Origin of the sequence: Shewanella sp. MR-4, from assembly GCF_000014685.1 — a bacterium.
Taxonomy (GTDB): domain Bacteria; phylum Pseudomonadota; class Gammaproteobacteria; order Enterobacterales; family Shewanellaceae; genus Shewanella.
Map to the genome: position 1 here is coordinate 1,094,365 of NC_008321.1, position 57,671 is coordinate 1,152,035.

Below are 57,671 nucleotides of genomic sequence, written 5' to 3' on the forward strand. Positions count from 1 at the left end.
CCGTGACAACCTGATCGAATCAGGCTTATGGACTGCATTGCGTACACGTCCTTTCAGCAAAGTGCCTGCCGTAGATTCTTCTGCCGCTGGTATTTTCGTCACCGCTATTGATACGCAACCCCATGCCGCCGATCCTGTTGTAGTGATCCGTGAGCATAAAGAAGATTTTGCTAATGGTCTTAAGGTCTTAGCAAGACTTACCGAAGGTAAAGTTTACCTTTGTAAAGCGCCTGGCGCCGATATTCCTGCCGCTAATGCCCAAGTTGAAGAATTTGCCGGTGTTCACCCAGCGGGTCTTGTTGGTACTCATATCCATTTCCTACTTCCAGCTTCTGCAAAACGTACTGTTTGGCATGTCGGTTACCAAGATGTAATAGCCATTGGTCAGCTATTTACTACTGGTCAACTGAATACCGAACGTGTGGTCGCAATTGCCGGTCCTAAAGCGGCTAAGCCTCGTTTGGTTCGCACTGTTTTAGGTGCAAGCATGACTGAATTGCTCGCGGGCGAAACCTTAGACGGTAACGTACGTGTTGTTTCAGGTTCTGTGCTGAATGGCCGTACTGCTGTAGGTCCTCAAGGATATTTAGGTCGTTACCACGCGCAGGTGAGTCTGTTAGAAGAAGGCACTGAAAAAGAATTGTTTGGTTGGGTGTTACCTGGCTCAAACAAATTCTCTATCACCCGTGCATTCCTTGGCCACTTAAGCGCTTCTCGTCTGTTTAGCATGACAACGAGCACTGGTGGTTCAGACCGCGCTATGGTGCCAATCGGCAACTACGAGCGTGTAATGCCATTGGATATTCTTCCTACTATGTTGCTGCGTGACCTGATCTCAGGTGACTTTGACGGTGCTGCCACTTTAGGCGCGTTAGAGTTGGATGAAGAAGATCTCGCACTGTGTACGTTCGTATGTCCAGGCAAATATGACTACGGTTCATATCTGCGTGACTGTTTAGATACGATCGAGAGGGAAGGCTAATGAGCTTGAAAGATTTTTTCGAACGTATTGAACCCGACTTTGAAAAAGGCGGTAAATACGAAAAGTTTTATGCCCTGTTCGAAGCGGCATACACCATTTTTTATACGCCAGGTAAAGTGAACAAGGGTAAAACCCACGTTCGCGACAACATTGACCTGAAGCGTATGATGATCACGGTTTGGGCCTGTGCCTTCCCTGCGATGTTCGTGGGTATGTACAACGTAGGTCTGCAAGCACAACTTGCGTTAATCGCGGGTTTTGCAACGCCTGACGTATGGCAAGTGAGCCTGTTCGGCATGTTCGGTACTGAACTGACGGCAAACTCTGGCTGGCCAGCACTGATGTGGTACGGCGCCTGTTTCTTCCTACCTATCTACGCGGTGACTTTTGCCGTGGGTGGTATCTGGGAAGTGCTGTTTGCTGCTATTCGTGGCCACGAAGTTAACGAAGGTTTCTTCGTTACCTCTATCCTGTTCGCATTAACCCTGCCAGCAACTATCCCATTGTGGATGGTGGCCTTAGGTATCACCTTCGGTGTGGTTGTGGCTAAAGAAGTGTTCGGTGGTACCGGTCGTAACTTCTTAAACCCAGCATTAGCCGGTCGTGCCTTCCTGTTCTTCGCTTATCCGTTGAACATGTCGGGTGACACTTCATGGGTTGTGGCTGACGGCTACTCTGGTGCAACTGCACTGAGTCAAGCGGCGGCAGGTACCTTAGACTATGCGTTCAACCAAAACTGGTGGGATGCGTTCTTTGGTTTCATTCCTGGCTCTGTGGGTGAAGTATCGACTCTGGCGATTCTGTTAGGTGGTCTGGTTATCATCTATACCCGTATCGCTTCATGGCGCATCGTGGGTGGTGTGATGGTCGGTATGATTGCCGTGTCACTGTTACTGAACCTTATCGGTAGCGACACTAACCCAATGTTTGCAATGCCTTGGTACTGGCACTTAGTGTTAGGTGGTTTTGCATTTGGCATGATGTTTATGGCGACTGACCCAGTGTCTGCGTCATTCACTAACCAAGCTAAATGGGCATACGGTATCTTGATTGGTGCAATGGCTGTGTTTATCCGCGTGATTAACCCTGCATTCCCAGAAGGCATGATGTTAGCGATTCTGTTTGCTAACTTGTTCGCGCCATTGTTCGACCACTTCGTGGTTCAGGCAAATATCAAGCGGAGGATTGCTCGTGGCTAGTAATAAAGATTCGTTCGGCAGAACGTTATTTATCGTCGTTGGCTTATGTCTAATTTGTGCGATATTCGTGTCGACTGCGGCAGTATTACTGCGCCCAACTCAAGCAGAAAACAAGCTGCTTGATAAGCAAAAGTACATCCTCGAAGCTGCGGGTCTGATTGACACGAAAGCGGGCAAAGTAACCAAAGCTCAGATTTTGGATACTTACAGCAAGCACATCGAAGCTAAGTTAGTTAACTTAAAAACCGGTGATTGGGTTGAAGGTGTTGATGCCAACACATTCGATCAACGCAAAGCATCTCGCGATGTGAAAACCTCATTTGTACCTGAAAACGACATCGCTTCTGTTAAGCGTGTTGCTGAAGATGCAGTGGTTTATTTAGTGCGTGACGAACAAGGTAAGTTAACCAGCGTGATCCTGCCAGTTCATGGTTATGGCCTGTGGTCGACTATGTATGCTTTCCTCGCGTTAGATGCTGATCTGAACACGATCCAAAGCTTAGTGTACTACGAGCAAGGTGAAACCCCTGGTCTTGGTGGTGAAGTCCAAAACGCTCAGTGGAAAGCTAAATGGCACGGTAAGAAGTTATTTGATGAGCAAGGTAACATTGCTATCAGCGTAACTAAAAACCCAGCCGTTGCTAGCACTGAATACGGTGTGGATGCATTATCCGGCGCGACTCTGACCAGTAACGGTGTTCAACACTCTCTGACATTCTGGTTAGGTAAAGAAGGTTTTGCGAGTTTCATTGAAAAAGCACGCAATGGAGGTCTCAGCTAATGTCTGACGCTAAAGAACTGAAACAGGTTCTGACTGGACCTATCGTCAACAACAACCCGATTGCATTACAAGTACTTGGTGTATGTAGTGCGTTAGCGGTAACGAGCAAGCTCGAAACTGCACTGGTAATGGCGTTGGCATTAACTGCGGTAACAGCGTTTTCTAACCTGTTTATCTCAATGATCCGTAACCATATTCCTAGCAGCGTACGTATTATCGTACAGATGACCATTATTGCCTCTCTGGTAATCGTGGTTGACCAATTGCTGCAGGCTTATGCTTATCAGATTTCTAAGCAGTTATCGGTATTCGTGGGCCTTATCATTACGAACTGTATCGTAATGGGTCGCGCTGAAGCCTATGCGATGAAAACACCGCCAATGATGAGCTTTATGGATGGTATCGGTAACGGTTTAGGTTACGGTGCGATTCTGTTAGCCGTTGGCTTCGTGCGTGAACTGTTTGGTAATGGTTCTCTGTTCGGTGTTCAAATCCTGCACAAGATCTCTGAAGGTGGCTGGTATCAACCTAACGGTCTGTTATTACTGCCGCCAAGTGCGTTCTTCCTGATCGGTATTCTGATTTGGATTATTCGTACCTATAAGCCAGAGCAAGTTGAAGCAAAAGGGTAATTTGAGATGGAACATTATATTAGCCTGTTAATTCGCTCTGTTTTCATCGAAAACATGGCACTGGCCTTCTTCTTAGGTATGTGTACTTTCTTAGCGGTATCGAAGAAAGTGACTACTGCAATGGGCCTGGGGATTGCGGTAGTTGTAGTGTTAACTATCTCTGTTCCTGCTAACCAAGTTATTTACCAAGGGCTGTTAGCACCTGGCGCACTGGCTTGGGCTGGTGCACCTGAAGCTGACCTAAGCTTCTTGAAATTCATTACCTTTATCGGTGTGATTGCGGCTTTAGTTCAAATTCTGGAAATGGCACTGGATAAGTACTTTCCTCCTTTGTACAACGCGTTAGGTATCTTCTTACCTCTAATCACTGTGAACTGTGCGATTTTCGGTGCGGTATCATTCATGGTTGAGCGTGACTACAAGCTGGGCGAAAGTGTGGTGTTTGGTTTCGGCTCTGGAGTAGGTTGGGCATTAGCTATCGTATTGATGGCCGGTATCCGTGAGAAGCTGAAGTATGCCGATGTGCCGAATGGCCTGCGTGGTTTAGGTATTACCTTTATTACCGCTGGTTTAATGGCCTTAGGTTTCATGTCGTTTTCTGGTGTGTCTCTGTAAGAGACACCAAACGGCTTCTTGAATTGGACCTTCTAAGGATAAGTTAATGGATATTCTTGGTATTTTTAAATCTACTCCGCTCGAGGTTTACCTCGGTGTGAGTATGTTTACTGCTATCGTCCTCGTCTTAGTGTTAGTGATTTTATTCGCTAAATCTAAGCTAGTGTCTAGCGGTGACATCACGATCGGCATCAACGACGATCCTGAAAAAGCGATTACAACCGGTGCTGGTGGCAAGCTGTTAGGCGTGCTGGCGAACAGCGGTATCTTCGTATCGAGCGCCTGTGGTGGCGGTGGTTCTTGTGGCCAATGTCGCGTAGTGGTTAAGTCTGGCGGCGGTGATATTCTGCCAACAGAATTAGATCACATCAGCAAGGGTGACGCCCGTAAAGGTTGCCGTCTGTCTTGTCAGGTGAACGTTAAGAACGACATGGAAATCGAACTTGACGAAGAAATCTTCGGTATTAAGAAGTGGGAATGTACTGTTATCTCTAACGATAATAAGGCAACCTTCATTAAAGAACTGAAGCTGCAAATTCCTGATGGTGAATCTGTTCCGTTCCGTGCGGGTGGTTACATCCAGATCGAAGCGCCTGCACACCATGTTAAATATGCTGATTTCGACGTTCCTGAAAAGTACCGTGGTGACTGGGAACACTTTGGCTTCTTCAAGTTAGAATCTAAAGTTGACGAAGAAACGATCCGTGCTTACTCAATGGCTAACTACCCAGAAGAGTTTGGCATCATCATGTTGAACGTGCGTATCGCAACGCCACCTCCACGTAACTTGAGCTTACCATGCGGTAAGATGTCATCTTATATTTGGAGTCTGAAGGCTGGCGATAAAGTCACGATTTCTGGCCCATTCGGTGAATTCTTCGCGAAAGATACCGATGCAGAAATGGTGTTTATCGGTGGTGGTGCGGGTATGGCACCAATGCGTTCACACATTTTCGACCAACTGAAGCGTCTGAAGTCTAAGCGTAAGATGAGCTTCTGGTACGGTGCACGTTCTAAGCGTGAAATGTTCTACGTGGAAGACTTTGACGGCCTAGCGGCTGAAAACGACAACTTCGTATGGCATGTGGCCCTGTCTGATCCTCAACCTGAGGACAACTGGGATGGTTACACAGGTTTCATCCATAACGTACTGTATGAAAACTACCTGAAAGACCATGAAGCGCCAGAAGATTGTGAGTTCTACATGTGTGGACCTCCAATGATGAACGCAGCCGTAATCGGTATGTTGAAAAATCTTGGTGTCGAAGACGAAAACATCCTGTTGGATGACTTCGGCGGCTAATGTGAATTAGCCCAAGGTGAGAAGAGTTGCAGATGTGGAGTAAAGCTCTCATCTGCAACTTTTGTATTAAAGGGCATCCAAAAGAGTTGTTAGTCACTATGTTTAAAACCCTAGCGTTAAAAACCCCCGTGTTAAAAACCTCAGTGTTAAAGCATTCAGTGAACTGGCTGGTCCTTGTAGGTCTAGCCTTTTTTATTTCAGCCTGTAGCAAACAGGATGAGGTTATCTCCCTCGCGGGCAGCACAATGGGCACGACCTACCACATTAAAGTGGTTCCCAATGAGCAAATGCCAACGGCCCAGCTGTTGCAGGCCGAAATTGACTTAGCCCTAGAGCAAGTCAATAACCAGATGTCGACTTATCGACCCAATTCAGAACTGTCTCGTTTCAATCAGTTACCGCTCGAGCAAAGCGTTGAAGTGTCGCCGGATACCATTAAAGTGGTTAAAGAAGGCATGCGTTTGTATAACGTGACGGACAAAGCCTTAGACATTACCTTAGGGCCGCTGGTGAACCTATGGGGATTTGGCCCCGATAAACGCCCAACCAAAGTGCCAACTCAAGCCGATATCGATGCGGCTAAAGCCAAAACGGGTATCAGTGAGCTTTCTATCGAAGGCAATCGCTTAAGCAAGCACAATGCGCATTTATATGTGGACTTGTCTTCAATCGCCAAAGGTTTTGGCGTGGACAAAGTGGCCTCGATTTTAGATAAGTACCATGCAAGCGGTTACTTAGTCGAAATTGGTGGCGAGCTGAGCATTAAAGGCACTAAAGGCGATGGTAGCTCATGGCGCGTCGCGATAGAGAAACCGACCGATGATGGCATGGCGGTGCAACAGGTGATTGAGCCTGGCACTATGGCGATGGCAACGTCGGGGGATTATCGCAATTATTATGAGGAAGAAGGTCAGCGTTTTACTCATATAATTGATCCACGTACCGGTTTACCTATTAATCATAAGCTAGCATCTGTGACCGTTTTGCATAAAGAATGTATGACGGCCGATGGTTTTGCGACGGCGATGATGGTTTTAGGCACAGAAGCGTCATTGGAGCTTGCCAAGAAAGAACACTTGGCGATAATGCTAATAGAAAAGCAAGGCGAAGGATTTAAAGTCTACTACAGTGACGCCTTCAAGCCTTTCCTTAAGTAGTTGGAGTTAACATGAGCACTTTTATCGCGGCATTTGTGATTTTATTACTGTTCTTTTTGCTTATGTCGATAGGTTATCTCATCAAGCGCAAAGCCGTTGAAGGAAGCTGTGGCGGTTTAGGTGTATTAGGGATTGAAAAAGCCTGCGATTGTGATGATCCCTGCGACAAGCGTAAGCGTCGTATGGCCGCAGAAGAAGCGCGCCGTGAGAAGTTAACGAAAGACAGGATCATTTAATTATCCGCTTCAACTGAAATAGCCTCCTCTGGAGGCTATTTTTTTACCTCGTTTTCAGCGCTGCAAAGGTTTTGAGCGTCGATTTCGTTCAGGAAAGCGTAAGCTCACGAAGGGATGAGTGACGCGGGTTATGCTAATCAGTTAACGAGTGCCTTTTATAACTGCAAGAAAGAGAATTTACTTACCTGCTGAGCGTACCCATAAAATTAATCCTTGATATATGAGGAGGATAGCTGGCTAATCTAAGCGATAATGAGAATGCTTTTTATCTTTAAGTTTGTGAAAAATAAAGAAAATTTGAGTTAGCTTGAAAACTGTACTAGGCTAGAAGCTTGATTTAGATCAATCTTTCACTCATATCAAGGAAGTTACTTATGAAAGGTCATCCTAAAGTGGTGGGACAACTCAATCGGGTGCTGACCTGTGAGTTAACGGCCATTAATCAATATTTTCTCCACGCCAGAATGTTCAAACATTGGGGTCTCGAGAAGCTAGATCACGTCGAATACAAGAAATCCATCCAAGATATGAAACACGCCGATAAGCTTATCGAGCGGGTATTATTTTTAGAGGGATTACCGAATCTGCAACAGCTCGAAAAACTGCGTATTGGCGAGCATACCCAAGAGATGCTGGATTGCGATTTAGCCATGGTGCAGGAACAACTCACACTGTTACGGGATGCTATTAGCCTTTGCGAGGCGGAGCAGGATTATGTGAGTCGCGATCTGCTCGAAGATATCCTTGAAGATGAAGAAGAGCATTTAGATTGGCTCGAGTCACAGCAGGAGCTGATCAGCTTAACCGGCATTCAAAACTATCTTCAATCGCAAATTAGTGAGTCATAGGAGCTGAATATGAAAGGTGATAAAGAGGTCATCGACGCGTTGAATCGACTCCTAACGGGAGAGTTATCGGCGATGGATCAGTATTTTGTTCATGCCCATATGTACGAAGACTGGGGCCTGAACGAACTCTATGAGCGTATTGCCCACGAGTCGGATGATGAAAAGGGCCATGCGGCCAAACTGGTACAGCGCATTTTATTCCTCGAAGGCGTGCCGAATGTGGCCGCACGGGAAGCGCTCAACATTGGTTCAAACGTTGAAGAGATGCTGCGTAACGATTTGGCCTATGAATATAAGGTCGCCGATGATTTGCGTAAGGTGATTGCCCTGTGTGAGTCGAAAAAAGATTATCAAACCCGTGAGATCTTAGAAGTGTTACTCGACGACACCGAATCTGACCATATGTATTGGTTAGAAAAACAGCTCGGTTTGATTGACCGAATTGGTTTAGCGAATTATCTGCAAACTAAGATGTAACCACGCCAGCTTACGCAGCTTAAGCACAAAGGCCAGTCACTAAATGACTGGCCTTTGTTTTTGGATTTTGAGTATTTAGTCTAACACTCTGTAAAAAATCGCTATCGCAATGGGATCTTCTGATGGATGTCGATTGTTTAGCGATTCCTGTTATTTTGCTAATGTCTATTCTTTACAAATACTTGTTTACGTTTTTTCTCATCATTTCGGCTGTTGTTGGCTGGTAAAAATTGTTACCGTGTGAAACTGTTTTTGCAGGCTTTTTTGTTAAGTGGTTGGTTAACCAGACGGGAAGATGGATGAGATATATAAAACGTTCTCTTAGTTTGCAGTTAGTGGTAACTATCGTCGGTGCCCTCGCTGTACTTCTTACTTTAGTTGCCGCTTTGCTCGTGAATAAAGAAAGTAATAACACACGTAAGCAAGTCGATGCGGACATTTCGGCGCTTGTGGCTCTCAAGGCCAATGAGATAGGTGGTTATTTTGTTGCTAAAGGGCAAGTGATCCACTCGGTTTTTGCCGAGCCTGGGCTTATCCATTGGTTTAGCCAATATCATGCCCGTGGCAGTAACTTAGCCAACGATCAACAGTACCAAGATATTATTCGCTATTTCCGCTCGTTCTCCGACCGTGATAGCGATGTGAAGTCAGTGTTCTTTGGCTCGGCGAATACCTTCGAGTATTTCGATCTCAATGGCCGTTTCGATGGCGATCCAAACTATTACACTAACAAGCGTCCTTGGTGGCAGGAGGCTATCGATCAGCGCAGCTTGTTTGTGGGCGATCCTGCGGTCGATGCCAACGATGGATCTATTTCGGCCACGGTTAAAACCCCAGTCTATGGTGCCAATGGTGAACTCATCGGCATTGGTGGTATGGATATTCTTATCGATACCATTGGTAAAACCCTGTTAGCGCCAATCAAATACCGCAACTATGGCCAAGCCTTCTTGATGACAGATGAAGGTAAGCTGGTTTATTTCCCAGGTTTCTCTGATAAATTCCCGCCGGGCTCACTTGCGAATCAAATCGATAGCCAGTTTAAGGACACCTCAGGTTTTTCCGCCTTAAGACAACAAATGCAGCGCGAGACGCAGGGCTTTGCCGAAGTCACCTTTAACGGTGTGCCGCAGCGGGTAACCTTCGTGTCTGTGGGCGGTGATTATCCTAAGCAAAAATGGCATTTAGCCTTTATGTTGCCCCATGAGGTGATTGAAGCGCCTGTAACCGAAGCCTTTTGGAATGCCTGTTTTGTTGCCTTAGGGATTATGTTGTTGGTCGGCATCACAGTATGGTTGATGTTATTGCCCTTTAGACGCCAGCTCAGCAAATTGCTCGATGCGATGGAAGACATTGCCGAAGGTGATAGCGATTTATCCCAACGCATTTTAATGGAGCGCGAAGATGAGTTAGGCAAGTTGGGTGATGCCTTCAATCGCTTTGCCGAAAAGGTGCAGCAGATGTTACTGCACACTCGCAACTTAACCCAAGAGGTGGGCACTGGGGTGATGGATGCGCGCCAAGTGTGTGATTTAGCGGTATCTTCGGTGTCATCGCAAAAACAACAAATCGACTCAGTGGCCACGGCCGCCACCCAAATGGCACAGACGAGCCAAGAAATGGCGATAAGCGCTCAGCGAGCGAATGATTTTGCTGAAAAGGCACAGACTCAGGCCCATGACGGTACCCAAATCGTGTCCCGTGCGACCGAAGGCATGAAGGCATTATCGGTTCAAGTGATTGAAGCGGCCAAAGTCATCAAGGAGTTACGTAGCAGCTCCGAGCAAATTGGCGAAGTGTTAAGTGTGATCCGCAACATTGCCGACCAAACCAACTTGCTGGCGCTCAATGCGGCCATCGAGGCGGCGCGGGCGGGTGAGCAGGGCCGAGGCTTTGCCGTGGTGGCCGATGAAGTGCGTACCCTCGCGTCTCGTACCCAAGATTCTACCGCCAACATTCAAGGGATTATCCAAACCCTGCAACAGAGTGCGCTACAAGCCGAGCAGGTGATGGAATCTGGGGTTGAGCAGGCAAAAGTCGGGCAAGACTTGACCACACAAGTGGAGCAAGCCTTAAGTGATATCGCCAGTGCCATTGTGTCGATTCAGCAGCAAACGGTGGAAATTACCGTCGCGATTGGCCAGCAGGCCGTTGTGGCAGAAGAAGTGGCACAGAACGTGGTTAGCGTGCGTGGTTTGTCCGATCAGTCTTTGCTCTCGAGCCAAGATTTATCCCAAAGTTTGCAAGGATTTGAGCAAGCGACTCACGAACTCACCCGCAACATTGGGCAATTTAAGATTTAATTCAAAACGTTGCAAATCAAGGGAGCCTTAGGGCTCCCTTTGTTTTTTGAGCGCTGACAATCCAAGCGCAAACAGCACCGCGGCAAATTGATAAGTGGCACTTGATTACTGTTTTTATATACAGTATTTTGAGTGTCGGAGGAATGCAAGGTGCGAAAAATCATTCATATCGATATGGATTGCTATTTTGCTGCGGTGGAAATGCGGGATTTTCCCGAATACCGCGGTAAACCGCTGGCCGTCGGCGGCAGTCGGGTGCAGCGTGGCGTCATCAGCACTTGTAATTATGAGGCGCGCAAATTTGGCGTGCGTTCTGCCATGGCGACGGGCTACGCACTGAAATTGTGCCCCAATCTTATCCTCGTTCCCGGTCGTATGCAGGTCTACAAAGAGGTCTCGCAGCAAATTCGCGCCATATTTTCCCGATACACAGAGTTAATCGAACCGCTATCCCTCGATGAAGCCTATTTAGATGTTAGCGATTGTAAGCTGTTTAAGGGCTCTGCCACGTTAATCGCCGAGGCGATTCGCCGTGATATTTTGGCCGAAACAGGACTGACTGCATCGGCGGGCGTGGCGCCGATTAAATTTCTCGCCAAGGTCGCCTCTGATTTAAATAAACCCAATGGGCAATGTGTTATCCCACCCGATGAGGTGCCCGAGTTCGTTAAAAGCTTATCCCTGCGGAAAATACCCGGAGTGGGTAAAGTGACCGCTGAGAAACTGTCTTCGCTAGGCTTAAATACCTGCGCCGATGTGCAGGCTTATCCAAAGCAAGAGTTGATTGCCCGTTTTGGTAAGTTTGGCGCCGTGTTAGTCGAGCGGGCCCATGGCATCGATGAGCGCGGGATTTCGGTGAGCCGCGAGCGCAAATCTGTAGGCGTTGAGACCACTCTCGCTCAGGATATTTACACGCTGGAGCAGTGCCAGCAGGTGATGCCTGGATTAATCCAAGAGTTGTCCAGCCGTTTAGTGCGAAGCGCTAAGGGAAGGCAAATCCATAAGCAGGTGGTCAAACTTAAATTTAATGATTTTAAACAGACCACCATCGAGCATCGTAGTGACGAGGTCTCCGTGGTGATGTTCTATGAGCTACTGAGCCAAGCAATGGCTAGGCAAGAGGGCCGTGGAATTAGGTTACTCGGGGTTTCTGTTGGACTCGCCGAGACTAAAGACACGCTTTCGCCGCTCATGGTACGCGAAACTAAGCAGTTGGATTTTGTGTTTTAGTGTTTATCTAATCTGGGCGGCTCTGGCTCAGCGCCAATCTAACCTAGCTAAGTTATGTAAGTTAACGCGATAATCAGCCTTACGCAGTGCGCAAATAGAAGCCACAAAAAGGCCGCATTGGTAAACCCTCTGCGGCCTTTGTTATTTAAGTCTGCTTAGCGACTATTCACCTAGAGTGATTATTCACCTTTAGCGGGAATGCGTTCTAGCACAGCAAGGAGCAGATCCCAGTATTGACCAACTGTGGTGATATTGACCATTTCATCCGGGCCGTGTGGATAGCGGATGGTAGGGCCAATCGACACCATGTCCATTTCTGGATAAGGCTTCTTGAACAGACCACATTCAAGACCCGCGTGGATCACCATGATAACCGGTTCTTTATGGTAGATAGACTCGTAGGTCTCACGCACAATCGCCATTACGGGTGAGCTGTTATCTGGTTTCCAACCTGGGTAAGCGCCACTGAATTCAATTTCAGCGCCAGCGAGGTTGGTCAGCGCATTAAGCATGCCTTCAACTTGGCTGCGGCCCGAATCGATGAGCGAGCGAATTAAGCACAGAATGCTAACTTCTTCATCGTTAGTGCTAATCACGCCTACGTTGAGTGAGGTTTCTGTCACGCCAGCGACTTCATCGCTCATACGCATCACGCCATTAGGGCATACATGCAGCAGGTCGATCAGTGTGTTTTGGCTGTTTTCACTCATCACGCGTTTTGGCGTTGGGATTTCGCTCAACACTAAACGCATATCAGGGTCGGCAATGGCCAGCTCGGCGCGGACTAAGGCTTCAAAAGCGCGCACTTTTTCATTCAGTGCATCGACATTTTCAGCGGGTAACATAAAGCTGATATTGGCTTCGCGTGGAATGGCATTACGCAGTGAACCACCGGTAAATTGGGTTAATTCCAGCGCTAATTCATCGGCATTTTCAAACAGGAAGCGTGCCAATAGTTTGTTGGCGTTACCACGACCCAAATGGATGTTGACCCCAGAGTGACCGCCTTTTAAGCCAGATAAATGCAGGCTAAATGACGCGTAACTTTGCTCTGACGCTTGCCATACCATAGGCAGAGTGATCTGTGCATCGACGCCGCCAGCGCAGCCCATGTAGATTTCACCTTCTTGCTCTGAGTCGGTGTTGATCAGGATTTCAGCATCAAGCATACCTGCTTGCAGGCCAAAGGCGCCTGTCATGCCCGCTTCTTCATCAATCGTGAGCAGCACTTCCAGTGGGCCGTGTTTGATATCGTCGCTACCTAAAATCGCTAAGGCGGACGCCATGCCAATACCATTGTCGGCGCCTAAGGTTGTGCCTTTGGCTTTTACCCAGTCACCGTCAACATAGGCTTCGATAGGATCTTTTGTAAAGTCATGCACTTTGTCGGCATTCTTTTGCGGCACCATATCGATGTGAGCTTGGATCACGACGATTTTGCGATCTTCCATTCCGGCCGTTGCGGGTTTGCGAATAATTAAATTGCCGACCGCATCTTCCACGACATCGAGTTGTTTACTCTTAGCCCACGTTTGGATGTGTTGGCTGAGTGCTTGTTCATGTTTGGAAGGGTGGGGAATTGCACAGATTTGTTCGAACCATTGCCATAAAGGCTGTGGGTATAACTGACTTAACGCTGTCACAGGAGGTCCCTCATCAGGTCTTGTGGGTATAGGGCAAATTTGGCTTGATCCTACCACATTCTGCTCGGCCGATTAATCTTCTCGATAAGCCTCTGTGTGCTTGTGGCAGCGAAAGTTGCCACCCTCAGTCTTTTCGATGGGGACAAAGGGATTTTTTGATTGGTAATTAAGCGTTATAGCGGGAATAATGCAGGCACAATAATGAAAAAGGATGGGTCATGTTTCAAGTTAACTTTGTTGATGTACAAGCAGAAAATGCCATTTTTGATGGTGAAGGTTGGGATGCGGTTGTGGTCGTCACACCGGATCTTGGTGCAATTGGAATTGATGAGATCAGTTTATTGGCTGAGCATGGCGCTAAGGTCGATAAGCGTGTCGGTAAGAGCCCGACGTTGCTGTTTGCCCCCGGTTTAGCCGGTGGCCGTTTAATCATAGCGCCGGTTACTCAAGTGACTGATGATTATGCCGATGTGCGTGTATTTGGCGATGCGGCAAGAGCTGCTATTGCTATTGCTAAAGACGCGGGCGCTAAGCGTCCCCTGCTTTATGTGGTGCCTTCTACCATGCCCAAGTTTGGTTTTGCGACTGAAGTTGCGGCGCTCGCCTGCGGCCAAGAATTATGGCAAACCTTAGAATTACGTGAGGCAACGGGCTTAACGCCAGCCTTTGAAGCCATAGGATTGCTGTCTCTATCATCTAAAAAGAGTCAATTGCTCAACGCATTAGAAGCTGGTCGTGTGTTGGCAAGGGATTTATGTGGCACTGAACCTGAGCGTATGTCGGCAAAGGCCTTTGCCGAATATTGTTTGCAAGCGTTTAAAGGCAGTGTGATTAAAACGGCAGTGGTGGAAGATAGGGATATTCTCGAGCGTGATTATCCGCTGTTAAGTGCGGTGGCGCGTTCTTCCTTTGCCGTTGGGCGGCATCAACCGCGGGTGGTGAAACTCGAATATCTGCCCGAAGGTGAGGTTACTCGTACCTTCTTATTTGCAGGTAAAGGTGTGGTCTACGATACGGGCGGCGCCGATCTGAAAGTGGGCGGCGCAATGGCGGGCATGAGCCGCGATAAAGGCGGCGCTTCTGCCGTGGCGGGGTTATTTAAAACCTTATCTATGCTTAAGCCTAAAGGGATCCGGGTGATCGCCGAACTGGGCTTAGTGCGTAATAGCATTGGCAGCGAAGCCTTTGTTACCGATGAAATTATCACTAGCCATGCGGGCGTGCGGGTGCGAATTGGTAATACGGATGCGGAAGGGCGCTTAGTATTGGCTGACCTGTTAAGTCATTTGCGTATTAAAGCGGTTTCGGCGGTGCAACCAGAGTTGTTCTCGGTCGCGACTCTCACGGGCCATGTAGTACGTTGTTATGGGGCGTATCCAGCAGCGGTTGAAAATGCGGTCGCCAGTGGCGCCACGTGTGCGCAGACACTCGCGTTACAGGCAAGCCAATGGGGCGAACCCTTTGAGGTTTCTACTTTGCGCCGCGAGGACTTTGCCAAGATCCGCGAAGTCTCAGGGGCGGCTGATATTTTATCTTCTAACAATGCGCCATCTTCGGTAACGGCCCGTGGGCATCAATATCCTGCGGCGTTTCTGCTTAAGGCTTCGGGATTGTTTGAACATGGCGTAAATGCCGCAATTCCTTTAGCTTACACACACTTAGATATCGCGGGCAGTGCAACGGAGGGCGATCCGCTCTATGGTAAACCCACAGCAAGTCCCTTGGTCGGTCTGTATCAATATCTGATCAATCGTTAACGAAATAACGTAACAAATAGAAATAATTCTGTAATATCTTACTTATTATAAGGTTACAGGATTATTTCTGTTTTTATGTGATACAGGTCGCCAAGATTCCTGGTTGTTTTATGTAATTAAATTACATTAAAAAGCCTTAATTAAAAAAAATACAAATAAAGCTTGTAATAAAACTACGAAACCATATAATAGTTTTCGTGGACAGGGCAATGTGCCCATCCCCTCTAGTCTATCCAGGATGGATACCCTTCTCCAAGGACCCGAGTGACAAGTCGTCTCAACGGATTTGAGAATCTCTAGTTCCAAGGAACCGAGCCAAGCTTTACTAGAGTACTTAATCTCAACTTTACTTAGGAGTAATTGACTATGTCTTATACAGGCAAGAATCACTTTGTTTGGCAAAACACTTGGATTAACTCTGATGTTTTGCGTGGCGGTTTATTCGCTATGAGCTTTAAGGGCTAACTATCCCTTTAAACCTAGTTTCCATCATCCATCAACCTTTGTATCGCCTTTTTGGCGTGTTTAGACTCAAGTAGCATATCGGTGTTTTTGCATGGGTATGCCAGGTTTTTCCGCTAGCGCGGTTATGTACTTCCCCGAAAGGGACGCTTGAAATATGTCTTGCCTGCTCATTGAGCAGGCTTTTTTTTAGCTTTTTTATGGCGTTACGGCACTATGCCTCTCATTCCTTTCCATAAACGTAAAATTTTTTGCTGCCATCTCGAAATGACTGCTTTTATCAAGAGTTAATTTAATTATCTGTTTTTAAAACATAAAACTTTGTTATCAATCTATTCATCTTTTTGTACGACTTAATAATGATAAATTTGTTACATTTATCACATAAATCATAAATGCAAATCGTTCTCAATAGTGTTACCGTGTGTGCACCTTAACAAAATTTGCTAAATGACTATGCGTTTTAATCTACTTCCACTTGCTGCTGCAGTAACCCTAGCTTTGAATCCTTTGGCGCTGATGGCCGAAGAACAAACCGCTTCAACAACAGAGACACAAGATCAAAATATCGAAAAAATCACTGTGATGGGTAAATACACAGTGAGTCGTAATATTGATACCGCAACGGGGTTAGGACTCACGCTGCGGGAAACGCCACAGTCGGTCAGCATTATGACAGCGGATCGGATTGAAGATCAGGCGCTAAATACCGTGGTCGATGTGGTCAACAACACTGTGGGTTTATCATCCTCAAAAACCGATAACGTGCGTAACGGTTTTTCGGCCCGCGGTTTTACCGTGCAAAACTATCAAATTGATGGCGTGCCTTTATCTTGGAGTTTAGGTGGTGATGCAGGTGAAACGGTATCGGATGTGTCTATCTACGAGCGCGTTGAAGTCGTGCGTGGTGCTACCGGATTATTAACGGGTGCTGGCGATCCTTCGGCCTCGATTAACTTAGTGCGTAAGCATGCCGACAGTTCTGATCTTAAAGGTTATGTGGATGTCGCCACTGGAAGTTGGGATAAAAAACAAGTCACCGCGGATGTGTCTAATGGTCTGAATGAAGACGGCAGCGTGCGTGGGCGCTTGGTCGCTAAGTATGTGAATAGCGATTCTTACCAAGATCTGTATCAAGACCGCAAAACCATTCTCTATGGTGTGGTCGACAGTGATATTACGGCCAACACCTTGCTGCGCGTCGGTGGTAGCTATAACCACAACGATCCCAAAGGGGCGATGTGGGGCGCGTTGCCTGCCGTCTTTAGTGATGGTTCTGCCACTGATTGGGATACATCGGCCACCACAGCTGCCGATTGGAGCCGCTGGGAAACCAAAAACATCAACTACTTTGCGAACCTGAATCACTACTTCAGCAATGGTTGGCAGCTGGTCGCTAACTACAACCGCATGGAGTATGAGACCACCACTAAGATGATCTACATGTCGGGTATGCTCGATAAAGACACGGGGGTGGGACTCAGTGGACAGCGTTATCACAGCCATGGTGAAAGTAACTCGAATAACTTTGATGTGCAGCTAAAGGGCGACTATGACCTCTTTGGTCAAACCCATGAGTTTGTGACGGGCGCTTTGTATAGTAAGCAAAAATCCTACGCCGATACCTATGAGCCTATCCGTGACGATATGACGGGGTGGGACTCACAAGTGGTGGATAACTTCTACGAATGGCAACAAAATCAGTTTGCCGAGCCAGAATGGTCGAGCAACGCGAACCGTCAGCTCAATATGGATACCGAGCAAAAAGGCTTTTATGCGGCGACTCGCTTAACGATTACCGATGATTTTAAACTGATTGCCGGTGGACGTATCTCAAGCTGGAACCGTGAAGGCGTGAGCTATGGTACCGATACTAACTTTGGTGATGATGGGGTGTTTGTGCCCTATGTTGGCGCCTTGTACGATATCAATGACGCGCACCGTATTTACGCCAGTTATACCGGGATTTTTAACCCGCAGAATAATTTCGATGCCGATCAAAATTACCTCGACCCATTAGAAGGCAAAGCCTACGAATTAGGTCTGAAGAGTGCTTATCTTGACGATCGTCTACATACCACTGTGGCCGTGTTCCAAATTGACCAAGATAACTTGGCAACCTTAGCCGGAACGATTGTTATCGGTGGTCAACCCGTGAATTATTATGAGGCCGCACAAGGCACTAAGAGTAAGGGATTTGAGCTAGAGGTGGTGGGTGAGCCTGCCGATGGCTGGAATATCTCTGCGGGTTACTCGCAATTTAATGCCGAAGATGCAGAGGGTAAGCGGGTTGCGACTACCAGTCCGCAGAAGCAATTCAAACTGTTTACCACCTACCAATTTGTGGACTTATTGCCTGAGTTAACCATAGGTGGTGGGGTGAATTGGCAAAGCGACAGTTACTCTGAAGGCGGTGGTGTGGCAATCAAGCAGGATGCTTACTCCCTAGTGAATCTGATGGCACGCTACGATCTGGCTGAGAATATGGATCTGCAGGTTAACGTAGAGAATCTGCTGGATGAGAAATATTATGCCTATATGACAGCGTCTGGCATTGCTTACAGTGCGTATCACTACGGCGCGCCACGTAATTTTACCGTCAGCTTTAACTATCGTTTTTAAGCATTTTACCCGTTGAACTCAAAAAGCCGGCGCCCTTAAGAGCGTCGGCTTTTTGCTATCGACTTCAATCCCATTTGCGGCGCTGACGTTGCCTTATATGCCGGTATGGGATAACCATTGTGCTTTATTGTGATTATTTCGCTTTAAAAACAATGTGCTGTTAATCCTGAACGGCGTTTGAATTTTCCTGTGGTTAAGATTGGCTTGCTAAGGCCTATTTATAGTGAGCTTTAATGTAAATTAAGTGCGGTGGTTTTTTGTTCTGTTTAGCGATTTCTATCAAGAAAATCTCTATCAATTTTCTGGCCTGACCAGCACAAACTCCCTATAATCCCCTGCGAAAAACACGACTACATAGTGTTTACATTTTTGACCCTACCTACTTAAAAAGAAAAGGAACCCAGTTCCATGTTAGAAAAGCTGTTCAAACTGAAACAAAATCAAACGAGCCTCAAGCAGGAAGCGATAGCAGGTTTGACAACATTTATGACTATGGCCTACATCATTTTTGTGAATCCAATGATGTTAGCCGATGCGGGTATGGATCATGGCGCCGTGTTTGTGGCCACCTGTTTAGCGGCGGCGGTGGGATGTATTGTGATGGGTGTGATGGCGAACTACCCCATTGCACTGGCCCCTGGTATGGGACTCAATGCTTTTTTTACCTACACAGTAGTGGGTGAGATGGGTTATAGCTGGGAAACTGCACTTGGTGCTGTTTTCCTGTCGGGAATTTGCTTTTTAATCCTGTCTCTAGTGCGTATTCGCGAGTGGATTGTGAACAGCATTCCTATGTCGCTGCGTATCGGTATTGCTGCGGGTATTGGCTTATTCCTCGCGCTGATCGGTCTTAAGAGTGCTGGCATTGTGGTCGCAAGTCCTGCAACTTTAGTGACTATGGGCGATATTACCGCTTTCCCGGCGGTGATGGCCGTGTTAGGTTTCTTCCTGATCATCGCCATGGTGCAACGTGGAATGAAATCGGCGGTGATTTTAAGCATCCTTATCATTACTGGGCTTGGGTTACTCTTCGGTGATGTGCATTACAACGGTATCGTCTCTATGCCGCCTTCTGTCGCGCCGACCTTTATGGCGATGGATTTATCCCAAGTATTTGAAGTAACAATGCTATCCGTGGTGTTTGCCTTCCTATTTGTCGATCTCTTTGATACTTCGGGCACCTTAGTTGCGGTTGCGCAGCGCGGTGGTTTCCTCGATGAAAAAGGCCGTTTACCTCGCTTAAACCGTGCCTTAACCGCCGACAGTTTAGCGACGATTGCGGGCGCTGCATTCGGTACGTCAACCACCACTAGTTATATCGAAAGTACCGCTGGGGTGAGCGCGGGCGGCCGTACTGGCTTAACCGCTGTCGTTGTCGGCTTACTGTTCATCTTGGCCTTATTCTTATCACCATTAGCTGGAATGATCCCCGCCTATGCTACGGCTGGTACCTTGTTCTATGTGGCGATTCTAATGATGGCTGGACTGGTTCACGTTGAATGGGAAGACTTAACTGAGGCTGCACCTGTGGTTGTGGTGTGTATCCTGATGCCGCTGACCTTCTCAATTGCCACAGGGATTGCGCTGGGGATTATTTCCTATGCTGTCATCAAGCTGTTAACGGGCCGCTTTAGCGATTTAAATATCGGCGTGCTGGTGCTCGCTGCCATGTTTATTGCGAAATTTATTTACGGCTGATACTGAGCTAGTCGTCCATTCGCGGGCTATTTTTTGAGGGGCATCTAATCGATGGCCCTTTTTTATGCGCGATCCCAAGCAGAATTGAAAATTTCTACCAACATCCTGCCCACTAACTACCAATTGCTCTGCGGATTAGGTATAAGGATTATCCGGTTATTTTCTACATATGAATAATGAATTTAAGTGAGATAGCGTATCGCCGCGTGGTAGTGAAGTTAGGGACGAGTGTGCTGACTTCTGGCAGTAAACAGCTGGATAAAGCCCATATGGTTGAGCTTGCTCGTCAAATGGCCGCACTGATGAGATCAGGGGTCGAAGTCGTATTATGCACTTCTGGCGCAATTGCCGCCGGACGCGAACATCTCCAATACCCGGTATTGCCCGACACTATGGCTAACAAACAGTTATTAGCCGCTGTCGGGCAGAGTCAGCTTATTCTCGCTTGGGCACAACTCTTTAGTATCTATGGTTTGCATGTGGGGCAATTGCTGCTAACCCGTGCCGATCTACACGATAGAGAGCGCTATTTAAATGCCCGCGATACGCTTAATGCCTTGCTGGCAAACAATATTATCCCCATCATCAACGAAAACGATGCCGTCGCTACTAATGAGATCAAAGTGGGCGACAACGATAACTTGTCGGCGCGTGCTGCACTGCTGTGTGATGCCGACCTGTTGATTTTGTTGACGGATCAAAAGGGCTTATTCGATGCCGATCCGCGCACTAACCCGAATGCTAAGCTGATTTCTCAGGTCGAGAAAATTGATGACAGTCTGCGTCTGTTAGCGGGTGGTTCGGTGTCGGGCTTAGGTACGGGCGGAATGTCGACTAAGCTAGAAGCTGCGGATATTGCTCGCCGTGCGGGCATTGAAGTGGTGATTGCCTCGGGTCATCACCCCGATGTGATTAAAAAAGTCGTCGGCAAAGAATCTGTCGGCACGCATTTTAGTGCCATCGAAAATCCGTTAGAGAGCCGCAAACAGTGGATTTTAGCGGGACCCGCCGCTCAAGGTTCATTGGTGCTCGATGCGGGCGCGGTGAAAGCCGTGACCGAAAAAGGTCGCAGCCTGCTCTCTAAGGGGATTATTGGCGTAAAAGGTGAATTTGAACGTGGTGCAACCCTGCAATTGGTTGACCAAAAAGGCAAAATCATTGCCAGAGGCATCACCCGTTACTGTGGTGAGGCCTTAGGGGTAATTGCGGGTAAACATTCCGACGAAATCGAGTCAGTGCTCGGTTACGATTATGGTGACGCAATAGTGCACCGCAACGACATGGTCGTCTTATAAGCGAGGTCTGTTTTGAGTCAAACTAATCAAGCGCAATATTTACAACAACTGGGCAGTCAGGCTAAACAAGCCAGCTATGCCTTAGCAAATCTTAGCGCCGCACAGAAAGCGGATTTACTCGAGGCGATTGCCGAGGCCCTGACGCAGAACACTCAGGCGATTCTCGCGGCTAACGCCAAAGACGTTGCAGCCGCTAAGGCTGAAGGCTTGAATGATGCAATGATCGATAGACTCTTGCTTAACGAGTCGCGTCTAGCGGGGATTATCGGTGATATCGGTGATGTGGTGCGTCTTGCCGATCCCGTTGGCGAAGAGTTTGGCAGCCGCGTGTTGGACAATGGCTTAAGGCTCACGCGCCGCCGTGTTCCACTTGGGGTGATTGGGGTTATCTACGAGGCGCGGCCGAATGTGACGGTCGATATTGCTGTGTTGGCACTTAAAACCGGTAACGCGGTGATTTTGCGCGGCGGAAAAGAGACGCTCGAATCTAACAAACTGATTAGCGAAGTGATCCGTGGCGCAATTGCAAGCCAAGGTCTGCCAGTCGATGCGGTGCAGCTGATTGATTCTCCCGATAGAGCCTTAGTCACAGGGCTACTCAAGCTCGACCAATATGTCGATATGATAGTCCCCCGTGGCGGACAAGCCTTACAGCGCCTTTGCGCCGAGCAAGCGACGATTCCGGTGATCTTAGGCGGCATTGGGATCTGCCATCTGTATGTCGATAAACATGCCGATCTTGAGCGCGCACTCGAGGTGATTGCCAACGCAAAAGTGCAGCGCCCTACGGTATGTAATGCATTAGACACCTTGCTGGTGGATAACGCGGTTGCCGAGCGTTTTGTGCCGCAAATTGCCGAATACTTACACCGTTTAGGTGTGCGTTTTTCGGTGTGTGAACAAAGCTATGCGCTGCTCGATGGGCTGGGGTTTGATATTTCCCCGGCAACTGAGCAAAGCTTTGCGACCGAATGGTTGTCTTTGGCCTTAGGCATTAAAGTGGTGAATGACATAGATACAGCTATTGCCCATATCCGTACCTATTCCAGTGGGCACTCGGAGGCGATTCTCACCGATGATATCCATACGGCCACGCATTTTATGAACGAAGTGAATTCGGCTGCTGTGTATGTGAATGCCAGTACTCGCTTTACCGATGGCGGCCAATTTGGCTTGGGTGCCGAGGTGGCCGTAAGCACACAAAAACTCCATGCCCGCGGTCCTATGGGGCTGGAGGCGTTGACCACCTATAAGTGGTTAGCATGGGGCGATTACACCAGCCGTGCTTAGTGAATTAAGTACACTAAAAGTCACCCATTAAAAAAGCCGCAATAGCGGCTTTTTTAATGGGTAAATGGTGCGGTTAATGGATAAGCGGAGTGTAAGTGGCAATCAACCATAGACACAGAAACGCCACCGACATCACGATAGTGAATTTACGAAAGGCCCTGATATATACCAAGGTATACAGAAAATACTTTTCCTGCACTCTACGGGTGATCAATACCGAGGGGAGTAAAAAGCTGCAATAGAGCATCACCACCATGGTCGTAAAACCATTTCCCCAAAAATGTTCGTAGATAAAAAGGGCAATACAAATGATCATGGCGACCCAACTGATAGGGCTTAAGCCATCTTCTTGATTCCATTGAGTTGATTTTTCCATCTGACTATCCTTAGTCGTCTGTGTACAGTTCAATTTATAGTCGGATATGTCTCTATTTTCAAATCAATTTGGGACAAATACTGTGATGCTCTGAACATATTTTAGAAATATCTGATATTTAGCCTTAAAGCGTTTTAATATCCGCAAAAGACCCGCGGCACAATTTCGCTAAGTCATTCGCCGCAAGGCAGATTTCAAGGCCACGGCGGCCGGCACTCACATAGATTTTATCGAATTGTTGAGCCGTCGCATCGATTAGCGTTGGCAGCTGTTTTTTCTGGGCGAGGGGACTAATGCCGCCAACGAGGTAGCCTGATGATTTTTGTGCTAAATCCGCATCAGCCATTTGCAGTTTCTTCTGGCCTAAACATTTAGCGACGGCTTTTAAATTGAGTTGATGGTCAACGGGCACCAGAGCGACGGCCAGTGGTGGATGGGCTTTATCGGTCGCAACCAGTAAGGTTTTAAATACCTGCGCGGGGGCGAGCCCTAACACATTGGCGGCTTCTTCGCCGTAGGCGGCGCAGTGTGGGTCGTGGCTGTATTCTAAGATTTCAAAGGGAATTTTGGCTTTCTTTGCCATTTGTACGGCTGGTGTCATGCTCTCGTCCTCGCGCCCCAATTAGCTGCAATAACAGTCTAGGGGCAATAAAAGTCCGCCATAGTAGCCCTTTCTGCGGCATTAAAATGTTAGCTCGGGCATAAATTGCTTATGCCCGAGAGATACGCCTTATTCAGTCTGCAAGCTTGGCATTGAGCTTGGTTTTGCGCTCCAGATAGCGCGGGAATAACTGCTGCAACATCATGCCACTCAAAATAAAACCTAACCCGATATAAGTCGCGGCGGCGATAGTCTCTTGCAAAATCCAGGCAATAAAGCCAATTGACATCACTGGTGATAAAAATACTAAGGTACTGATATTGGCCGTGCGAGTCGCGGTTTTTAGTGCCATTAACCAGAGCACGAAGGTAATGCCCATCTCAAATAAGCCAACATACATGCCCGCCATTACAGCGCTCAAACTAAAGCTGGGCAGGGTATCGGTCAGTAGCAGTGTCACGGTAATAAAGGGCAAACCAATCAAAAAGCTTAATAGCAGGCTCACCACTGGGTCACCTTGATCTTTAGTGTTCACAATCCAATATAGGCACCAGAGCAAAGTGCTGGTTAATGCAAGCCCAATTCCGAGTGGACTATCGAAGCGAAAACCGCTGACATCGCCGCCGGTGGCGATAATAAATACCCCAGAGTAGGCAATCAGTGCCGCAATCATATCGCTCTTACGCAAATGTTGTTTCAGCAGTGGCGCAGCTAACAGCGGCAACAATACCGCCCAAGTGTAATTGAGTGAGAGCGCCTGCTGGGCGGGTAACAGTGAATAGGCTTTAAACAGCACCACATAATACAGAAAAGGATTAATCAGTCCCGTGACCAGATAAAATGCCGGGCGACGTAGGAGCTGCGCTTTAAGCAGCGGCAGTTTTTTCTGCCAAGCGAGAATGGCACCTAGGGCGACGATTGAGGTGAGAACCGCCACAAACACCAGCTGCAACGGGCTATAAAATCCGAGGGCAATTTTAAAGGCGGTTGCCACCGTCGACCAGAGGAATACCGCAGCCATGCCGTACACATACGCCAAATTTGAAGATTTCACACTATTACCCTATGCGCTTAAACATCACTCAATGTGCGCAGATTGAATAACAGCTATTGCTGATAAGCAAGCGGATTTTGTAGTTTTGAATATTTTATACAGTCGAGTCCTTTGAAAAGATAAATCAGAAAAATTTTTTATCGGCCCTTGTAATTAAATTCCCTGTCCCAATATAGGTGTTAAGGCAGAGAAGGTGGCCAACAATGGACTTGATAAACAATAGGTCCGGCCCCATATCAAAACCAACTTATAAATTTAGTTAGACAGAAATTTTTCGGAGGACCTCATGGGTAAAATTATTGGTATCGACTTAGGCACAACAAACTCTTGTGTAGCTGTCCTCGATGGTGGCAAAGCACGCGTATTAGAGAATGCTGAAGGCGATCGCACAACCCCGTCTATCATTGCTTATACCGATGATGAGACCATCGTGGGTCAGCCAGCAAAACGCCAAGCTGTAACTAACCCAAATAACACATTCTTCGCGATCAAGCGTTTGATCGGTCGTCGCTTCAAAGATGACGAAGTTCAACGTGACGTGAACATCATGCCATTCAAAATTATCCAAGCCGACAACGGTGATGCTTGGGTTGAATCACGTGGCAACAAAATGGCTCCACCACAAGTTTCTGCTGAAATCTTGAAAAAGATGAAGAAAACAGCAGAAGACTTCTTAGGTGAAGAAGTGACAGAAGCGGTAATTACCGTTCCTGCATACTTTAACGATTCACAACGTCAAGCCACTAAAGATGCGGGTCGCATCGCAGGTCTTGAAGTTAAACGTATTATCAACGAACCAACGGCAGCAGCACTGGCCTACGGTATCGATAAGAAGCAAGGCGACAACATCGTTGCAGTGTACGACTTAGGTGGTGGTACATTCGATATCTCTATCATCGAAATCGACAGCAACGACGGCGACCAAACCTTCGAAGTATTAGCGACTAACGGTGACACTCACTTAGGTGGTGAAGACTTTGACAACCGTTTAATCAACTACTTAGCTGACGAATTCAAGAAAGAGCAAGGCTTAGATCTGCGTAAAGATCCATTAGCAATGCAACGTCTGAAAGAAGCAGCTGAGAAGGCGAAGATTGAGCTTTCAAGCACCAACCAAACTGAAGTGAACCTGCCATACATCACTGCCGATGCAACAGGTCCTAAGCACTTAGTGGTGAAAATCACTCGTGCTAAGTTGGAGTCACTGGTTGAAGACTTAATCATTCGTACTTTAGAGCCATTAAAAGTGGCACTGGCTGACGCTGACTTATCAGTATCAGACATTAACGAAGTGATTTTAGTGGGCGGTCAAACCCGTATGCCTAAGGTTCAAGAAGCAGTGACTAACTTCTTCGGTAAAGAACCTCGTAAAGACGTAAACCCAGACGAAGCCGTAGCCGTAGGTGCTGCGATTCAAGCGGGCGTACTGTCAGGCGACGTGAAAGACGTTCTGCTGTTAGACGTAACACCACTGTCTCTGGGTATTGAAACCATGGGCAGCGTAATGACCAAGCTGATTGAGAAAAACACGACTATTCCGACTAAGGCACAGCAAGTGTTCTCAACAGCCGATGACAACCAAAGCGCAGTAACCATTCACGTACTGCAAGGTGAGCGTAAGCAAGCGAGCGCGAACAAGTCATTAGGTCAGTTCAACCTTGACGGTATTGAGCCCGCACCTCGTGGCATGCCACAAATCGAAGTGATGTTCGATATCGACGCTGACGGTATTCTGCATGTTTCTGCCACCGACAAGAAAACCGGTAAGAAACAAAACATCACCATCAAAGCTTCTTCAGGCTTAAGCGAAGAAGAAGTGGCGCAAATGGTACGTGACGCTGAAGCACACGCTGAAGAAGACAAGAAGTTTGAAGAGTTAGTGCAATCTCGCAACCAAGCTGACGGCTTAGTTCACGCAACTAAGAAACAAGTTGAAGAAGCGGGCGATGCACTGCCAGCAGACGACAAAGCTAAGATTGAAGCGGCAATGAGCGCAGTTGAAGTTGCAACTAAAGGCAACGACAAAGAAGCCATTGAAAAAGCGACTCAAGAGCTAATCGAAGCGTCTGCTAAGCTGATGGAAATTGCTCAGGCTAAAGCTCAAACTCAAGGCGGCGCACAAGAAGGTGCTGCTAAACAGTCTAACGCGACTGCCGATGACGTTGTCGATGCTGAGTTTGAAGAAGTGAAAGACGACAAGAAATAATCATTTGTCCTCAATCAAATTGATTGATTTCAAATAGTTAATTTCTAGGCGGGCGTTACGGGGAAACCCTAACGCCCGTTCGTTCAACTTAAGCTGAGAAGCATGAGATTATGTCAAAGCGAGATTATTACGAAGTATTAGGCGTTGGTCGTGACGCCAGCGAACGTGAAATTAAAAAAGCCTACAAGCGTTTGGCGATGAAGTTTCACCCCGATCGCAATCCTGGCGACAAAGCTGCCGAGGCGAGCTTCAAAGAAGTGAAAGAAGCCTACGAAATCCTGACCGATGCCAACAAAAAAGCGGCCTATGACCAATTTGGTCATGCGGGTGTGGATCCGAATCGCGGCGGCGGTGGTGGCTACGGTGGTGCGGGAGATTTCGGCGATATTTTCGGTGATGTCTTTGGCGATATTTTCGGCGGTGGACGTCGTGGCGGTCAACGCCAAGCGGCCCGCGGCTCAGATTTACGTTACAACCTAGAGTTATCACTGGAAGAAGCCGTAAAAGGCCTCACCAAAGAACTGCGTATTCCGACCTTAGCCAGCTGTGATGTATGTGACGGCAGCGGTGCGAAAAAAGGCACCTCGGCGACCACTTGTGGTACCTGTCATGGTCAAGGCCAAGTGCAAATGCGCCAAGGTTTCTTCACCGTGCAACAAGCCTGCCCAACCTGTCATGGCCGCGGCAAGATCATTAAAGATCCTTGCACTAAGTGCCATGGCGATGGCCGTGTCGAGAAGACCAAAACATTGTCAGTTAAGATCCCTGCGGGTGTCGACACTGGCGACCGTATCCGCTTAGCGGGTGAAGGTGAAGCGGGCGAATTTGGTGCGCCACCGGGCGATTTATACGTTCAGGTCACAGTACGTGAACATGCTATTTTCGTGCGTGATGGCAACAACCTCTACTGCGAAGTGCCGATTTCATTCAGCAAAGCGGCGCTCGGCGGCGAGATTGAAGTCCCAACACTGGACGGCAAAGTCAGCCTGAAGATCCCAGCTGAAACGCAAACGGGCCGCATGTTCCGTCTGCGTGGCAAAGGGGTGAAATCGGTTCGCAGCCATGCCGTTGGCGACCTGCTCTGCAAAGTCGTGATGGAAACGCCAGTCAACCTCAATGAGCGTCAGAAAGAATTACTGCGTGAGTTTGAGGCGACCTTAACCGGTGAATCAAAGAAGCACAGCCCAAAGGCTGAAGGCTTTTTCGATGGAGTGAAGAAGTTTTTCCAAGACCTAAATAGCTAATTAGGTTGGGTGGCGCAGCTGTTATGTTAGTTAGCTGCGCACTAGATAAATAAAGCCCTGTAATGGTTTACCTTACAGGGCTTTTCATTGATGATTGAATTATGTATAAAACATCTGTCGTTAAAATTCTTAAAACTCACCAAGATGAATCTTCGTTTACTCATATTATAGAAAAACATAACCACTTTTTGTGGAGTGGTAAAATACCTTTGGATGAACAGTGGAATAGCAATGCTAGATTTAATAAGTTTGGTAAATTAAGTGTTGAGTATTTTAATGATAATTTATGTGGCCTGGCTTTTAATGGTCGCAATATTAAATTCTCTATATTAGATACGATTGAGGATAGAGATCTAATAGTTTTTCATTTTATAAACCTTGTTAGGGATATTGTGGATATTCGGCTTTGTATAGATTCATTGGAGTACTGTGAGACGGCTTTTGCTGTTGGTGACTTCAATTTTTGGAGTGATATCGAATATCAGTTTGATGATAGTATTTTATGTACAAGATTTTCTAACGTCCCAGAAAGTTATGAGAGGTTTCAAACCTGTTTAGATGATTCAAATTATTTAGCGAGTTTGAGAGGCTTGCCATCATTAAATCAATATAAAGAGCTGATGGCTCATCTACCAAGGAATAAAACAACTGATTATATATCAATTGAAAAGGAGGATGGTTGTATTGACTCTGAACTAGTTATTAATGTGCTTGATTCAATTTTTAATCTATGCAAACTTAACTTTGTAATAGTTAATGGAGATGATATCTTAGCTTTTAGCAATTCAAGTTATTTTGATGTTTTTGATCTAATGACTGGAATAAATTCAATAATAAAGCCAACAAATGAATATAATGGCTATGTGACTAGATACAACTTTACAGATTGTTATATTTATGATGATAATTTTTCAGTTATCGTAAAAATATATGGAACAATGAGAATGACTATATGGGACTGGAACGTTAGAGATTATATAGTTTTTTAAGTGTAAAATTTTTACATTTATAATGCTCAAAGATTATCTAGGTTTAATCTAATTATCGCTATTTAAAAATGTGCTGCTCTCTTTCTATATTAGCTGTTAATACTGTATTCAATAGAGTTCACCTTCCCCTGCGAAGTTGTCGAAATACGCAGATAAAAATGTCGTGGCGACATCATGGATGATGGCGTAGGCTCGGGGCACATGGATGTGCCATCTGAGCCGTTAGGCGATTTTTATTGGAGTATGAGGCCACTAACTAATGCATGTAACTTCGCTAGGGGCGTCTTGGAGCATCCAAGGAGGATTGGACGAGCAGTCCTCCTTGGTCGATTCTCTAATATAAATCAGGGGGGGAAGCCCCACGACTTTGATTTTGATTTGAAAATCCAAACGAAGCTTGGACATTGAATTATTCTCAGCCGAAAGAGAGTAAACCTTTGCACGAATGCAAATAATGAAAAACAACTATCCCAAGGCTTTAGTCAAAGCCGAAACAATATTGGTATTAGCAGCCAACTCTGCGTAAACTTTCGCTCCCATGTTTTTATTGGTGTTGCGATGACCATTCCTAAGCCTTTTTCTTCCACAGAGTCTTCCCCTGAGTCGTTAACCTTTGCCGAGCTTGGCGTTAATGCGGCGTTATGTTCGGTATTGCCTGCCGCGCTCAAGCATCCGACACGGGTACAGCAATTAGCGATTCCGGCTATTCTTGCGGGACGAGATGTGTTAGCACTGTCGCAAACCGGTAGCGGTAAAACCTTGGCTTTTGGATTGCCCTTGCTACAAGCCATCCATCAACAACTTCAGCAGCAAGTGGGGTTAGCGGGGGCTGAGTCAGTGCCATCTTTGGCCAGCAATGCGCAGGCCTTGGTGCTGGTGCCGACACGGGAATTGGCGCAGCAGGTAACGACAGCGCTGCACGCGCTGGCGAGTAAGTTATCGTCTTCTTTGAAGATACAGCTCCTCTGTGGCGGCATCGCGCAGGAAGAACAATTAGCCGAACTTGCCGCTAAACCGCAGCTTGTCGTGGCAACCCCTGGGCGCTTATTGGATTTATGCACTCAGTCCCATATCAGTCTCGACTCGATAAAATATCTAGTGCTAGACGAAGCAGACCGCTTACTGGAAATGGGATTTTGGCCCGATGTGCAAAAGCTGATGGCAATGATGCTTAAGCGTAAGCAAACCTTACTGTTTTCTGCCACCTTGCCAGAGGCGTTAGATGCCTTGGCGGGTAAATTGCTGACCAACAATCCCCTACGGGTTGAGGCCAGTACACGCAATGCTATCGCCGCCGAAATCGAAGAGCGACTGTATTTCGTCAATAAGGGCAGTAAGGCGCAGGCATTGATTGCGTTACTCAAACAATATCAATGGCCGCAAGTGCTAGTGTTTATCAGTGCCCGCGATGATGCGGATGCGATAGCGAAACGACTCGTTAAGGCGGGGATAAATGCTGCTGCGCTGCACGGCGAAAAGGATCAAACCGTGCGCAGTCAAACCTTGGCCGACTTTAAAGCCAATCGCATTCAAGTGGTGGTGGCGACGGATTTAATGGCCCGAGGTATTCATGTTGATGCCTTGCCTGTGGTGATCAATTTAGATTTACCCACCAGTGCGCCTGTATATGTGCACCGTATTGGCCGCACCGCAAGGGCGGGCGCCAAAGGGCTCGCCATCTCTTTGGTGTGCCATGGTGAAATGCCAAGCTTAAGCGCGATCCGCAACTTGACGGCGCGTGAGTTACCGTTAGCATCATTGGCAGACTTTCCTGTGACCGATAAGCCGAGTGAAAGAGCTAGAGAGGATGGTGCTGAGCATAACGTTGCGCCTAAGCGTCCACCTCGGGATAAACAGGCGAATCGTCGCAGTCTTAATAAGCACAGCGTCAAGGCATTTAAAGGTAAGCGTTGAGTGTAAGCCTGCGCTGCTATCCATACTTATTGGTTGCGGCTTACCTGTTTCCAATGGGCGAACTATATAGCTAGTTTAAGGGCTTACTCACATTAGCGGTTTATTCACATTAAAGGAGCTGGCATGGCGTCGACATTGGCGATAGGTAACGCACTTCACCACATGGTAACTCACGGGTTAACCACCCAACGTTTTACGCTTCGACCATTTCAGCGAGCTGATCTCGAAGCTTTTACCGCCTATCGAGCCGAGCCTAAGGTCGCCAAATATCAAAGCTGGACGGATTACTCTTATAGCGATGCTGTCGCGTTATTCGAGAACATGGATTACGCACAATTTGGCGAGGCGGACACTTGGTTTCAATTGGCGATTGTCACTGCGGCATCGGCAGCGACGCCTGCCATCTTAGTGGGCGATGTGGCGCTGCATTTTATCGATGAACAGCAAATGGAAATCGGCTTTACGATTGCGTCTGAGTATCAAGGCCAGCAGGTTGCGTTTGAGGCCGTCAGCGCATTGCTGGGTTATCTCTTTGTGGAATTAGATAAGCATCGTGTCATTGCGATAACCGATGTAGAAAATCTTGCCTGCTGTAGATTACTCGAAAAGCTCGGCTTTCGGCGCGAAGCCCATTATGTGAAAAACACCTTCTTTAAGGGCGCATGGGGCGATGAATACCTCTATGCCATGTTAAGGGAAGAATATATTGCACCTTAACTGGCTCGAGGCTCACTAGGCTTTAAGGCAAGTGCTGAATGTCGTTTGGCTTCTGCTTGCTATCTCAGTAAAATCTTAATCATGATTAGTTGAGTCACTTGGCTGCGAGGTTCGGCCTCGTTCGGATTAAGGAGTTCCCTATGAAAGCAACATCACTCGCCTTAGTGGCGATTGGACTTACGTTAGGATTATCGGGCTGCGCGACCACTAAATCGCCCACGGGGCGTGGCCAAACCTTGCTGTATTCGGCTTCGCAGATGCAGCAAATGGGAGATGCTTCTTTTGAAGAAATGAAAAAGCAGCAAAAGATCAGCAGTGATAAAAAGCTCACCCAGTACGTAAATTGCGTGGCGAATCGCGTCACCGCTGTGCTGCCCGATCAAAGCCAGAAGTGGGATGTCGTCTTGTTCAACTCCGAGCAAGTGAACGCCTTTGCATTGCCCGGCGGGCACATTGGCGTGTATACGGGCTTATTAAAAGTCGCGAGCACTCCAGACCAACTGGCGACCGTATTAGGCCATGAAGTGGCCCACGTCTTAGCCCAGCACGGTAATGAGCAGGTCTCACGGGCGCAGATGACGGGCATGGGGATGCAAATCGCCGATGCCGCCCTTGGCGCGAGCGGCGTCTCAAACCGTGACTTATATATGTCGGCCTTAGGACTGGGAGCGCAGGTTGGGGTGATTTTACCCTTTGGCCGCGCTCAGGAGAGTGAGGCGGATGTGATGGGGCTGGAGTTGATGGCACGGGCAGGGTTTGACCCCGCCCAGAGCGTGGTGCTTTGGCACAATATGTCGAAAGCGGGCGGTAGCCAAGGGCCAGAGCTGTTATCGACGCACCCATCAAACAGCAACCGCATCGCCCAACTCGAGCAATTACAGGGGCAAATGCAGCCTTTGTATCAGAGCGCAAAGGCGAGTATCAAAAACCAATGCGTGTTGCCTAAATAGTCATTCAGAGCGTGGCGCTCGTTTAAAGGCAGGCCTTATCTTGCCGCAATTAGGCGCTATTGCTGGATAAATACGCATCGGTTACGTAAAATCGCCGCCAAAGTTAAATAAGCAGTCAGTTTATCAGCATAGGGCGTGGAACTATGGTAAACTGGCGCGCAAAATTCCATTGAACATTGAGAGTCGTTAATTATGTCTGATAAATTCAGTACTGTTGAACAGCAAGCAAGCTATGGTGTAGGTCGTCAAATGGGCGAGCAACTGGCTGCTAATTCTTTTGAAGGTGTGGATATTGCTGCCGTTCAAGCAGGTTTAGCCGATGCATTTGCTGGCGTTGAAAGCGCTGTATCTATGCAAGATATGCAAGTTGCATTCACTGAGATCAGCCGTCGTATTCAAGCGGCTCAAGAGCAAGCTGCTGCTGCCGCTTCTGCTGAAGGCGAAGCCTTTTTAGCTGAAAACGCTAAGCGTGCCGGCGTGACCGTGACTGACTCTGGTCTGCAATACGAAGTATTAGTTCAAGGTAGCGGTGCAAAACCAACCTACGAAGACACTGTGCGTACTCACTACCATGGTTCTTTCATCAATGGTGATGTGTTCGATAGCTCTGTTGTTCGTGGTCAACCAGCTGAATTCCCAGTATCTGGCGTTATCGCTGGCTGGACTGAAGCGCTGCAACTGATGCCAGTTGGTACTAAGTTAAAATTATTCGTTCCACATCACTTAGCTTACGGTGAGCGTGGTGCGGGTGCTTCTATTCCTCCATACTCAACCTTAGTGTTTGAAGTCGAGTTATTAGACATCGTCTAATGTGATCGAAACGCCTAAGCCAGTCTTAGGCGTTTTTGTATGGAAGTGATGAACAGGTTTGAGGAGATTGAAATGGGTGGACAAGTGAGAGTTGCAATTGTCGGTGCGGGTGGACGCATGGGACGGACTCTTATTGAATCGGCTTATCATCAAGAGCACATTCGCTTAGGTGCCGCTATCGAGCGTCCTGGTTCAAGCTTAGTTGGCGTGGATGCGGGCGAGCTTGCCGGTGTCGGCAAGTTAAATGTCCTAGTGATGGATTCGCTCGACTATGCGACCGATGACTTTGATGTGCTGATTGATTTTACTGCGCCAGAGGCCAGTATTGTCCATTTAGACTGGTGTGTGCGCCATAAGAAAGCCATGGTGATTGGCACAACTGGTTTCAATCATGCTCAAAAAGAACAGATCAATGCCTTTGCTGAGCAAACGCCGGTAGTGATGGCGCCGAATATGTCTGTGGGTGTCAATCTGATGTGGAAATTGCTCGAACTGGCCGCTGAGGTCATGGGCGATTACACCGATATCGAAATTATCGAAGGTCACCACAGACATAAAAAAGACGCGCCATCTGGCACTGCGCTAAAAATGGGTGAAGTCATCGCTAAGACCTTAGGTCGCGATCTCGAAAAATGCGCCGTCTATGGACGCGAAGGGATCACTGGCGAGCGTGACCGTGAAACGATTGGTTTTGCGACTGTGCGCGCGGGCGACTTAGTCGGTGAGCATACCGCCATGTTTGCCGATATCGGTGAGCGTTTGGAGATCACCCATAAAGCCTCTAGTCGTATGACCTTTGCTAACGGCGCTATGCGTGCCGCCCATTGGTTAGTGGAGCAAAAACCGGGTCTGTATGACATGCAGCAGGTATTAGGTTTGAATTAAAATAAAAAACGCCATTTGGCGTTTTTTTTTGCACTCAGATGCCAAAGTGTAGACGAGTTCGAGTTTATCCTGTAAACTCGCTGGAATTTGTCAAAATTTCGTAAATCAGCGGAAATTGGTATCTTAATACAACATAAAAACATTATATTTCAGTGGCTTGGCTCTTTATGGAGGTCGCGTTGACAAAGTCTGCCTTACTCGTACTCGAAGATGGAACCGTATTCACTGGCACAGCGATAGGTGCCGATGGTCTCTCTGTTGGTGAAGTTGTTTTTAACACTTCGATGACTGGATACCAAGAAATTTTAACTGATCCCTCTTATTCACGCCAGATTGTAACTTTAACCTACCCCCACATTGGTAATACTGGTACCAATAATGAAGACGTCGAATCCAATGGGGTTCATGCTTGTGGTTTAATCATTCGCGATCTTCCGCTTATAGCAAGTAGTTTCCGTAATCAACAAACTCTCAGCGATTATCTCAAAGCAAACAATGTTGTTGGCATAGCAGATATCGATACTCGTAAATTAACTCGAATCCTCCGTGAAAAAGGTGCCCAAGCGGGTTGCATCATGGCGGGTGCTGACTTAGATGAAGCCAAAGCACTTGCTGCTGCTAAAGCCTTCCCGGGTTTAAAGGGCATGGATTTAGCGAAAGAAGTGACTACCGAGACGGCCTATCAATGGCGTAAAGGTAGTTGGCGTTTGGTGGGCGGTTTGCCTGAAGACACGCCAGCTGAAGCGCTGAAGTACAAAGTGGTTGCCTATGACTACGGCGTTAAGCAAAACATCCTGCGCATGTTGGTTGACCGTGGCTGTGATGTCACAGTGGTTCCTGCAAAAACATCGGCTGCTGAAGTGTTAGCGATGAACCCAGACGGTGTGTTCCTCTCTAACGGCCCTGGTGACCCAGAGCCATGTGATTACGCCATCGAAGCGATTCAACAAATCCTGAAAACCGATACGCCGATTTTTGGTATCTGTTTAGGCCACCAATTACTGGCATTGGCATCAGGCGCGAAAACCTTAAAGATGAAGTTTGGTCACCACGGTGCTAACCACCCAGTGAGCAATATCGAAAAAGGTAACGTGATGATCACCAGCCAAAACCACGGTTTTGCTGCCGATGAAGCCACATTACCTGCCAATATCAAAGTGACCCACAAGTCACTGTTCGATGGTTCACTGCAAGGTATCCATCTGACGGACAAACCTGCGTTCAGCTTCCAAGGTCACCCTGAAGCGAGCCCTGGTCCGAACGATGCGGCCCCACTGTTCGATCACTTTATCGAGCTTATTGAACAATACCGTCAGAACGCTAAGTAATACGCAAGCTAGGAGAAGAGAGAAGCAATGCCAAAACGTACAGATATAAAGAGTATTCTTATCCTAGGTGCAGGCCCGATTGTCATTGGTCAGGCGTGTGAGTTCGACTATTCAGGCGCTCAAGCCTGTAAAGCCCTGCGTGAAGAAGGTTACCGCGTCATTCTGGTGAACTCTAACCCTGCCACCATTATGACCGACCCTGAAATGGCCGATGCCACTTACATCGAGCCAATCCAATGGGAAGTGGTACGTAACATTATCGCTAAAGAACGTCCTGATGCGATTCTGCCAACCATGGGCGGTCAAACCGCGCTGAACTGCGCCCTTGAGCTTGAAGCCAAAGGCGTACTGGCTGAATTCAACGTTGAAATGATCGGTGCAACCGCCGATGCGATTGATAAAGCAGAAGACCGTAGCCGCTTCGACAAAGCCATGAAGAGCATTGGCTTAGAGTGTCCACGCGCGGGCATCGCCCACAGCATGGAAGAAGCCTATGGCGTGCTCGACCTCGTTGGTTTCCCTTGTATTATCCGTCCATCATTCACTATGGGTGGCTCAGGCGGTGGTATCGCCTACAACAAGGAAGAGTTCGAAGAAATCTGTTCTCAAGGTTTAGATTTATCGCCAACCAAAGAGCTGCTCATCGACGAGAGCTTAATCGGTTGGAAAGAATACGAGATGGAAGTGGTTCGTGACCGTAACGACAACTGTATCATCGTGTGTTCTATCGAAAACTTCGACCCAATGGGCGTGCACACTGGTGACTCTATTACCGTTGCGCCAGCACAAACCCTGACAGACAAAGAATACCAACTGATGCGTAACGCCTCTATGGCAGTACTGCGTGAGATTGGTGTTGAAACCGGTGGTTCGAACGTACAGTTTGGTATCAATCCGAAAGATGGCCGTATGGTGATCATCGAGATGAACCCACGCGTATCACGTTCATCGGCACTGGCGTCTAAAGCGACAGGCTTCCCGATTGCGAAAATCGCCGCCAAGTTAGCGGTCGGTTTCACCCTCGATGAGCTGATGAACGACATTACTGGTGGCCGTACGCCAGCGTCATTCGAGCCAGCCATCGACTACGTCGTGACTAAAGTACCTCGCTTTAACTTTGAAAAATTTGCCGGATCAAACGATCGCCTAACCACGCAGATGAAGTCAGTGGGCGAAGTGATGGCAATTGGCCGTACTTTCCAAGAGTCACTGCAAAAAGCCCTGCGCGGTTTAGAAGTGAGCCGTCACGGCTTTGACCCAATCACTGACTTAACCAAACCCGATGCCTTAGCGCGCATTCGCCTCGAGCTGAAAGAGCCAGGCTGTGACCGTATTTGGTACATTGCCGACGCTATGCGTGCGGGTTTAACCCTGGATGAAATCTTCCGTTTAACCAACATCGACCCATGGTTCTTAGTCCAGATTGAAGAGCTGATTAAGCTGGAAGGCCAAGTGGCCGAAGGCGGTTTAGCCGGTCTTAACGAAGAGCTGCTGCGTAAGCTTAAGCGTAAAGGCTTTGCCGATGCGCGTCTGGCAGCGGTCCTTGGCGTAAACGAGACTGAAGTCCGTAAACTGCGTGACCGTTTCGATATCCACCCAGTTTACAAGCGCGTAGATACCTGCGCGGCTGAATTTGCCACCGACACCGCTTACATGTACTCAACCTATGAGGAAGAGTGTGAAGCGAACCCATCTGACCGTGAGAAAATCATGGTGTTAGGTGGTGGTCCAAACCGTATCGGTCAAGGTATCGAATTCGATTACTGCTGTGTGCACGCGGCATTAGCCCTACGTGAAGACGGTTACGAAACCATCATGGTGAACTGTAACCCTGAAACCGTTTCTACCGACTACGACACTTCAGATCGTCTGTACTTCGAGCCTGTTACTTTAGAAGACGTGTTAGAAATCGTCCGTATCGAGAAGCCAAAGGGCGTTATCGTGCAGTACGGTGGTCAAACTCCGCTGAAACTGGCTCGCGCCCTTGAGGCGGCGGGTGTGCCAATTATTGGTACTAGCCCAGATGCGATTGACCGTGCTGAAGACCGTGAGCGTTTCCAGCAAGCGATTCAACGTCTGGAAATGAAGCAGCCTGAAAACGATACAGTCACCACCGTTGAAGGTGCTGTGATTGCCGCCGAGCGTATCGGTTATCCATTAGTTGTTCGTCCATCCTACGTACTGGGCGGCCGCGCGATGGAAATCGTTTACGACCAACAGGATTTACTGCGCTACTTCAACGAAGCGGTAAGCGTATCTAACGCTTCGCCAGTACTGTTAGACCACTTCCTAGACGATGCTATCGAAGTGGATATCGACGCAGTATGTGACGGTGAAACCGTAGTTATCGGCGCGATTATGGAGCATATCGAGCAGGCGGGTGTTCACTCAGGTGACTCTGGCTGTTCGCTGCCTCCTTACACCTTAAGCCAAGCTATCCAAGACGAAATGCGCGTGCAAGTGCGTAAGTTGGCGATGGAGCTGGGTGTTGTCGGTCTGATGAACGTACAGTTTGCCGTGAAGAATAACGAAATCTACATGATTGAAGTTAACCCACGTGCAGCGCGTACCGTGCCATTCGTATCGAAAGCGACAGGCGTGCCGTTAGCTAAGATTGCCGCCCGTGTGATGGCGGGTCAAAGCTTGAAGGCGCAAAACTTTACTGAAGAAGTGATCCCACCTTTCTACTCAGTGAAAGAAGTGGTACTGCCATTTAACAAGTTCCCTGGCGTTGACCCACTGTTAGGCCCAGAAATGCGCTCAACAGGTGAGGTGATGGGCGTGGGCGATACCTTCGCCGAAGCCTATGCTAAGGCGCAGTTAGGTGCGACTTCTGAAGTGCCTAAGTCTGGTCGTGCTCTCTTGTCTGTGCGTAACAGCGACAAGAAACGTGTTGCCGACTTAGCCGCTAAGTTGATTGAGCTGGGTTATCAAATCGATGCCACCCACGGTACTGCGGTTATCCTAGGTGAAGCGGGTATCAACCCACGCTTAGTGAACAAGGTACACGAAGGCCGTCCACACATTCTTGACCGCATCAAGAACGGTGAATACACCTATATCGTGAACACCACCGAAGGCCGTCAAGCGATTGAAGACTCTCGTCAATTACGTCGCGGTGCACTGCGTTACAAAGTGAACTATACCACGACCATGAACGCAGCATTCGCCACTTGTATGGCACACGCTGCGGACGACCGCACTAACGTGACGTCAGTGCAAGAGCTGCATCAGCGCGTATTGGCAAAATAAGCCTAAGCTTCTGTCATCAAAAGGCCGGATAACCTAGTTATCCGGCCTTTGTTTTTGTGCTCAATACGTTGCGCTATAGCTTTATTGTCCAACGCGCTCGGTTTCCATTGGCGGCGCGTCATTGGGCAGCCAGCGGTGATAGATTTGTGCAAAGGTGCCATCGGCCTTGATGTTGATAAGTGCCTCTTTCCACTTATCGACTTCCTCCGTTGGTGTTCCCTTCGAAAAAGAAATGTACAGATGATTTTCGTTGATCGTGTAGAGGGATTTGACGTCATCCATACTCGCGCCCGCTTCGGCGAGAATACTCGGTGCGGTGAGGTTAGTATTGCACCATAAATCGATACGCTTTTTCATTAGTTGCTTTGCGCTCAGTAGCGGCGTGGTAGAGGGCGCAATATTCATAAACTGATGATCCATTAATAATTGCTCTTCCACGGAAGAGCGATACACCCCCACGGCCTTCGCCTGCTTGGCATCATCAATCGAGTTAATCTTGAGTTGACTGTCTTTTAGGGCGTAGAAGTTAATGGTCCCGGTGGCGATAGGACCAATCATGCTGAACAGTTGTTCCCGTGCAGGCGTTCTGGTCATGGCAAACAGCACAGTATTAGGCTGTTCTGTCATGATTTTCCATCCGCGTGCCCAGGGAACGACCTTGATGGGATCCTGATTATTCACGCGCTTTTGAATTTCTTGCACCACTTGCACCGCTAAACCATCGGGTTTACCGTCGACTGAAAAGCTAATGGGAGCCCATTCTTCGGTATAGATACTGAGGGCGGCAAGCGCTCGATACGGAAGAATACACAGGCAAATCATGACGAGTAGATGTGTGGCAAACTTCATTAATAATCCCAAAAATGAAACTGTTATCAGCAAGTCTCACTGCATGCTCTCAATGAAGTAAAGTTGATAAGCCCTAGGCTATCAAGGAGGCTCTGGGGTATTTGTAGGCTTTGATGGCGCAATGGCTCTTGCAGGCAACGGCAAATAGATAGTGAATTTCCCTTACTACGAGTGCAGGAGCGGGAAGGGAAGAGAGACTTAGCAATAAAAAGAGCGCCCAAGGGCGCTCATCTCTGCTGACACTCGCGAGTTACTGGCGATACACATCTCGCAGTAGATTATCGAGGCAAGCCACAACCCGCATACTCGAGTCTTCCATAGCATGTAACTGCTTTACCATGTCTGCTAAGTTGCCTTTCTGTTTTGCAGCCAGCGCCGCTTTACCCGCATCGTGCACAGCCTTATGGGGAGCGTCGAGGGCTTTAAAGTTGCTTAAATGCTGATAATTTTCCGCGCCAAATCCTTTGAAATACCATTGACCCAAGCGGCACTCTGTATGGGAGTTCACACTGTGGTTATGTTGATTCTTCTCAATTAATTGATACACATGGCTCTTCCATACCGCGTGGTCGAGTTTAGTGGTATTTAAAAAAGATGCGGTCGCCGCATTGTGGATCACCTGCTGCATTTTGTGAGAACGTTGAAGTACATCTTCAACCACTTGGCCGATTTGAGTCGAAGAAGAGGCGACATCGAGGGCACTGTTTTGATTGTTATGCACAATTTCTTTGATATTCGACGCCTGTGCCACAATCTGCTTTACCAGTTTTTCAATTTGGCTACTGGCCTCGTGGGCCTTGCTCGCTAATTGCCTGACTTCGTCGGCGACCACGGCAAAGCCTCGGCCCGCTTCTCCCGCACGAGCCGCTTCGATGGCGGCATTGAGGGCGAGTAGGTTGGTTTGCTCTGAGATGCCTTGAATGGCGGAGACAAACTGATTAATCGATGAGGTAGTGTTATTCAGCTCGGTTACGGCATCCATACTGTTGGTGGCTTGCTCGTTGATGTCAGTCGCGCGGCTGCCTAAATTGGCAATTGCTACCCGTGTTTGATCAAATATTTTATCTAATTCAGACAGCGCAGCCTGTTCTTCTGTGAGTAATTCGGCGCTGCTGGCTAGGCCTTCTCTCACTGCATTTAGCATCTCGCCGCCTTGGTTTTGGCAGGCGATGACTTCGCTATACAGATCAATATGCTGACGGGACTGTTGCTGCATGGCCTCGTTTTCTCGGGCCATGTTTTTTAACTCTTCAATTTCCAATTCGTGTCTGTGTTGTTGATCCATCAGCCGCTGTTTAAGCGCTTCGTTTTCTGCTTTGAGTTTGGAATGAAACCACATAAAAACCTCTAAACCTTTGTCGATATTGTTATGGCAGCAGCTTGTTCGCCCGTTAATGGGCGATTCCTGTGAGGCAGGTGTTAAATCAAAATGCGGCTAATAAAAGCGTAACTTACCCTAGGGTTTTATTCTTATCATTTTATTAATAAACAACAAATTTATGAACTGGCGCAAATATCCGACCTCAACCTGATGGGGGAAATAAGCGATAAGTTTGATAGTGCCTTGCCTTCCGATTGTGGTTTTAAGCTATCGCACAAACCTGTGCGCCACCACTGCATCTCTAAGGACGTTGTAACTATTCTGTTCACTGTAACCGACCTATGCCGTTGGTAAATCGAGTAATATAGTCGCAATATTAAATGGACGAGATGCCCAATGATATCGGCTATTAAGCTGATAGCGGCGTCAATGGTAAGTGAGCAATAACACGGCTGATTGATGCTGAGATCGATTTAGGTATAACCTTGTTTCTGATGGGGTAAGAGTGTGTCTATCGCCTAAGCTTTGGGCGAGTAACCGTTTCGAGTCTGCATCTATTTAAATCGCTTATTGATAGCGATGATTTGGCTTAAGAGGAATCATATTGTGGCGCAGCATTCCCCAGAACCGTCGAGCTCGGCGAATACAACACAATCGAATATCAAAATTGCGACCGTGAATCTATTTAACTTTATCGAGCCGCCCTCTGCCTTTTACGATTTTGAGAATATCTATAGCCACGGCCAATGGCAGAAAAAGTGCCAGTGGTTTAGCGAGTTATTGAATCAACATCATCCGGATATTGTCGGGTTTCAGGAGGTGTTTAGCCCCGAACCGTTACGCCAGCTTGCGTTGCAGCAGGGACTCACTCACTTTGCGGTGGTCGATAGTGCGACCTTAGTCAGTGACTATATCTACCAAAGCCCTGTGGTGGCGTTAGCGTCTCGCTTCCCTATCCTTGAGGTACACGCTATCGAACCAGAGGTGCACTTAGTGGCGGCGATGGGTCTGTCGAGCGAATTTAGCTTTAGCCGTAAAGTGTTACGGGCGACAGTGGCGGTGCCGCAGATTGGCCCCTGTGATTGCTATGTGGTGCATTTTAAATCTAAGCGGCCAGGATTGGCCTTAGAGCCGCATCCCTTGGGCTTGTCGTTAAATGCGCCGTCGGATCTTAAGTTACACGCCGAGACTAAGCTATTAACCGAACAAGCTCTTGGTCGCTGGGCCTCGACCATGCAGCGGGGCGCCGAGGCGGCGTTGCTGTTCCATGCCATACTCGCCAGAAGACAGAGTGCCAAATATCCAGTGATCCTGATGGGGGATTTTAACGATAGTTTGTCCTTAGGCGCGCTGGATGCGTTAACGCTCCAAGGCGAAGCGCTGCACAGTAACGATATTAAAGCCGCAGGGCTTGGGCATTTATCCGATGCGGCGTTAGCGCAAGTATTTGCCCACTATCGATTACAAGATGCCTATGAGCTGTTTATCGAAGCCAATTTAGCCGATAACGCCGTCCATTACCGTGAGCATAGGTCGCCCACCCATTACTATGGTCCTAAAGGATCAGTGCTGGATTATGTGTTGCTCTCCAATGAGTTTGATGCCAGCGATAGCCGCAGTTTGGCGCAGGTGGTGGATTATCAGACCTGCGATAGACACTTAGTCAGGCCCGAATATGAGCGCGATGCCTATAGTACCGACCATGCGCCCGTGATAGTGGAGTTGGCACTGCGGCGTTAGCGGTTAGAGCAGTTGCTAGCTGTACATAACGGCAGATGCCTTAATCGTTCGGCTGAACACTCAATATCAAGCCTAATTGAAACCAAGCTTGCAGCGCTTGCAACAGCTGCTGCATGGCCTCTTCTGGCGTAAAAAAGTTCAGCATCAATTCACATTGCTCGGCAATATTGGCGCCGTGAATAAATCCTTGAATTAAGGCTAATTGGTATTCTGCAAGGGAGATAAACTCCGTTAAACGATTCTCGCCGCGCCAGAGTAACCAAGCGTGTTTACCTTGATAATCGGGCGCGGGTGGGACTTGTTGATGCTTTAAGGCTTGCCAGGTTTCGACCGCATTGCTGGCACACTCAAAAAGCTGCACGCTAGGGTGAAAACGCAGTTGGCAATAGGGCCAAGCATCGGCGGGTAAGGATTGCAGCGCCGCAAAACTTGCGCGCTGTTCATCTTTAGCATCGAAGGCATTGAGTAGGCGGCGCTCGAATCTCGCGATATCGCTGATAATCGGATACTGACTAAAAAAAGCGTCGCTGGCTAAGTAGCCGGGCAGGGCATCGGCAAATTGGCGTAACGAAGTAAAACGTGAGGGCTGGTGGGCGATATAGCCATTGGCCATGCGTGCGAATAAGTCATCGCCTAAATACAGACCGAGTATTTCATGGTCGGTATCGAGGACTTCGGTTAAGCGAATGCGATAGGCATTGGCGTAAATCTGCATGCGGATATCTCGGCCAACGCCGCCTTGCTCGGCAACTTTGTCACTAAAGGGTTTCTCTATGGTTTCTGGTATTGGCGTTTGGGCGGCGCTTGCCAGCAGATAATCCATAAATTGCTGTTGGATCTCGCGAAGTTGACTCATGCCACCGTCTCCTGCCGCGGTCTGTAAACCAGAGGGTGGGACTCACCTAAGCTGGTGCGGGCGATGTTGCGGGCAATTGCTAACTCGGCTTCTAACGCATTAAATTCGGGGATATTGGCATCGCGCTCAATCATAGTGCTGACACCACCAAAGCGGGTTAATGCCTGCCGATACAGCTCCCAGACACTGGGGCAAACGTCGTGATCATGGGTGTCGATAACATAGTCGCCGTAATCCGAGTGGCCCGCTAGGTGAAATTGTTGCACCCGGTTAGGCGCGATTTGCAGCAGATAATCCTCAGGGGGAAACTGATGGTTACGGGCGCTGACATAGATGTTGTTGATGTCTAACAGTAATAGGCAATCAGCCTCCTCGGCTACCGCATTAACAAATTGCCACTCATTCATGGTGGAGTCTTGGTAGGACAAATAGCTGGAGACGTTCTCCATTAGAATGCGGCGGCCTAAAAAGTCCTGCACTATGCCGATGCGCTCGGCCACGTGTCTCACGGTTTCTTCGGTGTAGGGTAGGGGCAGTAAGTCATGGCTATTGATGCCGTGAATGGAGGTCCAGCAAATATGATCCGAAATCCATTGGGGCTGCACTTCATTCGCGAGTTGTTTGAGCGCCTTGAGATAATCCATATTCAGCGGATCTGTGCTGCCGATGGATAAAGAAACGCCGTGCATCACCAGCGGATAACGCTCGGCAATCTCACTCAGGTAATAGCGGGGTTTTCCGCCCGCGACCATAAAGTTTTCCGAGAGTATCTCGAACCAGTCGACCTCGGGTTGATGCCTAAGCACATGGTCGAAGTGCTGGGTTCGCAGCCCTAAACCAAAACCTAGGGTAGGGTGAGTGAGACGCTGTTTATCCATGTATCAACCTCATGATGACTGAGTGGCTGAAGCGGCCCAGATTCCGACCGCTTCTTCCTCTGTACCAAGCTTGCGGATAAGCCTTAGGCGCCGACCTTGCCACCTAAGTCGCCACAGGCTTTCGCTGGGGTAGCTACAAAACCACTGCCTTTACAGCTGGCGTGTCCGGCGCAGGCATTGTCTGCTGTTTTACAGTCATTATGGCCTTTGCAGGTATTAATGCCATAGCAGTGCACTAGCTCGGTATTGGCGATTTTGCCCACCCAATCATCGGCCACTTTGCCACCGACATCACCACAACTCTTGGATGGCATAGCCACAAATCCACTGCCTTTACAGCTGGCGTGTCCGGCGCAGGCATTGTCTGCGGTTTTACAGTCGTTATGGCCTTTACAGGTATTCACGCCATAACAGTGGACGAGGTCGCTACTGTCTGCGCTGGTCATAGGTTCTGCTGCATTCACTTGGCTTGCCATACCGGCCATGGCCATAGCAAGTGCTGCACCTGAAAGTGCGGTTTGGGCTTTCTTATTCATGGTCTCTTCCTTTGCATTCTGACTACATGAGTCATCTTGTTGATTAGCTTGCTTTTATAACGACAGCACCAATAGGCAGCATATAAAGCGGATGGATAAACACAGGAATAAGCCTAGTTGCTTGTGCAGCTTTTGCTTAAGTCCTGTTACTGGGATAAGACCTTAAGGGGCTAGAATATCTTTCAGCGAAATCCTGTTTATCTCGTCGAAAATCGTGCTGGTTTGCCAAAAATCGGCTGTGACAAGTGGGTTTTGCGGCGAAAACTAAGCTATGATCGCCATCACTTAGCGCGGCACTATTGCGCGTTGTTGACGGTGGACGCGCGTTGTTTACTGTGGATGGCTCGCGCTCAAACGATATTAGGTATATTATCCGCTTCCATTTTTTGAAGACGGCGCCTGACGAACTTAACGCAGTTTGTTGTGGCGGTTCAATTTAGCAAGGCGGTACTTTTTTAAGGCGGTACTATGGCAGTCAGAATCAAACTTAAACCCGGTCGCGAAAAGTCCCTTGAGCGTCGTCATCCTTGGGTTTTTTCCAACGGGATCCACAACGTTAAAGGTAAACTCGAAGCGGGCGATACCGTCGATGTGGTTGCCCATGATGGTCATTGGTTGGGCCGTGGTGCTTGGTCTCCTGAGTCTCAAATCCAAGTGCGGATTTGGACTTTCGATCGCGAAGAAGAAATTGACCGTGAGTTTTTTAAGCGCCGTATTCTGCGCGCCCAAGCGGGACGCGACGATCTGATTCGTGAGCAAGGCTTAACCGGTTACCGCTTAATTGCCGCCGAGTCCGATGGTCTGCCCGGTATCACCATTGATAAATACGCTAATGTGTTGGTCTGCCAATTGCTGAGCATGGGCGCCGATGTATGGCGTGACACTATTGTCGATGTGCTCGCCGAGCTGTATCCCGATTGCGCGATTTACGAGCGCTCAGATGTCGATTCCCGTAAGAAAGAAGGCTTAGCCTCTACCATGGGACTGCTCCATGGCACGCTGCCTGAAATGCCCGTCATTATTGAAGAAAACGGTATCAAGATTGCCGTCGATGTGACTAAGGGTCATAAGACTGGTTTCTACCTCGACCAGCGCGACAACCGTGCCATGGCCGCGCGGTTTGTGAAGGGCAAATCGGTGCTGAACTGTTTTTGCTACACGGGCACCTTTGGCCTGTATGCCGCTAAGGCGGGCGCCGCCAGCATTGAAAACGTCGACGTGTCGGCACTTGCCCTCGATACCGCGCGTTTGAACATGCGAGTCAATGGCTTAAATGATGATAATGTGCATTACAACGAAGCCGATGTGTTTAAGCTGTTACGTCAGTACCGCGATGAGGGTAAAACCTTCGATGTGATCGTGCTCGACCCGCCAAAGTTTGCCGACAATAAGTCGCAGCTCAATGGCGCCTGTCGTGGCTATAAAGATATCAATATGATTGCGCTACAATTATTAAATCCGGGCGGGGTGCTGTTGACCTTCTCTTGCTCGGGATTGATGCCTGCGGATCTGTTCCAAAAAATCGTTGCCGATGCGGCACTGGATGCTAAGCGTGAGATCCAATTTATCGAGCGTTTAAGTCAGGCGAGTGATCACCCGATTGGTAGTGCCTTCCCTGAAGGTTTTTACCTCAAGGGCTTAGTAGCTCGAGTGTGGTAATCGCTTAATGGCCTTAGTGTTATAAAAAATGAGGGTCATAAAAAATGCCGGTGCAGTTGCACTGGCATTTTTGTTTCTCGCATGGGAGTCTTTCGACTCACCTTGCCTTAAGCGGTAAAGGTTTTCACGCCTTCAGGGGTGCCAACCAGTAACACATCGGCGCCGCGTTTCGCGAACAAACCGTTAGTCACTACGCCGACGATGGCGTTGATCTTCTCTTCTAATTCCTTAGGATTGATGATCTTAAGGTTGTAAACGTCGAGGATTACGTTGCCGTTATCAGTCACAACGCCTTCACGGTACACTGGGTCGCCGCCGAGTTTGACGAGTTCACGGGCCACGTAAGAACGCGCCATTGGGATCACTTCAACGGGCAGTGGGAATTCACCCAAAATATCCACTTGTTTAGTGTTATCCACGATACAGACAAACTTTTCAGCCACAGCCGCAACGATTTTCTCGCGGGTTAATGCCGCGCCGCCGCCTTTGATCATGTCCATATGGCCGTTGATTTCATCGGCACCATCGACATACACAGATAATTTATCGACGCTGTTTAAGTCATAAACTGGGATGCCAAGGGCTTTCATTTTTTGGGTTGAGGCTTCTGAGCTTGATACCGCACCTTCAATATCGGCCTTCATGGTGGCGAGGGCATCGATAAAGTGATTGACGGTTGAGCCAGTGCCTACACCCACAATGCTGTCTTTCTCAACGTATTTGAGAGCAGCCCAGCCAGCGGCTTTTTTCATTTCATCTTGAGTCATGTTGACATCCTGTAATGGCAAATGAGTAAAAAATTCTGGGCTTAGTATACTCTTTTCCATCAAAGTGTGTGGTGCTATTGCACTGTAGCTGTGATCTTGGGCGGTGATCTTATGTAGTGTCCTGCTTAATGTGCTTACAGATTTAATCACTAAGCGAACTCGTTAAAATAAGTGATGTGCCTAAGATAAAGCCTATTTCGCTATTGACGATTCGCTAGGCGGGCTTAATCTAACTAAGTTACTATGGCAAAAGCAGAATTGATAAAAACAGCATTATTTGTTTAAGGGAGCATGTATGGCAGGGGCGAGTTTATTAACCTTACTCGACGATATTGCATCCATTTTGGATGACGTGGCGGTGATGAGTAAGGTCGCGGCCAAGAAAACCGCCGGGGTATTAGGGGACGATTTGGCCTTAAACGCCCAGCAAGTGACAGGCGTGAGTGCCGACCGTGAATTACCCGTGGTCTGGGCGGTCGCCTTAGGTTCGTTTCGCAATAAATTGATTTTAGTGCCGGCGGCCATGTTGATCAGCGCCTTTATTCCTTGGGCTGTGACGCCCTTGTTGATGTTCGGCGGCTTGTTTTTATGTTTTGAAGGCTTTGAGAAATTACACCACAGTTATAGCCATCGCAAAGACAAACATGCAGAGCAGGCCGAATCTGACTTACCCGAGATAAGCGATCTGGCGGCCTATGAGAAGGAAAAAGTGAAGGGCGCAATTCGCACCGACTTTGTGCTGTCGGCAGAAATTATCGCCATCACTTTAGGCATAGTTGCGGATAAGTCGCTGACGACGCAATTTTTTACCCTCGCGATTATTGGTATTGTGATGACCATAGGCGTTTATGGTTTGGTGGCGGCGATTGTCAAAATGGACGATGCGGGTCTGTATCTGAGCCAGCGTCAGGGCGAGTCGAGTTTTACTCGCTTTAATCGTAAGTTGGGCTTTGGCTTACTGAGTGCGGCGCCCGTGTTGATGAAGAGCTTAACCATTATCGGTACTGCCGCCATGTTTATGGTGGGCGGCGGCATTCTAACCCATGGATTACATTGGATCGGCGAGCAAATCCACCATGCCGAGCAATTTGTGGAAACCATTGCCGTTGTCGGCCCAGTGCTTGGGTTACTGACGCCAAGCATTCTTAACGCGCTCTTTGGCATCGCGGCGGGCGCGGTGGCGGTACTGCTGATGACAGGATTCCAAAAGCTGCGTAGCTGATCCTTTTTTGATCCTTTATTGCTGATCAGCTAACCCGAGTTGCGCGAGTGCTAAGGTGCTCGCTGCGATTATTTCAACGCTCAAGGACGAAGTATGCAATTAATGCGTTATTGCCTTTCTCCCAATAAGTTGGCTTGGCTGCGTCAGGAATTAGGCGAACATGCCGACGAGCTTATCGCGGCGATGGATAAAGCTGGGAGTCAATATCTGGCTGGGTTAGCCGAGTCCCAAGCGGGGGACTTATCGGCAGCCGATTCGCAACTTAAGTTCCAATGGTTTCAGCAAAAAATCGCCTTAACGACGCGATTAACCGATGCCGAGCTGGCAAACCTCGTACCACTGTCGCTGGTGGATATAAAGGGCGAAATGCGGGACGAAATGCGGGTGGAATTAGTCACGCCCGATACGCTTGCCACCGCATTACAACAACTTAGCAGTGAGTCTGTGCTGGGGTTTGATACCGAAACGCGGGCAAGCTTTGAGCCGGGTGTTCAACATCCCTTGAGCTTAGTGCAATTGGCGACCTCAGATACCTGCTATTTATTTCAGCGGGCGGTATTGGGTGAGAGGCTCGCCGAGCTCAAACCTTTGCTCGAAAATGAGCGGATCCTCAAAGTGGGGATTGGATTAAGGGGCGATGGCCAAGCACTGAAACGGGATTGGGATATTCAGGTCTCCCCTCGACTCGATTTGAATTGGGCGATGGCGCAGCTCGGCGCTGGGAAGGAAATGGGGACGCGGCAATTGGTGGCGGCATTACTGCATAAACGTATCGATAAACCTAAAAAAATTACCCTCTCGAATTGGCAACAGGTGCCTTTATCCCAAGCGCAAATTCAGTACGCCGCCCTCGATACATTGGCGGCAAACCTCTGTTTTTGGCAGTTAATCGACAAGCTGCAAGGTTTTTATGGCAAAACGACCGTCGGTAATAAACCCTTATTGCCGCCGAGTTTAGCCGCACGACTCGCGAGCTATTTTCATCCAGCTTAAGACTTGAGATAAGGCCGTAAAGATAAGGATTAGGGGGCAAGAGATGTTGGACGCGATTTGTGTACTCACAACCGAGGCAGCGGCAGAGCACGCTTCGTCGCCATTACGACTCAATCCTCATGCTCAGGCTGGTGTCACCTACAGTGTGTTCAAGTTTCAGCAGTTACCCGAGGCTGAGATTGAGCGTTTGCGCCAGCATTTATATTGCCCCGCCTGCTACGGCAAAGCCTATTTTCGTAAAGCATCTAAGGATGGTAGGGCCGCCTGTTTTGGCTCCCGTTATCATGAGCTCGATTGCATCGAATTTAATCCGTCGGCGCAAAAGTCCCGTGAAGAACAAGATGCCCTCGAAGTGCAGCAACAACTGCTCGACGCCGATGCCTTGGTTATCGATTTTTCGGTTAATCCCAGTAATAAGAGACCCTCTAACTCAGCGCACAAAATCAGGGCTTCCCAAGAGCAAGAGGTTGGAGCCAAAAGTGAACTTGAAAATGATACCGAGCCATTAGCGTCAGTACAGGAGCCCAAAGCTGACTATCAAGTGGCGGCCGATAAGCCCGAGATAGCCATCACGGCAAAGTGTACTCCGAGCCAAGGGCTAGAAAAGTTACTCCATAGCCTGCTGCGCGGCTCGGATTTGGCGGCTTCGGATCTTTGGGTTTACACCGATGATGAGCGAAAGTACCGCTGGCGGGCGAAGAATTTGTTTGTGAATTTTGCCGATGCGGATCCGACGGATAACAAACCCCATATGTACTGGGGTACTATCTCTCATAGCGACCCGACGTTATCTTGGCTCAATCCCGCCGACAGTAAAGACATAGGTATTCCTATTGAGGCCGTCAAAACTAAATTGTTTAAGCGCTTTAATATCGAAGATAAACGGGATTTAGAGGGCGCTGGGCTTATCCTGTTTGGTAAGTGTTTTTGGAATAAGGATAAGACCCGCAAGATTATCCAGCTTTGGGACAATGATTTGCGGCGGATTTTTATCTCAACCCTTGATGATTAACCATCAGCGAGGGGATTTAGTTGCGAGTGTATGGGACCTACTGCGCTTAAATTCATCTTTTAAGGCATTTTCACGACTCTTTTGTTAGTTTTTTGCCATAGAGAGCATCGTTTCTTAATGTTTGCTCAGTTGCAGGCGGGTTTTTAACGCTCTGCACTGAGCATACATGCTGACTTTTTCAGCTTTATGCCAATTAAATCAACAGTAGATGGCAAACTTGTTTGAAAATTCCTCAGTTAATTAAGTTTGTCATAAAAAGTCCTTTACCTTTGAGAGTGCTTTTAGCATAATGCCCCACGTCAACAGGGGTGTAGTTCCAATTGGTAGAACAGCGGTCTCCAAAACCGATGGTTGCGGGTTCGAGTCCTGCCACCCCTGCCAAATAAAACAACGGCTTGCATAGAAATATGCGAGCCGTTTTATTTTGCGCGCGATAAATTTTCTCACCGCATTTGCTTACATTTGTTAAGTAAAGGTATTTGCAACTTTCGTAGTGTCTAACATACAATCGCAAGCCCTTTGGTTTGAGGATGTATGGTTTGAGTTCTGTGATGCAAACAAGGCGCAGATTAGCACTATGGCTTGCCGCCATCTTAGTGTTGCTGTCTGTTGCGTTTGCGGTGCACAGTGCTTCCCACCTCAATGATGATACCAAGGCCCACTGTGCGCTGTGTTTGCATCAGCATCAATTGCAGCATGCCCTCTCATACTCTCCTTTAGATTTTCAAGTTGCTCAACAGGGTGTTATCTCGGTTGAGTTTGATGTTATTTCCTTTAAGACGCCATTTAGGCGCCACTTCCATAGCCGCGCGCCGCCGCTAACAGCCTAACTCCTGCTTTTTATCTATTTCTCTTATTTTTCGAGCGCCTTAGCTTAACTAAGGTGCCCGATGCTGTTTATTTTTGGAGTGAAAATGGCTGTTTATGTGAGCCACAAGCGCTCGGCATTAGTGCTGGGCGTGGCGTTATTGGCGTTGGATGCGAGTGTTCCCCTATTGGCCGCCGAGGCTGTGCCAACTGATACCGCCGGACTTAATGACGACGATATCGAGCGTTTAAGCATTCATTATCGTCAGGCCTACCGCGGCAATGTGCCGGCGACTGAGTTACCCCAAGCGATTACTGTGCTGGATGAGCAACTGATTAAAGATACTGGGCTGACGCGTTTTCAAGACTTATTGGATTACTCCGCCAGTGTCGCGCGGCAAAACAACGGTGGTGGGCTGTGGGATAGTTTTTCGTTACGGGGCTTTCCTGGGAATGAAAACATGCCATCGGGCTATTTAATCAATGGTTTTAATGGTGGCCGAGGATTCAGTGGTCATAGAGATCTATCGAACGTGGCCTATGTGGAAATCCTCAAAGGCCCGGGTTCGGCGCTTTATGGACGCTCGGAGCCGGGTGGCACAGTGAATATTGTGACTAAAAAGCCGCAGTACGAGGCGCAAGGCTATTTAAAAGCGTCTGCGGGGAGTTTCGATCAATATCGGTTGGAAGGGGATTTTACCTCGGGGCTGACCGATACCTTGGCCTTTAGGATCAATGGCGCTTGGCAGGAGCATGACAGTTTTCGCGATTACGTGTTTAGCGATAAAAAGATCGTCACGCCATCGCTGCGCTGGCAACTGTCCGATAAGTCATCGCTCCTGTATGAGGTTGAATATCTTAAGCAAGAACAGTTATTTGACCGTGGTGTAGTGGTACTCAATAACGACTTTAATACCGTGCCCCGTTCGCGTTACTTGGGCGAGCCCAACGATGGGCCAACTAAAGTGGATGCGACTGGGCATCAACTTACCTATGAGTATGAATTAAATGAGGATTGGTCGCTTACCGCGGGTTATAACTATCGCGATTCGAGTCTGAATGGCTACTCATCGGATGCAGAATTAGCAAAGGGACGTCAATCCTTATATGACGATGGCCGTACTCTGACGCGGCAACATCGCTATCGAGATTACGCCTCAGAGGATCATTCAGTACGTGCCGAACTCAGTGGCCAGTTTGATACCGGCAGCATAAGACACAATCTGCTGCTCGGGACGGATGCCTATCATTATCGACTAAAAACGGGACTCTACCGTTATCGAGGCCAGAAGGGCGCCTATGCCATCGATATTTTTACCCCCCAATATGGCGCGGCTCAGCCAGAGGTCAGTCTGCTGTATGAAAACCGAGAGACTCAAGATGCCTGGGGCGCCTATTTACAGGATCAATTGGAGTTAACCGAGCACTGGAAACTGCATTTAGGGTTAAGGTTTGACCGTTATTCCCAAGAAATCGCAGAGCAGGTCAACGCGAGTCTGTCGGATCAAAGCGATAACAGAGTCAGTCCGAAAGTCGGATTAGTGTATCAATGGTCTGAGGCCTTAAGTGTTTACGGCTCCTATTCGGAAGGATTCTTACCGCTTTCAGGCACTGATTATGCGGGTAATCCCTTCGAGCCAGAGGAGAGCAAATCCGTCGAGTTAGGGGTTAAGTTCAACAGCACTTGGTTTGAGCTACCCGTCAATGGCAGTTTGGCTTGGTTTGATGCGCAAAAGAGCAATATCTTGACCTCAGATCCCGTCAATGTCGGCTTTTCGGCGACCCTTGGTGAAGCCAAGAGCACGGGGATTGAATTGGATATCGCGGCTGAATTGACCGAGAGCTTACAAGCGACCTTGTCCTATGCCTACCTGAATACCCGCACGGCGAACGACAGTCTGAATCTAGATTGGGGCGTGTTAATTCCGGCGGGAAGTCCGCTGGTCAATGTGCCAAAACACACGGGCAGTATCATTCTCAAACAGGACTTAAATGATCTATCTATCGACGGTCATTTAGGGCTGAGTTGGCGTTATGTGGACTCTCGCTTGGGCGATTCGGCCGATCCGAGTTTTCAATTACCGAGTTATCAGTTGCTTGGAATGTTCTTCACTACTCGGCTTGGCGAAAACCTAAGTCTTGCGCTCAATGTCGATAACCTGCTGGATGAGCATTATATCGCCAGCAGTTATTCGGCGCTGTGGGCCGTGCCGGGTGAGCCACGTAACGTTAAAGTGAGTGTTAGCTATGAATTCTAATGCCATTGTGACACCCGCCGCTTCGCCTGAGACGCTTCAGCTGCAAGGGCGTCAGCGGATCAATAGCATCGACATGATGCGCGGCTTAGTGATGTTGATTATGTTGCTCGACCATGTGCGGGAGCGGTTTTTCCTGCATATGCAGGTGAGCGACCCAATGGATTTAACCACAACCAACTGGGCGCTGTTTGTCAGCCGTTTTGCAGCGCACTTTTGTGCGCCAGTCTTCGTCTTTTTAACTGGGGTTTCTGCCTGGCTTTATGCCAATCGTGGCTATGGCGAACCGCGCTCTGCGCGCGAGTTTTTAATCAAGCGCGGATTATTCTTAATCGCCCTCGAGGTGCTGGTGATAAATTTCTCATGGATGGGCAATTATCACACCCTGTGGTTGCAGGTTATTTGGGTGATAGGACTGAGCATGTTGGCCCTTGCGGCACTTATCAAGCTCCCAAGGCCGTGGATGGCATTACTCGGGCTATTGATTGTCTTTGGCCATAACCTATTGTCACCTATCCATTTTACGCCAGACGAGTGGGGTTATAGTCTGTGGACGATATTACATGACCGAGGTTATTTGATTGCCGAGGGCGAGCTTAAGCTGAAGATCAGTTACCCAGCGCTACCTTGGATTGGCGTGATTTTATTGGGCTATGTAGCAGGCCCCGTCTTTGGCCGAGGGGGAGATGCGTGGCAGCGTCAGCAAAAATTAATACTGTTAGGGCTTGGCTGCGCTCTGCTGTTTGGCTTGCTGCGTGGATTCAATCTCTACGGCGAGACACTGCCTTGGCAGTTTGGCGATACCTTAGGTCAAACCTTAATGTCGGTATTTAATCTAACTAAGTATCCGCCATCACTGAGTTTTTTGTTGGTGACCTTGGGCGGAATGTTCTATGGCTTAGTGGTGTTTGAGCGCTATTTTGCGACAGGCAGAGTATTAGGTTGGATGGGGCAGAGGTTAGCAGTGTTTGGTTCGGTGCCTATGTTCTTCTATATCTTGCACTTATATGTGCTGCTGTTGCTGTATTCGCTGGCTAAATGGGTATTTGGCGCAAACCATGGCGAGCTGTTTGGCGTAGCGCATATGGGGTGGGTATGGCTGATAAGCCTAGTCTTGATCCCTTTGCTCTATTATCCCGTGCGCTGGTTTAGCCGTTACAAAGGACTGAGTCAGCAGGCTTGGCTTAAGTATCTCTAAATTGGCTTTAGCATCGATAAATGCCTAGGGCGTGTTGACGTTTCAGGGTTGTTTTTGCAGCAATTTGGCTGGTTTTTAAGCAAGGCAAAGTCCGTGCAGTGTAGTTATTCTACATAAACGGACGATAACGCGGCAGAAAAGCCAGCTAAATGCTGCCCGAAGGGTTCGTCTGGCAAGCTCTTGCTCTTTGTCACTCGTCATTTGAGTAGAATAACTACACATCATTCCTCGTTTCGCGAGCACGTGCTTGCCAGAACGAACAAAATCTAATCTCGAAACGTTAACACGCCCTAATAAAATGGCCGAGCGCGTGACTGCTCGGCCATTTGGCTTGGGGATGATGAAAGGGTTATTCGCTTAATAAGCTACGTAACATCCACGCATTTTTCTCATGGAGTTGAATGCGCTGGGTGAGTAAATCTGCCGTTGCTTCATCGTTGGCTTGGCTAACCAAGGGATAGAGCGCTCGAGCGTTTCTAATCACCACTTCTTGGTCACTTAACAGTTCACGGATCATGGTCTCGGCTTTTGTGACACCTTGATCTTCACGGATTTCAGTCAACTTGGCATAGGCCGAATAGGATCCTAAGGCTCTTGCGCCTAATGCGCGAACTCGCTCGGCGATTAAATCGACCGCTAAGGCAAGCTCGGTATATTGCTGTTCAAACAATAAATGCAAGCTCGTGAACATGGGGCCTGTGACGTTCCAGTGGAAGCTGTGGGTCTTAAGGTAAAGGCTGTAGCTGTCGGCCAATAACTGATTTAACCCAGCAGCGATTTCTTCTCTGTGACTCTGGTTGATGCCGATGTTAATCATGGAAATTCCTCCTATTGTCCTACTCAATGGGGATAGCTTATCAAATGAGCTAAACATCTAAAGCGGTTAAAATAGATTTTATAAATCGATTTTACAGATTAAATTCTGTGGCTTAATTGGAATGTTGGGATGGATTTGTATGAGGACTTGCCTCGAGACAATAACATTCAGCCTATTTAGCTGGTATCCTTATGCGGTGTCAGTGCCTAATGAAACCCCAATAATCCCATGAATAAATCAGCCTATTTAGCCGCAATGGAGATTACTCCCTGGCAGCTTCGTGATACTAAAGTGCGACCTTATCAAGTGGTTTGGGATGCAGATGAGATGACGCCCGCCGCCGAGCCTTTACTCGAAACCGTGCTGGGATTAATCGGTATCAGTAAGGACGACTGTGAGTTCAACACTGAGCCACATAAGGGCAAAACCATCGTCTGGGATTTACGCCGCCACAGGGTTAGGCCCAGAGTGGCTTGGTTAGTGTCGGATCCCTTAGCGGACTTACTGTCTCGCAGTGAGGCAAAGCGTGCCTTGTGGACGCAGATTTGCCAGTGGCGTGAACAGCAATTAACGGCCTAAGCCTCTATGGGTCGTGCCCTGTATACATTATCTTAAGTTGCCTTTTAATTTGGATTGTCCCGTGAGTCATCAAGTTCTTAAAACCCTTAGTGAATCGTTGCAAATTGTGCTCCTGACACCAACGGATGTGAGCCAAATGACGCGCATTGAGGCGAGTGCCCATTCCCATCCTATGAGTGAGAATAATCTTGCCGACTGTTTTGGCCACTTGTACCGCGTTATTGGGTTAATGAAAAACGATGGCGAGTTGCTCGGTTTTGCGATTGTGCAGCAGATTGTCGATGAGGCAACGCTGCTAGATATTTGTTTGTCGCCACAGCAGCAAGGGCGAGGATATGGGCATCTGCTACTCATGGCGGTTATCGACGGCGCTAAGGCTGCCAAGGCCGTGGTGCTGATGCTGGAGGTTCGCGAATCAAACCTTGCGGCGCGCGCGCTCTATCAGAAGCGGGGCTTTGTCGAAACCGGGCGTCGCAAAGGCTATTACCCTTTGGCTGATGGCAAAGAAGATGCAATTTTGATGGATTTAGCCTTAAGCGAAACGGCTTAAGGTTTTAGATGAAGATAAAAAAAAACAGCGCCTTAGCGCTGTTTTTTATGGGCTTAATAAAGCGAAGATTACTTCACTTCTTTACCTTGAGCTTGCAGGTCTGCATGGTAGCTTGAACGCACTAATGGACCACAGGCGGCGTGAGTAAAGCCAAGCTCATCGGCAAGGACTTTAAGCTCATCGAACTCGGCTGGCGACACGTAACGCTCAACCGGTAGGTGGAACTTAGACGGTTGCAGATATTGACCTAAGGTCAACATTTCGACCTTGTGCTCACGTAGGTCACGCAGCACTTGTGCGATTTCTTCGTTGGTTTCACCTAGACCCATCATCAGTCCCGATTTTGTCGGCACATTGGGGTGACGCTCTTTAAAGCGCTTCAGTAGGTCGAGTGACCATTGATAGTTCGCACCCGGACGCGCTTTGCGGTAATGCATAGGCGCAGTTTCGAGGTTGTGGTTGAACACATCAGGCGGCTCGGTCGACAGAATGTCGAGGGCAGCGTCGATACGACCACGGAAATCGGGCACTAAGATCTCAATCTTAATTTCAGGATTGAGCTTACGGATCTCACGGATACAGTCGGCAAAGTGCTGGGCACCGCCATCACGCAGGTCATCGCGGTCAACCGAGGTGATAACCACGTATTTCAGCTTCATATCACGAATGGTTTGTGCCAGTTTGACTGGTTCTTCCGCATCAGGCTTGAGTGGACGACCATGGGCTACGTCGCAGAATGGGCAGCGGCGAGTACAAATTGCGCCCAAAATCATAAA

At 48.2% G+C, this 57,671-nt stretch carries 49 protein-coding genes and 1 tRNA gene (2 of these 50 only partly in view); 38 read left to right on the plus strand and 12 right to left on the minus strand.

What is annotated here, in order from left to right:
* The 12 genes from SHEWMR4_RS04855 to dinB form a co-directional block, all read left to right on the plus strand.
* Positions 1-982, plus strand: the 3' portion of a protein-coding gene (locus SHEWMR4_RS04855; RefSeq protein WP_011621730.1) for a Na(+)-translocating NADH-quinone reductase subunit A. The gene continues 353 nt to the left of window position 1, outside the view; the window shows 982 of its 1,335 coding nt (coding positions 354-1,335); its start codon lies off the left edge, out of view; it ends in the stop codon at positions 980-982.
* Positions 982-2,181, plus strand: coding sequence for an NADH:ubiquinone reductase (Na(+)-transporting) subunit B (locus tag SHEWMR4_RS04860; protein WP_011621731.1), 1,200 nt, complete (start codon positions 982-984; stop codon positions 2,179-2,181). The genes SHEWMR4_RS04855 and SHEWMR4_RS04860 overlap by 1 nt, the downstream gene beginning before the upstream one ends.
* Positions 2,174-2,962 (plus strand): Na(+)-translocating NADH-quinone reductase subunit C, encoded by a 789-nt coding sequence (locus SHEWMR4_RS04865; RefSeq protein WP_011621732.1) that lies wholly within the window; start codon positions 2,174-2,176, stop codon positions 2,960-2,962. Before SHEWMR4_RS04860 ends, SHEWMR4_RS04865 begins: the two co-directional genes overlap by 8 nt.
* Positions 2,962-3,594, plus strand: coding sequence for an NADH:ubiquinone reductase (Na(+)-transporting) subunit D (locus SHEWMR4_RS04870; protein ID WP_011621733.1), 633 nt, complete (start codon positions 2,962-2,964; stop codon positions 3,592-3,594). Before SHEWMR4_RS04865 ends, SHEWMR4_RS04870 begins: the two co-directional genes overlap by 1 nt.
* Before the next feature lie 6 nt (positions 3,595-3,600).
* A complete protein-coding gene (nqrE, locus tag SHEWMR4_RS04875; protein WP_006080469.1) occupies positions 3,601-4,209 on the plus strand; it encodes an NADH:ubiquinone reductase (Na(+)-transporting) subunit E in 609 nt (202 codons plus the stop codon).
* Between the two features lie 46 nt (positions 4,210-4,255).
* Entirely contained in the window at positions 4,256-5,512 is a 1,257-nt protein-coding gene (gene nqrF / locus SHEWMR4_RS04880) for an NADH:ubiquinone reductase (Na(+)-transporting) subunit F (protein ID WP_011621734.1), read from the plus strand.
* Positions 5,513-5,610: 98 nt separating this feature from the next.
* On the plus strand, positions 5,611-6,669 hold the full coding sequence (locus SHEWMR4_RS04885; RefSeq protein ID WP_041408980.1) for an FAD:protein FMN transferase: 1,059 nt from the start codon (positions 5,611-5,613) through the stop codon (positions 6,667-6,669).
* An 11-nt stretch (positions 6,670-6,680) separates the two neighbouring features.
* The gene (nqrM, locus tag SHEWMR4_RS04890) at positions 6,681-6,905 is read left to right on the plus strand and encodes a (Na+)-NQR maturation NqrM (RefSeq protein WP_007645837.1); all 225 of its coding nucleotides are present in this window, start codon (positions 6,681-6,683) and stop codon (positions 6,903-6,905) included.
* A 374-nt stretch (positions 6,906-7,279) separates the two neighbouring features.
* The gene (bfr, locus tag SHEWMR4_RS04895; RefSeq protein ID WP_011621736.1) at positions 7,280-7,753 is read left to right on the plus strand and encodes a bacterioferritin; all 474 of its coding nucleotides are present in this window, start codon (positions 7,280-7,282) and stop codon (positions 7,751-7,753) included.
* A 9-nt stretch (positions 7,754-7,762) separates the two neighbouring features.
* The gene (gene bfr, locus SHEWMR4_RS04900) at positions 7,763-8,230 is read left to right on the plus strand and encodes a bacterioferritin (protein WP_011621737.1); all 468 of its coding nucleotides are present in this window, start codon (positions 7,763-7,765) and stop codon (positions 8,228-8,230) included.
* Positions 8,231-8,529: 299 nt separating this feature from the next.
* Positions 8,530-10,533, plus strand: coding sequence for a methyl-accepting chemotaxis protein (locus tag SHEWMR4_RS04905; RefSeq protein WP_011621738.1), 2,004 nt, complete (start codon positions 8,530-8,532; stop codon positions 10,531-10,533).
* Positions 10,534-10,683: 150 nt separating this feature from the next.
* Positions 10,684-11,763 carry a DNA polymerase IV gene (dinB, locus tag SHEWMR4_RS04910; RefSeq protein ID WP_011621739.1) on the plus strand — a complete coding sequence of 360 codons (1,080 nt, stop codon included), beginning with the start codon at positions 10,684-10,686 and terminating at the stop codon, positions 11,761-11,763.
* A 179-nt stretch (positions 11,764-11,942) separates the two neighbouring features.
* Here the strand turns inward: dinB and SHEWMR4_RS04915 are convergent, their stop codons facing one another.
* Positions 11,943-13,406 carry an aminoacyl-histidine dipeptidase gene (locus SHEWMR4_RS04915; protein ID WP_011621740.1) on the minus strand — a complete coding sequence of 488 codons (1,464 nt, stop codon included), beginning with the start codon at positions 13,404-13,406 and terminating at the stop codon, positions 11,943-11,945.
* Positions 13,407-13,624: 218 nt separating this feature from the next.
* Between SHEWMR4_RS04915 and SHEWMR4_RS04920 the strand changes: the two genes are divergently transcribed.
* The 5 genes from SHEWMR4_RS04920 to SHEWMR4_RS04945 all read left to right on the plus strand — a co-directional run bounded on the left by SHEWMR4_RS04920 (position 13,625) and on the right by SHEWMR4_RS04945 (position 22,530).
* Positions 13,625-15,163: a peptidase M17 gene (locus SHEWMR4_RS04920; protein WP_011621741.1), complete on the plus strand. Its 1,539-nt coding sequence runs from the start codon at positions 13,625-13,627 to the stop codon at positions 15,161-15,163.
* Positions 15,164-16,081: 918 nt separating this feature from the next.
* Entirely contained in the window at positions 16,082-18,247 is a 2,166-nt protein-coding gene (locus SHEWMR4_RS04930; protein ID WP_041408982.1) for a TonB-dependent siderophore receptor, read from the plus strand.
* A 408-nt stretch (positions 18,248-18,655) separates the two neighbouring features.
* On the plus strand, positions 18,656-19,945 hold the full coding sequence (locus tag SHEWMR4_RS04935; protein WP_011621743.1) for an NCS2 family permease: 1,290 nt from the start codon (positions 18,656-18,658) through the stop codon (positions 19,943-19,945).
* 176 nt (positions 19,946-20,121) lie between these two features.
* The gene (proB, locus tag SHEWMR4_RS04940; RefSeq protein WP_011621744.1) at positions 20,122-21,240 is read left to right on the plus strand and encodes a glutamate 5-kinase; all 1,119 of its coding nucleotides are present in this window, start codon (positions 20,122-20,124) and stop codon (positions 21,238-21,240) included.
* A gap of 12 nt (positions 21,241-21,252) precedes the next feature.
* On the plus strand, positions 21,253-22,530 hold the full coding sequence (locus SHEWMR4_RS04945; RefSeq protein WP_011621745.1) for a glutamate-5-semialdehyde dehydrogenase: 1,278 nt from the start codon (positions 21,253-21,255) through the stop codon (positions 22,528-22,530).
* Positions 22,531-22,603: 73 nt separating this feature from the next.
* Here SHEWMR4_RS04945 and SHEWMR4_RS04950 read toward each other — a convergent pair whose 3' ends face one another.
* The 3 genes from SHEWMR4_RS04950 to SHEWMR4_RS04960 form a co-directional block, all read right to left on the minus strand.
* Positions 22,604-22,906: a hypothetical protein gene (locus tag SHEWMR4_RS04950; protein ID WP_011621746.1), complete on the minus strand. Its 303-nt coding sequence runs from the start codon at positions 22,904-22,906 to the stop codon at positions 22,604-22,606.
* A gap of 124 nt (positions 22,907-23,030) precedes the next feature.
* The gene (gene ybaK, locus SHEWMR4_RS04955) at positions 23,031-23,507 is read right to left on the minus strand and encodes a Cys-tRNA(Pro) deacylase (RefSeq protein ID WP_011621747.1); all 477 of its coding nucleotides are present in this window, start codon (positions 23,505-23,507) and stop codon (positions 23,031-23,033) included.
* 133 nt (positions 23,508-23,640) lie between these two features.
* A complete protein-coding gene (locus SHEWMR4_RS04960; RefSeq protein WP_011621748.1) occupies positions 23,641-24,561 on the minus strand; it encodes a DMT family transporter in 921 nt (306 codons plus the stop codon).
* Positions 24,562-24,847: 286 nt separating this feature from the next.
* On the opposite strand from SHEWMR4_RS04960, the gene dnaK reads away from it, so the two are divergent.
* The 10 genes from dnaK (at position 24,848) to carB (ending at position 38,856) form a co-directional block, all read left to right on the plus strand.
* Positions 24,848-26,767 (plus strand): molecular chaperone DnaK, encoded by a 1,920-nt coding sequence (dnaK, locus tag SHEWMR4_RS04965; protein WP_011621749.1) that lies wholly within the window; start codon positions 24,848-24,850, stop codon positions 26,765-26,767.
* Between the two features lie 110 nt (positions 26,768-26,877).
* Positions 26,878-28,011, plus strand: a complete 1,134-nt coding sequence (dnaJ, locus tag SHEWMR4_RS04970; RefSeq protein WP_011621750.1) for a molecular chaperone DnaJ — start codon at positions 26,878-26,880, stop codon at positions 28,009-28,011.
* A 101-nt stretch (positions 28,012-28,112) separates the two neighbouring features.
* Positions 28,113-29,000 carry a hypothetical protein gene (locus SHEWMR4_RS04975; protein ID WP_011621751.1) on the plus strand — a complete coding sequence of 296 codons (888 nt, stop codon included), beginning with the start codon at positions 28,113-28,115 and terminating at the stop codon, positions 28,998-29,000.
* A gap of 558 nt (positions 29,001-29,558) precedes the next feature.
* Complete coding sequence (locus SHEWMR4_RS04985; protein WP_011621752.1) at positions 29,559-30,914, plus strand: DEAD/DEAH box helicase; 1,356 nt, start codon at positions 29,559-29,561, stop codon at positions 30,912-30,914.
* A gap of 123 nt (positions 30,915-31,037) precedes the next feature.
* Positions 31,038-31,631, plus strand: a complete 594-nt coding sequence (locus SHEWMR4_RS04990; RefSeq protein WP_011621753.1) for a GNAT family N-acetyltransferase — start codon at positions 31,038-31,040, stop codon at positions 31,629-31,631.
* A 140-nt stretch (positions 31,632-31,771) separates the two neighbouring features.
* Positions 31,772-32,581, plus strand: coding sequence for a M48 family metallopeptidase (locus tag SHEWMR4_RS04995; protein ID WP_011621754.1), 810 nt, complete (start codon positions 31,772-31,774; stop codon positions 32,579-32,581).
* A gap of 192 nt (positions 32,582-32,773) precedes the next feature.
* Complete coding sequence (locus tag SHEWMR4_RS05000) at positions 32,774-33,391, plus strand: FKBP-type peptidyl-prolyl cis-trans isomerase (RefSeq protein ID WP_011621755.1); 618 nt, start codon at positions 32,774-32,776, stop codon at positions 33,389-33,391.
* A 72-nt stretch (positions 33,392-33,463) separates the two neighbouring features.
* Positions 33,464-34,276, plus strand: coding sequence for a 4-hydroxy-tetrahydrodipicolinate reductase (gene dapB, locus SHEWMR4_RS05005; protein ID WP_011621756.1), 813 nt, complete (start codon positions 33,464-33,466; stop codon positions 34,274-34,276).
* Positions 34,277-34,443: 167 nt separating this feature from the next.
* A complete protein-coding gene (gene carA, locus SHEWMR4_RS05010; protein WP_011621757.1) occupies positions 34,444-35,604 on the plus strand; it encodes a glutamine-hydrolyzing carbamoyl-phosphate synthase small subunit in 1,161 nt (386 codons plus the stop codon).
* A 27-nt stretch (positions 35,605-35,631) separates the two neighbouring features.
* Positions 35,632-38,856, plus strand: a complete 3,225-nt coding sequence (carB, locus tag SHEWMR4_RS05015) for a carbamoyl-phosphate synthase large subunit (protein ID WP_011621758.1) — start codon at positions 35,632-35,634, stop codon at positions 38,854-38,856.
* An 81-nt stretch (positions 38,857-38,937) separates the two neighbouring features.
* Here the strand turns inward: carB and SHEWMR4_RS05020 are convergent, their stop codons facing one another.
* Both SHEWMR4_RS05020 and SHEWMR4_RS05025 read right to left on the minus strand, forming a co-directional pair.
* Positions 38,938-39,705 (minus strand): substrate-binding periplasmic protein, encoded by a 768-nt coding sequence (locus tag SHEWMR4_RS05020; protein ID WP_011621759.1) that lies wholly within the window; start codon positions 39,703-39,705, stop codon positions 38,938-38,940.
* Between the two features lie 250 nt (positions 39,706-39,955).
* Positions 39,956-41,044 carry a methyl-accepting chemotaxis protein gene (locus SHEWMR4_RS05025; RefSeq protein WP_011621760.1) on the minus strand — a complete coding sequence of 363 codons (1,089 nt, stop codon included), beginning with the start codon at positions 41,042-41,044 and terminating at the stop codon, positions 39,956-39,958.
* Between the two features lie 588 nt (positions 41,045-41,632).
* Here SHEWMR4_RS05025 and SHEWMR4_RS05030 point away from each other — a divergent pair.
* Positions 41,633-42,766, plus strand: coding sequence for an endonuclease/exonuclease/phosphatase family protein (locus SHEWMR4_RS05030; protein ID WP_011621761.1), 1,134 nt, complete (start codon positions 41,633-41,635; stop codon positions 42,764-42,766).
* Between the two features lie 40 nt (positions 42,767-42,806).
* Here SHEWMR4_RS05030 and SHEWMR4_RS05035 read toward each other — a convergent pair whose 3' ends face one another.
* The 3 genes from SHEWMR4_RS05035 to SHEWMR4_RS05045 form a co-directional block, all read right to left on the minus strand.
* Positions 42,807-43,622, minus strand: a complete 816-nt coding sequence (locus tag SHEWMR4_RS05035) for a DNA-binding domain-containing protein (protein WP_011621762.1) — start codon at positions 43,620-43,622, stop codon at positions 42,807-42,809.
* Complete coding sequence (locus SHEWMR4_RS05040) at positions 43,619-44,500, minus strand: DUF692 domain-containing protein (protein ID WP_011621763.1); 882 nt, start codon at positions 44,498-44,500, stop codon at positions 43,619-43,621. Before SHEWMR4_RS05040 ends, SHEWMR4_RS05035 begins: the two co-directional genes overlap by 4 nt.
* 83 nt (positions 44,501-44,583) lie before the next feature.
* Positions 44,584-45,036 (minus strand): hypothetical protein, encoded by a 453-nt coding sequence (locus tag SHEWMR4_RS05045; protein WP_011621764.1) that lies wholly within the window; start codon positions 45,034-45,036, stop codon positions 44,584-44,586.
* Positions 45,037-45,504: 468 nt separating this feature from the next.
* On the opposite strand from SHEWMR4_RS05045, the gene SHEWMR4_RS05050 reads away from it, so the two are divergent.
* Positions 45,505-46,695: a class I SAM-dependent rRNA methyltransferase gene (locus SHEWMR4_RS05050; RefSeq protein WP_011621765.1), complete on the plus strand. Its 1,191-nt coding sequence runs from the start codon at positions 45,505-45,507 to the stop codon at positions 46,693-46,695.
* Between the two features lie 107 nt (positions 46,696-46,802).
* On the opposite strand, the gene rpiA is transcribed toward SHEWMR4_RS05050, so the two are convergent.
* Positions 46,803-47,462 (minus strand): ribose-5-phosphate isomerase RpiA, encoded by a 660-nt coding sequence (rpiA, locus tag SHEWMR4_RS05055; protein WP_011621766.1) that lies wholly within the window; start codon positions 47,460-47,462, stop codon positions 46,803-46,805.
* A 295-nt stretch (positions 47,463-47,757) separates the two neighbouring features.
* Between rpiA and SHEWMR4_RS05060 the strand changes: the two genes are divergently transcribed.
* The 7 genes from SHEWMR4_RS05060 to SHEWMR4_RS05090 all read left to right on the plus strand — a co-directional run bounded on the left by SHEWMR4_RS05060 (position 47,758) and on the right by SHEWMR4_RS05090 (position 54,949).
* Positions 47,758-48,684 carry a DUF808 domain-containing protein gene (locus tag SHEWMR4_RS05060; protein ID WP_011621767.1) on the plus strand — a complete coding sequence of 309 codons (927 nt, stop codon included), beginning with the start codon at positions 47,758-47,760 and terminating at the stop codon, positions 48,682-48,684.
* 93 nt (positions 48,685-48,777) lie between these two features.
* Positions 48,778-49,677 (plus strand): 3'-5' exonuclease, encoded by a 900-nt coding sequence (locus SHEWMR4_RS05065; protein ID WP_011621768.1) that lies wholly within the window; start codon positions 48,778-48,780, stop codon positions 49,675-49,677.
* A gap of 43 nt (positions 49,678-49,720) precedes the next feature.
* Entirely contained in the window at positions 49,721-50,689 is a 969-nt protein-coding gene (locus SHEWMR4_RS05070) for a hypothetical protein (RefSeq protein WP_011621769.1), read from the plus strand.
* 304 nt (positions 50,690-50,993) lie between these two features.
* Positions 50,994-51,070: transfer RNA gene (locus SHEWMR4_RS05075), tRNA-Trp, on the plus strand.
* Between the two features lie 158 nt (positions 51,071-51,228).
* Positions 51,229-51,519, plus strand: coding sequence for a hypothetical protein (locus SHEWMR4_RS05080; RefSeq protein WP_041408983.1), 291 nt, complete (start codon positions 51,229-51,231; stop codon positions 51,517-51,519).
* 60 nt (positions 51,520-51,579) lie between these two features.
* On the plus strand, positions 51,580-53,754 hold the full coding sequence (locus SHEWMR4_RS05085) for a TonB-dependent siderophore receptor (protein ID WP_011621771.1): 2,175 nt from the start codon (positions 51,580-51,582) through the stop codon (positions 53,752-53,754).
* Positions 53,744-54,949, plus strand: a complete 1,206-nt coding sequence (locus tag SHEWMR4_RS05090; RefSeq protein ID WP_011621772.1) for a DUF1624 domain-containing protein — start codon at positions 53,744-53,746, stop codon at positions 54,947-54,949. Before SHEWMR4_RS05085 ends, SHEWMR4_RS05090 begins: the two co-directional genes overlap by 11 nt.
* A gap of 349 nt (positions 54,950-55,298) precedes the next feature.
* Here the strand turns inward: SHEWMR4_RS05090 and dpsA are convergent, their stop codons facing one another.
* Entirely contained in the window at positions 55,299-55,766 is a 468-nt protein-coding gene (gene dpsA, locus SHEWMR4_RS05095; RefSeq protein WP_011621773.1) for a DNA starvation/stationary phase protection protein DpsA, read from the minus strand.
* Between the two features lie 228 nt (positions 55,767-55,994).
* Between dpsA and SHEWMR4_RS05100 the strand changes: the two genes are divergently transcribed.
* Both SHEWMR4_RS05100 and rimI read left to right on the plus strand, forming a co-directional pair.
* Positions 55,995-56,345 (plus strand): DNA polymerase III subunit psi, encoded by a 351-nt coding sequence (locus tag SHEWMR4_RS05100; protein ID WP_011621774.1) that lies wholly within the window; start codon positions 55,995-55,997, stop codon positions 56,343-56,345.
* A 97-nt stretch (positions 56,346-56,442) separates the two neighbouring features.
* The gene (gene rimI / locus SHEWMR4_RS05105) at positions 56,443-56,895 is read left to right on the plus strand and encodes a ribosomal protein S18-alanine N-acetyltransferase (RefSeq protein ID WP_011621775.1); all 453 of its coding nucleotides are present in this window, start codon (positions 56,443-56,445) and stop codon (positions 56,893-56,895) included.
* A gap of 68 nt (positions 56,896-56,963) precedes the next feature.
* On the opposite strand, the gene lipA is transcribed toward rimI, so the two are convergent.
* A protein-coding gene (lipA, locus tag SHEWMR4_RS05110) for a lipoyl synthase (RefSeq protein WP_011621776.1) crosses the window boundary here: on the minus strand, positions 56,964-57,671 show its 3' portion. 258 nt of this gene lie beyond the right edge of the window; the window shows 708 of its 966 coding nt (coding positions 259-966); its start codon lies beyond the right edge, outside the window — the gene reads right to left on this strand; its stop codon occupies positions 56,964-56,966.

Bases quoted from the DNA above. Each gene is read 5' to 3' on its own strand.
- nqrE (WP_006080469.1), top strand. From the start codon at position 3,601: ATGGAACATTATATTAGCCTGTTAATTCGCTCTGTTTTCATCGAAAAC.
- carA (WP_011621757.1), top strand. From the start codon at position 34,444: ATGGAGGTCGCGTTGACAAAGTCTGCCTTACTCGTACTCGAAGATGGA.
- SHEWMR4_RS04920 (WP_011621741.1), top strand. From the start codon at position 13,625: ATGTTTCAAGTTAACTTTGTTGATGTACAAGCAGAAAATGCCATTTTT.
- carB (WP_011621758.1), top strand. From the start codon at position 35,632: ATGCCAAAACGTACAGATATAAAGAGTATTCTTATCCTAGGTGCAGGC.
- SHEWMR4_RS04905 (WP_011621738.1), top strand. From the start codon at position 8,530: ATGAGATATATAAAACGTTCTCTTAGTTTGCAGTTAGTGGTAACTATC.
- SHEWMR4_RS04985 (WP_011621752.1), top strand. From the start codon at position 29,559: ATGACCATTCCTAAGCCTTTTTCTTCCACAGAGTCTTCCCCTGAGTCG.
- SHEWMR4_RS04935 (WP_011621743.1), top strand. From the start codon at position 18,656: ATGTTAGAAAAGCTGTTCAAACTGAAACAAAATCAAACGAGCCTCAAG.
- SHEWMR4_RS05050 (WP_011621765.1), top strand. From the start codon at position 45,505: ATGGCAGTCAGAATCAAACTTAAACCCGGTCGCGAAAAGTCCCTTGAG.
- SHEWMR4_RS05090 (WP_011621772.1), top strand. From the start codon at position 53,744: ATGAATTCTAATGCCATTGTGACACCCGCCGCTTCGCCTGAGACGCTT.
- SHEWMR4_RS05025 (WP_011621760.1), bottom strand. From the start codon at position 41,044: ATGTGGTTTCATTCCAAACTCAAAGCAGAAAACGAAGCGCTTAAACAG.
- dnaK (WP_011621749.1), top strand. From the start codon at position 24,848: ATGGGTAAAATTATTGGTATCGACTTAGGCACAACAAACTCTTGTGTA.
- SHEWMR4_RS04995 (WP_011621754.1), top strand. From the start codon at position 31,772: ATGAAAGCAACATCACTCGCCTTAGTGGCGATTGGACTTACGTTAGGA.
- dpsA (WP_011621773.1), bottom strand. From the start codon at position 55,766: ATGATTAACATCGGCATCAACCAGAGTCACAGAGAAGAAATCGCTGCT.
- SHEWMR4_RS05100 (WP_011621774.1), top strand. From the start codon at position 55,995: ATGAATAAATCAGCCTATTTAGCCGCAATGGAGATTACTCCCTGGCAG.
- proB (WP_011621744.1), top strand. From the start codon at position 20,122: ATGAATTTAAGTGAGATAGCGTATCGCCGCGTGGTAGTGAAGTTAGGG.
- ybaK (WP_011621747.1), bottom strand. From the start codon at position 23,507: ATGACACCAGCCGTACAAATGGCAAAGAAAGCCAAAATTCCCTTTGAA.
- dnaJ (WP_011621750.1), top strand. From the start codon at position 26,878: ATGTCAAAGCGAGATTATTACGAAGTATTAGGCGTTGGTCGTGACGCC.
- nqrF (WP_011621734.1), top strand. From the start codon at position 4,256: ATGGATATTCTTGGTATTTTTAAATCTACTCCGCTCGAGGTTTACCTC.
- SHEWMR4_RS05060 (WP_011621767.1), top strand. From the start codon at position 47,758: ATGGCAGGGGCGAGTTTATTAACCTTACTCGACGATATTGCATCCATT.
- nqrM (WP_007645837.1), top strand. From the start codon at position 6,681: ATGAGCACTTTTATCGCGGCATTTGTGATTTTATTACTGTTCTTTTTG.
- SHEWMR4_RS04990 (WP_011621753.1), top strand. From the start codon at position 31,038: ATGGCGTCGACATTGGCGATAGGTAACGCACTTCACCACATGGTAACT.
- rpiA (WP_011621766.1), bottom strand. From the start codon at position 47,462: ATGACTCAAGATGAAATGAAAAAAGCCGCTGGCTGGGCTGCTCTCAAA.
- dapB (WP_011621756.1), top strand. From the start codon at position 33,464: ATGGGTGGACAAGTGAGAGTTGCAATTGTCGGTGCGGGTGGACGCATG.
- SHEWMR4_RS05085 (WP_011621771.1), top strand. From the start codon at position 51,580: ATGCTGTTTATTTTTGGAGTGAAAATGGCTGTTTATGTGAGCCACAAG.
- SHEWMR4_RS05020 (WP_011621759.1), bottom strand. From the start codon at position 39,705: ATGAAGTTTGCCACACATCTACTCGTCATGATTTGCCTGTGTATTCTT.
- SHEWMR4_RS04860 (WP_011621731.1), top strand. From the start codon at position 982: ATGAGCTTGAAAGATTTTTTCGAACGTATTGAACCCGACTTTGAAAAA.
- SHEWMR4_RS05000 (WP_011621755.1), top strand. From the start codon at position 32,774: ATGTCTGATAAATTCAGTACTGTTGAACAGCAAGCAAGCTATGGTGTA.
- bfr (WP_011621736.1), top strand. From the start codon at position 7,280: ATGAAAGGTCATCCTAAAGTGGTGGGACAACTCAATCGGGTGCTGACC.
- SHEWMR4_RS05065 (WP_011621768.1), top strand. From the start codon at position 48,778: ATGCAATTAATGCGTTATTGCCTTTCTCCCAATAAGTTGGCTTGGCTG.
- SHEWMR4_RS04950 (WP_011621746.1), bottom strand. From the start codon at position 22,906: ATGGAAAAATCAACTCAATGGAATCAAGAAGATGGCTTAAGCCCTATC.
- bfr (WP_011621737.1), top strand. From the start codon at position 7,763: ATGAAAGGTGATAAAGAGGTCATCGACGCGTTGAATCGACTCCTAACG.
- SHEWMR4_RS05045 (WP_011621764.1), bottom strand. From the start codon at position 45,036: ATGAATAAGAAAGCCCAAACCGCACTTTCAGGTGCAGCACTTGCTATG.
- SHEWMR4_RS04975 (WP_011621751.1), top strand. From the start codon at position 28,113: ATGTATAAAACATCTGTCGTTAAAATTCTTAAAACTCACCAAGATGAA.
- SHEWMR4_RS04885 (WP_041408980.1), top strand. From the start codon at position 5,611: ATGTTTAAAACCCTAGCGTTAAAAACCCCCGTGTTAAAAACCTCAGTG.
- SHEWMR4_RS05040 (WP_011621763.1), bottom strand. From the start codon at position 44,500: ATGGATAAACAGCGTCTCACTCACCCTACCCTAGGTTTTGGTTTAGGG.
- SHEWMR4_RS05070 (WP_011621769.1), top strand. From the start codon at position 49,721: ATGTTGGACGCGATTTGTGTACTCACAACCGAGGCAGCGGCAGAGCAC.
- SHEWMR4_RS04870 (WP_011621733.1), top strand. From the start codon at position 2,962: ATGTCTGACGCTAAAGAACTGAAACAGGTTCTGACTGGACCTATCGTC.
- SHEWMR4_RS05035 (WP_011621762.1), bottom strand. From the start codon at position 43,622: ATGAGTCAACTTCGCGAGATCCAACAGCAATTTATGGATTATCTGCTG.
- SHEWMR4_RS04930 (WP_041408982.1), top strand. From the start codon at position 16,082: ATGCGTTTTAATCTACTTCCACTTGCTGCTGCAGTAACCCTAGCTTTG.